Origin of the sequence: Burkholderia sp. LS-044, from assembly GCF_004803625.1 — a bacterium.
GTDB lineage: Bacteria > Pseudomonadota > Gammaproteobacteria > Burkholderiales > Burkholderiaceae > Burkholderia > Burkholderia cepacia.
In genome coordinates this window covers 170478-224330 of the sequence record NZ_SSWO01000014.1, presented here as the reverse complement: position 1 = coordinate 224330, position 53853 = coordinate 170478, and the positions used below count along the sequence as shown (strand labels likewise).

The window sequence follows — 53853 nt, the reverse complement described above, 5'->3', positions numbered from 1 at the left end:
GATGAACGCGCTGGCGACGCTGTTCATCACGGCCGTGACGATCGGCGTGATCGTCGTGAACCGGATGATGATCGCGCGCGAACGGCGCCGCGTGGCCGACATGAAGGCGGCGTTCGCGGTGGCGTGAGCGCGGGCATGATGGTGTGACGGCATGACGAAAGCGACGGCGGGCGCATGACGGGCCCGCCGCTTACAGTGGTTGCTTGCTCGGGGGAGGGAAACGGGGCGATCGTGTGCGGTGCGCTCGCTCATGACCGAGCGGGTCGGCTACGGTGACGACGATGCCACGTGCAAGGCGGCGCAGCCGCCGCGATTCGCAACGGTGCCTTCGGCGCCGGGTTTCGGGTTTCCGATGTGGCCGAACGACGCGTGGGAATGCCACATCGCACGCGATATCGCGCGCGAGTAGCACGGTCGCCACGCGGCGGGCGACGCGCTATAGTCGTGCGACGCCCGCTGACGGTGCGATACACCCGGCGGCCCTTTCACTGACGCGCGCTCCCGATGACAGCCCTTCCCGACGTTACCCTGCGACTGACCGACATCGAGCAGCCGGCCGCACACGATTTCATCAGCCGCAAGCTCGGCGAATTCAATCACGCGATGACGGGGCGCGCCGACGCGGCCACGCTCGACGTGTACGTGACCGATCCCGCGACGGGCGAGATCGTCGGCGGCCTGACGGGGCGCACGTCGCTCGGCCTCTTTTTCATCGATCTGTTCTACCTGCCCGAATCGCTGCGCGGCGGCGGGTTCGGCAGCCGGCTGCTGCGCGAGGCCGAAGCGAAACGACGCGGATGCGCGCGGGCGGTGCTCTACACGATCTCGTTCCAGGCGCCGGATTTCTACCGGAAGCAGGGTTACGAAGCATTCGGCGAAGTGCCGTGCGAACCGGAAGGCACGTCGCGCGTGTTCATGGTGAAGGTGCTTTGAACCGGTTCGGCCGGCGTGCGTCGCGCGCTCAGATTCTCGTGGTGATCGCCTTGGGCGTATAGCTGGCGTGAGTGGCCGGATCGACGAACCGGCCTCTGAAATATCCGTCGCCGTTCGCGTCGGATACGAACGTCTGATGGGCCGGATCCAGCATGCGGCGCCAGAATGCGTTCCGGCGTTCGATGTTTTTGATCGTTTGCGTCTTCCCGAGAATGTTGCCGGTCATCGTTGCGTCCTTGTCGCTGAGGCTGCCGGCGAGCAGGAGCGAGAAGCCCGGCGGAAGGGGATGCGTTCGATGGATCTCCGACCAGCACAGCGTGCCGATGCCCCGGCAGCACAATTCCGGCGGAAGCATGAAGTCGCCGATGTGCATCTTGAACGACGAATCGTCGGGCGGAAACCATCGTTCGCTGAACGGGAATGTCCTGACCCGGGTGGGCGATCCGAATGGCGACTCCCGGTATTCGAATTCGACGGACACGCGGCCCGTGCAGCAGCGATCGGGCAACGCGTCCAGCTTGTCGATTTCCTGCACGATCGTCATGGTCGCGATCGGCACGCCTTGCAGATCGGCGATCCGGTACGAATGCCGCGTGGTGTTCATCGTGTTGATCCTCGAGCAAGCACGACGACGGAGCTCGAACGTCGGCGTCCGGGCGTCGGTAGCGTGCCCCGTGCCGGCGGCGCGGGGCACACGCTACCCGCCGTCCGCGTCAGCAATGCTCCAGCGCGTACGACAGGTCGGCGATCAGGTCGTCCGGATGTTCGAGCCCGACCGACACGCGAATCAGCCCTTCCGACACACCGGCCGCTGCGCGCGCTTCGGCCGGCACGCCCGAATGCGTCGTCGATGCCGGATGGCAGATCAGCGACTCCGTGCCGCCGAGACTGACTGCGGACTTGAAGAGCGTCAGGTGGTTGATGAACCTGAACGCCTGCTCGCGGCCACCGTCGAGGATGAACGCGAACGTCGAGCCGGGCCCGCTGCACTGGCGCCGGTAGACGGCCTGGTAGGCCGGATCGTCGATGAGTTCGGGATGCAGCACGCGCACCGGCTGATGCGGATTGCCGGCGAGCCAGCGGGCGACGGCGCTGCCGCTGCGCGCGGCCTGCTGCATGCGCAGTACGAGCGTTTCCATCGAGCGCGTGATCATCCATGACGAATGCGGGTCGAGCTGCGAGCCGAGCGTGCTGCGGACCGAGCGGATCTTCGTGATCAGGTCGCGGGTGCCCGTCACGCCGCCGGCGACGAGGTCGCTATGCCCGCCGATGTATTTCGTCAGCGAGTACACGCTCAGGTCGATGCCTTGCCGCGACGGCTTCTGATACAGCGGCCCGAGCAGCGTGTTGTCGCAGACCGACAGCGGGCGGTAGCCGTGCCGCGCCTCGAACGCATCGATTTCGCTGCGCAGCCCGTCGAGGTCGAACAGCGCGTTGGTCGGGTTGGCGGGCGTCTCGATGTAGCACATCCGCACGTTGCCCTTTTGCGCGGCCGCTTCGAGCGCGGCGCGGATCGCGCTGGTGGACAGCCCGTCGGCGATCACTTCGGAGCGGATGCCCCACTCGGGCAGGAACTTCGAGATCAGCGTTTCGGTGCCGCCATACAGCGGCACGGACTGGACGACGCAGTCGCCCGGCCGCAGGAACGTCAGCAGAATCGCGGCGATTGCCGACATGCCGCTCGACGTCACGACGGCGGCTTCGGAATCGTCGAGCAGCGCGAGGCGATCCTCGACGATCTCCAGGTTCGGGTGATTGAAACGGCTGTAGACGAGGCCCGCGCCTTCGCCTTCGGGCGAAGGCTTGCGCCCGGCCACGACGTCGAAGAATTCGGCGCCGTCCTCGGCCGTGCGGAACGCGAACGTCGACGTGAGGAACACGGGCGGCTTCACCGATCCTTCCGACAGGAACGGATCGTAGCCGTACGACATCATCTGGGTTTCGGGATGGAGTTCCCGGTCTGCAATCTTGCGCTTGTGGTAGTTGCGATAGGCCATGCGGTGCTCCGTGCAGGGGTGGTGAGGAACGGCCGTTGCAGCGGCGGCATGACGCGTGCGGCGCCGGGTAGGCACCGTTCGTCGCGACCGCGTGACGCGATACTACCCGAAGGCATGGCCTTCGTGACGCGCGACTGTCACTATCGAGAGGGTGTCGCCTGTTCGACGATCATGTCGTACAGCGCACGGGCGGCCGGCGACAGTTGCGCGCTCCGGCGCGTGACGAGCACGAGCGTGCGCGACACCGCGGGCTCGACGAGTTCGATCGTGCGGATCATCGGGTACGCGTTCTTCTGGATCGCGAGCTTCGGCACCACCGCCGCGCCGAGCCCTTCCGCGACGAGCCCGAGCGCCGTCGAGCTGCGTTGTACTTCGTAGAACGAATGCAGCGACACGCCGCTCGTCTTCAGCGCGCCGTCGAGCAGCCCGCGATTGCCGCTCACTTCGCCGGCGAAGATCAGCGGATGCGGTTGCAGGGCGGCCCAGCGAATGCGCCGCCGCTTCGCGAGCGGATGATCGTCGCGGCACACGAGTACATACGGGTCGCTCGTCAGCGGGACGTTGACCAGTTCGGGATGCTGGTCGCCGGCGATGCCGATGCCGAACTCGGCCTCGCGATGCAGCACGGCCTGCAGCACCGACGCCGACGCGTGATCGAGGATCTTCACGCGATCGTGCGGGCGGTGCGCGGAGAATGCGCGCAGGATGCGGGGCAGGTATTGCACGCCGACCGTCGGCACGCACGCGATCGTGACGTCGCCGCGCTGGCTCAGGCCGGTTTCGCGAATTTCGGTGAGCGCGTCGGACAGCTCGTTCAGCAGCCGGCGCGCTTGCGGCAGGAAGCGCCGGCCGATTTCGGTGAGGGTGGTGCGGCGCGTGGTGCGCTCGACGAGCGCGACGCCGAGAAAGGTTTCGAGCTTGCGCAGCCGCTGCGTGATGGCCGTCTGCGTGACGTGCAGCGTATCGGCCGCCTGCCGGAAGCTGCCGCCGTCGGCGATCGCGACGAAAGCCTGAACACCGAGCGTATCGATCTTCATCAGAATTTTGAATCAATCACGATATTAAATTCATTTTACTGAACTTCACGACGACCGCAGAATGCTTCGCATCGACGGCCCCCCGCACCGCGCACGCCGGCAGCGGCACGGCCGTCCACGCCGACCACGAGGAGAATGACATGACGACCCCACTCGATCGATACGCGGCCCAGTACATGCAATTCGAGGACGAACGCACGCGGCCGATCCGCGATCTGCTCGCCGCTGTGCCCAACACGCCGATCCGTACCGCGATCGACATCGGCTGCGGGCCCGGCAATTCGACGGAGGCGCTGATCGCGCGTGCGCCGGACGCAACGGTCCACGGAATCGATGCGTCGACGGACATGATCGACGCCGCGCGCAAGCGCCTGCCGGACCTGCGTTTCGACGTCGTGGATATTTCCACGTGGGACGATCCCGGCGGCTACGACCTGATTCTCGCGAATGCGGTGCTGCAATGGGTGCCCGCGCACGACACGCTGTTTCCGGCACTCGTCGGCCGGCTCGCGCCGGGCGGCCATCTGGCGGTGCAGATGCCCGACAACCTCGACGAACCCGCGCATCGGCTGATGCGCGAGGTCGCCGCGGCCGGGCCGTGGGCGGACAAGCTGAAAGGCGCGGCGCGCACCGAGCGGTTCGATGCGCGTCATTACCACGCGCTGCTGTCGCCGCTGTGCTCGCGCGTGGACATGTGGCGCACGACCTACTACCACCCGCTGCGCGGCGGTGCCGATGCGGTCGTCGAGTGGTTCAAGGGCAGCGCGCTGCGGCCGTTCCTCGCGGCGCTCGACGACGGCGAGCGCGCGGCGTTTCTCGCGCGGTATCGCGACGCGATCGCGGGCCCGGGCGGCTATCCGGCGCTTGCCGACGGCACCGTGCTGCTGCCGTTCCCGCGTCTGTTCATCGTGGCGACGCGGGCATGATCCGGATGTGATGCGCGTGAGATCCGGCGATGACGCGCGTTCGGCGGTGCGTCAGCGCGCCGGCCGCATCGATTCCGGGTCGACCGTGCGGATCCGTGCGGTCTGCCCGTCGCGCAGGTCCTTGTACCAGAACAGCGCGACTTCACCGTCGTTCTCGTCGTCCGCGTACAGCAGGCGATCGTGCCCGCCCAGCACGAAGCCCGAGCGCGCATAGGTGCTGCACGCGGCGATGTTGTTCGACTGCGTTTCCAGCCGCATGAAGCCGAACCCGTGGCTGCGCGCCCAGGATTCGGCGGCCGCGAGCAGCAACTGTCCGATGCCTTGCCGTCGGCTGAGGCGGTCGACGGCCAGCTCCGCGATCTCGGCCATCCCGTTCCAGCTCTGGCTGATCGCCACGAACCCGGCGAGCCGGCCGCCGGCCGTCGCGCGAAAGAGCGCCGTTTTGCCGGTCGCCTCGTCCGCCCAGCCGGCCGGATCGAAGCCGTAGTGCTTGCGGCGCGCCGGCAGCGCGCGCAGATCGAGCAAGTCCTGATACGGCGCGTTCAATTCCCACGCGATGTCGAACGAGAAGTCGCATCGATCCAGTTCGTCGGCGGGAATCGCGCTCGTCTGTTCGATGCTGATGTGTTCGGCTCGGTCCATGTGTCGGTGTCCTGTCTTCTGCGGGATGGCGTGGTGTCGTCGGTGATGCGATCGCCGGCATCGTGAGGTGCGCCGCATCGAGTGTGCGCGTGCCGCGGATTTTTGCGCCCGCACAGTTCGCCGTGCGCGAGACCGGCACAGACTGGCTCCTCCCTTGACGGCGAAACGCGGGCAAACCGTGAACCGGACGGCGACGCAAACGTGTGCGGGGTGCCTGCGCCGGCGAGGGCGCTTTTTCAACCGCCTGATTATGCTGGATTTCGGCACGAGGCCGTCGCCGGCATCGACGCGATGCGGGCCGTCGTGCGTCGCGATTTCGATCCGGGTGACCGTCGGCCGCCTGTGGAGGAAAGACGACAGGAACCCGAATAATTGTTTACCGTTTCGTGACGACTCGATATATTCCGAGAAATATATCGAAGGTCGTGGCGTCGTCAGGCGCCACGTCGTCCACCCGCTCCACGAAAGCCGGAAGAGATTCTGACCTGCATCGCCGGAGCAACGCGTCGTCGCGGCATGCGCACTCGGTGCGCACGCTCGCAGGCGCTGCAACACAGGCGGCCGCCCCGCGGCATGCCACATCAGCAAGCCCATACCGGTACCGAAACGAAGCATCGTGCATGTGCATGAGGTGTATGTGCGCGCGGCGATCCGGTGGCTCGCGTTCGTCAATCAGTCGGTGATTCGTCAACACGCCGCGCGTCACGCTGCGACGCAGACGCGCGTCGACAACAACAGGAAGTGAGCATGAAAAAGACCATCGCGGCCGCAGCCGCACTCGGGATGTTCGGCACCGCCGCGCACGCGCAAAGCAGCGTCACGCTCTACGGGCTGATCGATGCGGGTATCACGTATTCGAACAAGGTCGCGACGTCGGGCGGCCACGGCAAGCTCGTCAAGTACGGTGACGGCGTCGCGTCGGGCAGCCGCTGGGGCATTCGCGGGACCGAGGATCTCGGCGGCGGGCTGAAGGCGCTGTTCGTGCTGGAGAACGGCTTCAGCAGCGGTGACGGCGCGATCGGCCAGGGCGGTGCGCTGTTCGGCCGGCAGGCGTTCGTCGGGCTGTCGAAGAACGGGATCGGCTCGTTGACGTTCGGCCGCCAGTATTCGTTCTCGACCGACTACATCGGCGCGAACTACGCGATGGGCAGCCAGACGCCGGCCGGCAACTACGCGTATCACATCAACGATCTCGACCAGCTGACGTCGAGCCGCATCAACAACGCCGTGAAGTTCCAGAGCGCGAACTTTGCGGGCCTCACGTTCGGCGCGATGTACGGCTTCTCGAATTCGACGCAGTTCGCGGGCACGCCGACCACGACCGGCACGAACGGTTCGCAGGGTTCGTCGAGCGCGTACAGCTTCGGCGCGAACTATGCGCAGGGGCCGTTCGGCATCGGCGCCGCGTACACGAACATCCGCTTCCCGAACGGCGCGACGCCCGCGTTCGGCGTCAGCATCGCGAACGTCAACACGCAGGGGCTGCGCGATCTCGAGACGGTCGGCGTCGGCGCGCGTTATGCGATCGCGGCGGCCGTCGTGTGGGCGAACTGGACGCATACGAAGTTCGTGCCGCTGTCGGGCGAATCGTCGAAGCTGAACAACTACGAAATCGGCGGCCGCTATGCGTTCACGCCGGCCCTGAGCGGCGGCCTCGGCTATACGTTCTCGAAGCTCGACGGCCGCTTCGACGGCAAGTGGCATCAGGTCAATGCCGCGGTCGACTATGCGCTGTCGAAGCGCACGGACGTGTACGTCAGCGCGGCCTACCAGAAGGCGTCGGGCAGCAATACGATCAATGGCCGCGCGGTGCCCGTGCAGGCGGAGATCGGCTCGTCGGGTTCGTTCATCGGCAACGCGGGCGCGAACACGCAGTTCGTCACGCGGGTCGGCCTGCGTCACAAGTTCTGATCGACCTCACCCGCGAGCGGGCGCTCGATCGGAGCGCCCGTTTTTGCTGTCGGGCGCGACGAAGCGCGACCCTGCACCGGTTGATCTACACGGCCGGCAACCTCGGCGATTTCGATGCCACGCCGGCGGCCGGGCTGTGGATCCTCGAAATCCAGATCACGCACCCGACGCGGCCGTTCGGCGCGTTCCACGAGGATCTGCTCGTGTAGCGCCCGTCGCGCGGGCAGGGCGAAGGGAAACGCATTCGGGCGCAACGCGGCTCGTCGCGCCCGAATGCGTGCCGGCCCCATGCAGGCGGCCGGCACGGTACGGTCAGGCCACCGTCAGATGTTGATCGTGACGGGCCCCGCGAGCGGCGTGTAGCCGTCGTCGAACAGATACCACGCGTCGTACTGCCCCGACGCCAGCGTGCTGTTGGCCGTGGACGAGAACAACAGCGAGCCGGTGCTCTTCGGCAGGTACGCCCACGACTTGTAGCTGCCCTTGGTCGGCTGCGCGCCATGCGCGAAGATGCCCACCCAGTTCTTCGGGCTGTGGCTCCACGGCGGCGCGACGTAGTCGAACCGCAGCGTGCCGAACGTCGAGCCTTGCGACGCGAGCGACGCGACGAATTTCTTGCCGGTATTGCCGATCGCCGAATCCGTGAGCAGGGTGCCGGATTGCGCCTGCACGCAGCCGGCTACCCGGCGCAGGAAATTCGGATCGTTCGCGTCGCGGATGCTGGCGTCGTACCAGCCGCCGTCGCCGTACCACGTGACGGCTTGCGTCGCGCCGGCGGCGACGGTGACCGACTGCCGCGTGTTCATGCCGTACGCGTTGTCGGTGAGCTGGAACGTCGTCGCGGCCGAGCCGGCGGAGTTGTCGAGCGTGATCTGCACGTTGCCGTTGGCCACGTCGTAGCACAGGCTGACTTCGGCGGTCGATCCCGTGTTGCCGGACGAACCGATGCTGCCGCGGAACGTCTGCAGGAAGCCGTTCGGGCCGTAGACGGAATAGTCGTAGCTGCCGCCGGCATTCAGCGCGAGCGAATCCGACAGGTTCGCGCAATGGCCCGCGCCGGCCGCGATCGTGTAGTGCCGGGGGATCGTGCTCGTGCCGTCGACCCACGCCTGCAGGTGGACGCCGGCGGTGCCGGTGTTGGTCATCGTCAGCGACAGCGCGTTGCCGGCGCGATTGACCTTGCCTTGCACGAAGAACTCATAGGGCAGGCGGCAGGCGGTGCTGCGGCCGGCCGTCTGCGCCGGCACCGCGGTGGTGGTCGGGTAGGGGATCGGGACGGCCGGGCCGTTCGGGTTCATGTTGCTTGCCGGCGGCTGGATCGCGGGAACCGTCCGGTCGGCGTTCGAGAAATCGAAGGCCGACGTCAGGTCGCCGCAGACCGTGCGTCGCCACGGCGTGATGTTGGTTTCCTGTAGCCCGAAGCGCGCTTCCAGAAAGCGGATCACCGATGTGTGATCGAAGACCTGAGAATTGACCTTGCCGCCCTTCGACCATGGCGAGATCACGAACATCGGCACGCGCGGGCCGAGCCCGATCGGCACGTCGCCGCTCGCCGAGCCGTCCGATGCGGCGCCGCTGCCGGAGACGAATTCGGCGGCCGTCGAGACCGTGGACCGGCCGGTGCCGGCGGCGGAACTGGCCGGGACGGCCGGCGGCATGTGATCGAACAGCCCGTCGTTCTCGTCGTACATGACGAGCAGCACCGTGCTGGCCCACACCGCCGGATTCGACGTCAGCGCATCGAGGACGCTGCTGACGTACCATTCGCCGCCGCTCGCGGCCCACGACGGGTGCTCGCAGTATGCGTAGGGCGCGGCGATCCACGATACCTGCGGCAGCGTGCCGTTGGCGACGTCGGCCCGCAGCTGGCTGAAGAGGTTCGTGTCGTATTCCTTGCCGCCGCCCGACGGGTCGATCTGCGTGCCGTTGAGCGCCGGCGCGAGCGGATCGCCTGCACCGAGGTTCTGGTATTGCTTGAAGTTCAGGATGACGTTGTCGCCGTAGTTGCCGTTCCACCAGAGATCGCTTTTGGAGCCGTTGTATTCGCCGTAGCCATGCGCGGCATCCAGGCCGTTGCCCTTGTCCTGGTAGAACTTCCACGTCACGCCAGCCGTGTTCAGGCGCTCCGGCATCGTGGTCCAGCCGGTGCCCGTCATCGTGTTCGTCGTGTACGGCGAGTAGCCGGCGACGTTGCCGCAGCACCCGGTCCACAGATACAGGCGGTTCGGGTCCGTCGGGCCGAGCATCGAGCAGTGGTACGCGTCGCACACCGTGAACGCGCTCGCCAGCGCGTAGTAGAACGGGATGTCCTTCTGCGTGAAGTAGTACATCGTGCCGCTGGTCTTCGCGTCGGCCCAGTTGTCGTAGCGGCCGTTGTTCCAGGCACTGTGCGTACCGTTCCAGCTGTGGTCCAGGTCGCCGTAGTAGGTGTCGCCGTTCGCCGTGCCGGAGGGCGGGGACGGGTTGAACGGAAACACGTAGGACGTCAGCCAGGGCTGGCGCCACACCGGATACCCGCTCGAAATCACGACCGGCCGAGGATCGCCGAAGCCGCGTGCGCCGCCCAGCGTGCCGAGGTAGTGGTCGAACGAACGGTTTTCCTGCATCAGGATCACGACGTGCTTCACGTCCTGGATCGTGCCGGTGACGGTGGCTGCCGGAATGGCCTGGGCGCGCGCGATGCTTTCGGGCAGCATGCCCGTGATCGCGGTCGCGCCGGCGAGCTTCAACGCATCGGCGAGGAACTGACGTCGTGTCGTGGGTTTGTTTTGCATGATCGCTCTCTGTCGTGGATGGCTGGCCCCGGGGCCAGCGTCGGTCAGTGGCACGCGCTCGCGCAGTGCAGGACGGGCGTGGATGCCGAACCCGGTGCGGCCGCGCGCGCGGCCGCCACGTTGGCCGCGGTGCCCGAGTCGCCATCGCCGCAAGCGGCCAGCGTGCACAGCAGCGCGATCATGAAAACGCCGCGCCAGTGCGGAAAGCGGCTTTCCGAACGGCGCGACCTGACGACATGCTTTCGACTCGACTCGAATCGGATTCCTGAATGATCGAGGCCGTTGCTGCGTGTTCCGTATTTCATTACCCCTCCCGACATGAAAATGGACAGCAGAGAATATCGCCCGAATCAGAACAACTTCATGACAGGCCACCCGCGCGTGCCTGCCACCTGCAAAAGCCTCGAATCGGGATTGGTGGCGACCGGATGCGTGACGTAATCCAGCAGCGGCACGTCGTTGATCGAGTCGCTGTAGAAGTAGGTGCGCTCGAAATCCGACGGCGCGTAGCCGAGCGATTCCAGCCACGCGGTCGTGCGCACGATCTTTCCTTCGCGGAAGCTCGGCACGCCGGTGCTGCGCCCGGTAAACGCGCCGTCCGGCGTGCCGTCGTCGGTATCGAGTTCGATGCCGAGCAGGTGCTCGATGCCGAATTCGGCCGCGATCGGCCTCGTGACGAAGACGTTGGTCGCCGTCACGATGCAGCAGAGATCGCCGTTTTCGCGATGCCGCCCGACCAGCTCGCGCGCCTGCGGCGTGATCGCCGGACGGATCACTTCGTCCATGAACCGCGCGTGCCAGCGCTCGAGCACCTTGCGCGGATAGCGGGTGAGCGGCGCGAGCGTCACGGCGAGATACGCGTTCATGTCGAGCGTGCCGGCCGCGTAATGACCGTAGTGCTCGTCGATCAGCGCGGCGTGCGCGTCGTCCTCGCGCCAGCCGACCCGCGAGATGAAGCGGGCCCAGGCCTGGTCGCTGTCGAGCGGCAGCAGCGTGTGGTCGAGGTCGAACAGCGCGAGATTCTTGTACATGCCGGGTTCCTTGTCTTGCGGGCTTACGCGCCGATCAGCTTGTCGATTGCATCCTTCGCATTCTTTCCGTCGATGGTCGTCACGCCGTCGAGCCACTTCGACAGCACGCCCGGATGCTTCTTCGCCCATTCCCTGGCCACCGCGACCGGGTCCGCGTGATTCATGATCGGCACCATCAGCTGGTTCTCTTCGTCGGTCGTGAACTTCAGGTTGGTCAGCAGCCGGCCGACGTTCGGGCAGCGTTCGAGATAGCCGGGCGTGACGAGCGTGTAGACCTTCGCCGACCCGTAGTTCGGGCCGAACACGGTGTCGCCGCCGTCGAGATAGGTGATCCGGTAGTCGATGTTCATCGGATGCGGCTCCCACGCGAGGAACACGATCATCCGGTGCTCCTGCACGGCGCGCGTTACCTGCACGAGCATGCCGGCCTCGCTCGATTCGACCAGCTTGAAGCCGCCGAGCCCGAACTCGTTCTTGTCGATCATTCGCTGGATCAGCGCGTTGCCGTTGTTGCCGGCGCCGATCCCGTAGATCTTGCCGTCCAGCTGGTCGCGGAACCTGGCGATATCGGCGAAGCGCTTGAGCCCCTTGTCGGATGCGTATTGCGGCACGGCCAGCGTATAGCGCGCGCCGACCAGGTTGGGCTCCGGCAACTGGTGGACGGCGCCGGCGTCCACGAACGGCTTCACCGTCGGCGTCATGCTCGGATCCCAGTAGCCGAGGAACGCGTCGATCTGCGCCTTCTTCACGCCGGCCAGCACGATCGGCGGCGACGCGATCGTCTTGGTCGCCTCGTAGCCGAGTCCGTCGAGCAGCATCATCGCGACGCCTGTGGTGGCCGCGATGTCGCTCCAGCCGACGTCGCCGAGCGTCACCTTTTTGCAGACGTCGCCTTCCGATGCGTGAGCGGGGGCCGTCGCCAGCGCCGCCAGCAGGGTTGCGGCCAGCATCCATGCCTTCTTCATCATGTTGGTCTCCTAAGCAAGTGTTCCGGATCGTGTTGCCTGAATGGTCTGACGATTGATCGTGCCGATCGGATGAAACAAACGAACTTGGGTCTGGCTTTGCAGTTTTTCGTACCGTATATTAGAACGCACAAAATCGCAAGATCGCACAAAAATACAACTCGCCGGGTGCCGGGTGCGGTAACGGGCGGGGCAGGCAGGAAGAACCGGACGGCGGCCCCATGCGGGCCGCGCCTCATCGGATGGACCAGGCAAAGCAAGGAGATCTCGAATGATCAGTCAGCTGGAAATCGTGTCCCGCCTGTTGCTGGCGGCATTGCTCGGCAGCCTCGTCGGCATCGAGCGCGAGCGCCTGTCGTGGGCGGCCGGATTGCGCACCCACATGCTGGTGGCGGTGGGCGCCGCGCTCGTGATGGTCGTGTCGGCGTTCGGCTTCGCGGATGTCCAGAACGCGAAGAACGTGTCGCTGGACCCGTCGCGCGTCGCCGCGCAGGTGGTGTCGGGCATCGGCTTCCTCGGCGCCGGTTCGATCATGCTGCGCGGCGAGATCATCCGCGGCCTGACGACCGCGGCGAGCCTGTGGGTCGTGGCGGCGGTCGGGCTGGCCGTGGGCGGCGGCATGTATGTGGCCGCGATTGCCGCGACGGCGATCGTGCTCGCGATCCTGGCCGGCCTGAAGCCGATCGAGAAACGCTTGTTCGCAACGCGGCAGCGTTGGGGCGTGCGTATCCTCGCGAGCCGCGGCGCCGTGAAGCTGACGTCGCTGCAGGCGATGCCCGGCATCGACCAGGCGCGCATCGTCCGGTTCATCATCGAGCAGGACGACGCCGCGCCGGACGACGACCGCATCCACGTGGTGTTTTCGAAGATGACGAGCAGCGAGTGCCAGGCGGTGCGTCAATCCCTGCAGACCCTCGTCGGCATCAAAAAACTGGAGGAGAGCGCTGCGTAGTTCGCCGTTCGAATAACATTGACGTTCACTCCGAGGACATTCCATGTGGCAAGAAGAGCGATACCAGAGGATCCGGCTTCTGTTATCGAAGATGCAGCGGGTTTCCACCGACCGGATCATGGCCGACCTGAACGTGTCGCGGGAAACCGTGCGTCGCGATCTCGTCGATCTCGAAGCGCTCGGCGAGCTGAAGCGCGTGCACGGCGGCGCGGTGCAGGTGGGCGACGAAGCGCCGATCGCCGAACGCGCGCAGACCCACGTGAAGGCGAAGCTGGCGATCGCCCGCGCGGCGGCCAGGCTGGTCACGGGCTCGCAGACGTTGTTCATCGACGCGGGCACGACCACGACACTGCTGGCCGAGGAACTGGCGAAGCTGTCGGGCCTCACGATCGTCACGAACTCGATCGACGTCGCGCTGAAGATGCGGTCGAGCGACCCGGGGCAGGCAAGGAACGAGACGATCCTGCTCGGCGGGATGATCGGCACCCGCGCGGCCGCGACCGTCGGCGACGGCACGGTCGCCGAGATCTTCCGCTATCGCGCCGACCTCGCGCTGCTGTCGCCGGTCGGCGTCGATGCCGTCCGCGGCGCGACCAATTACGACCGGATGGAAACCGAAGTGGCGCGCGCGATGGTGAGCAACGCGGCGGACGTCGCGATCCTGGCCGATTTCAGCAAGCTCGGCACGAACAGCCGGATCAGCTTCTGCGATCCGGCGCGGATCGGCGCACTGGTGACGGACGCGAAGGCGGAATCGGTCGACAGCTTCAAGAGCCTGAAGAAGGTCATCAAGAACATCGTGCTGTCGTAGCGCCGGGCACGATCGGCCGCCGTTATGCCGCCCATGCGGCGCGCATTCTGCCGGCCGGTTTTTTCCCGGCGTAATATATCCGCCGATACGACGCAGGCCTGCCCACCGGCAGGCCGTCATGGAGGCGGGCGATGGAGAGGGCAGGGACGGCAGCGCTTTCGGCGCAGCAGGTGCAACAGGCGCAACACGTGCAGCCGGCGGCGGCAGGCTCGGTCGCGCTGACGGGCGCATTCGTGCGGCCGATGACGGTGACGCTCGACGATCTGCGCCGGCACGCGAGCGCGGCGGCGGAGCCGTTCGACCTGCGCTGCTTCACGACGAATCGCTTCATCCGCTCGGTCGCGCCGTATCGCGGCGCACGGCTGAAGGACCTGCTCGACGCGGCCGGGCTGCGCAACGACACGCCGGGCGACTTCAAGCGCATGGTGTTCATCGCGCATGCGCACGACGGTTACGCGGTCACGTTTTCCTGGCATGAACTGTTCAATACGCCGGTCGGCGAACACGTGATCGTCGCGTTCGAATGCGGCGACGCGCCGCTGTCGATCGACGACGGCGCGCCGCTGCTGTTCTCGGGCGCCGACCTCCTGCCCGCGCCGCGCCATGTTAAGCGGCTGGCCGGCATCGTCGCCCGCGTGCTCGAGGTCTGAACCGGCGCGCGGGCGGCCGGCATGCGTCGCATCGGCCATCGTGTATGCTTGCCCGCATCGTTCAAAGGGCAGCACAACATGAAGACACCGGCACACCCCAAGCCTGAAGTGCGATTCAGGATGCGTATCCAGCAGGCCGACACGATCGCGCTCGGCCCGGGCAAGGTCGCGCTGCTCGAAGCCGTGCACGAACACGGTTCGATTTCGGCGGCGGCGCGCAGCCTGAAGATGTCGTACCGGCGTGCGTGGCTGCTGATGGACGAGCTGAACCGCTCGCTGAAATCGCCGGCGACGGTGTCCGAGCATGGCGGGCAGAGCGGCGGCGGCAGCGTGCTCACGCCGGTCGGCGAGGAGATCATCCGCCTCTATCGCGGGATCGAGGCGCGCGCCTACGCGGCGTGTGCCGACGAAATCGCCGCGCTCACGAAAATGGTGCGGCGCTGAAGCGCGGGGCCTGTTGACGCCGACGACGCGCTTGCACCGACCCGCTGAAGGGCAGAAGGAGCGCGTCGAAGCGAATCAGGTCTAGCCGTGCCGCAGGCAGAAGCGCGGCGTGCCGCCGGCGGCGGCATCCGGCGCCATGACGTCGCGCGCCTGGGCATCGAGCCGCCCGATCAGTTCGACGAAGCTGGCGACGCTGGCCGTCCGCAGCGGGTAGTACGCGACGTGGTGGCGTTCGCAGATGCGCTTGAGCAGGTTCATCGAATCGTGGTCGATGCAGTCGACCGGGAACACGACCATGTGCGCGCCCGGTAGCGCGGCGGCCAGCAGGCCCTTGCGATCCTCGATACCGCCGTCATGCAGGGTCACGTCACCCCCCGCCGTTTCGACGATCCGCCTGATCGCACGGTTCGAGCCCGGGCGCCCGCCGACGTAGACCAGACGCGTGCCCCGCAGGATCGACAGCGGATCGGCCGCGTGTTCGGCGGGATCGTCCGCCGACGCCTGCACCGCCTGTTCGATCGCGCTCGCTTCGGCGCGCAGCGTCTTCACCATTGCCATCAGGTCGTCGAGCCGCGCGCGCATCGCGCGTGCGCTCGCCTGTTCCGCGGCGATCCGCTGTTCGGCAGCCTCGCGGCGGCTCGTGTGCAGCGCGAGTCGCTCATCGCGCGCGGCCAATGCTTCGCGCAGTTCGTGGACTTCGTCGCGCAATGCGCTTTCAGCCGCCGGCGGCTGTGCATTCCGGCGCGCAACGAGGGCATCCCGCTCCTGCAGCGCCGCGTCGCGCTGCGCGCTCATTTCTTGCAGGCGCGCCTGCTGTCGGTCGATCTTCGCGTGCAGCGCCGCATTCTCCTCCTCCAGCGCGACCAGCCGCCGGATATCGGCGCGATTGGCCGCGCCGACCAGGTGCGACAGCATGTGCAGGTCGCCGAACGCGGCCTGGCGCACGGCCATCGTCGTGCGCGGATGCGTCATCAGCGCCCAGTAGGCGGGCGGGATGTCGCCGCTCTTCAACGCATCCTTCCAGCGCGCAAGGAGGTCATCCGCGTCCTGTGCACCGTCGAATGCGCGGATCGCGCCGGCGTAACGCTCGTCGAGCGCCTTGTGCAATGCCTTGGCGCCGGCCGTGCCGTCGATCGCGAGCTCGACGGCGGCGTGATGGATGTCGAGGTCGGTCGCGTGCTGGCGGTCGAGGTCGGTGTATTTCGGCACGAGCCTGCGCAGCTCGTGCGTGGTCAGGCAGGTGCCGATGATCGAGCAGTGCAGGTTCGCATCGAGCTCGGACAGGCGCGTGCGGCGCTTCAGCTCGGTCAGTTGCGCGCGCGACGGCGCGCAGCATGCGTCGACCCGCGTGCCGGTTGCCGCGGGCAGATTACCGCCGGGCGACGAGAGATCGGCCGTGCGGGCAAGGCGAAAGGGCGGAACGTGCATGTTGACCTCTGTCCGGCACGGTCGGGCCGGAGACGGATGCGCGAAAGATTCGCGAAATATACCACGGGATATAACGAACGAAATTCGGGGGAAATCACCGGGTAATGCGGCGTGGTGCGGTCAGCAGAGTGCGCGCGGTCGGTCGGTGAGCAGCAGGGCGGCGGAGGGCGACGCCGGGGTTGATGGTGAAACGGGACGCGATGCCGGCGCGTGCCGCTCCATCACGTACTCGACGCACAGCCCGACGAACAGCACGTCGACGCGCTCCAGCGCGGCGACCGTGTCGCGCATTGCGGCCGGGTCGTTACTGAACGAATCGGAGAACACGTCGTCGCGTGTGCGTTCGAGGCGGCGCGCGTGGCCGATCGCCCGTTCGAGTTCGGGCAGGCGCGTGAAGCGGGCGGTGCGTGCGTCGTCTTCGAGCGTGGACAGCAGTTCACGAAAGCCCATCGCGGACAGCGCATCGTCCTGCGCGTTTTCAGCGTGCGCAGCCGAGAACATCCGGATGAAGCGCACGACGCTGCCGCGCAGGCGCCGGAACGCGTCGACGACATCCGTGACCTGCTGCGCACGTGCGTCGCTCGACAGCGGCCTGAGCGCGCTGATCTTGTGCGCGAGCGGCTGTTCCCGTGCGGTGCGCTGCGGGGCGCGATCCGTCGGCGTGCGGGGCATGGCGAATCTCCGGAAGTGCTGGTTGCGATATATTCTACGGAACATATCGAGTGCGCGAAAAAAAACGGCACCGTGCACGAGACATGGTGCCGTCAGCGGTCCTGGTAACGGCCCTCGCAACGGCCCGAGCAACGGCCGCAACAACGGCCGCAACAACGGCCGCAACAACGGCCGCAACAACGGCCGCAACAACGGCCGCAACAACCGCCGCAACAACCGCCGCAACAACCGCTGCAACAACCGCTGCAACAACCGCTGCAACAACCGCCCCAACAACCGCCCGAGTCAGTCGATGTCGCGCCCGACCGTTCCGAACGCGACCGCGACGCCGAGGACCACGCTGTCGCACACGGGCTGCACGCAGCGCCCGGCCCCATCGGGCACATCCGCCCCGCATTCGTGAATACGCCCGCGCCTAATGCGGCCGCGTGAGCGCCGCCGGCAGCACGGCGGCCCGGGTGCCCGCCGATTCGTCCACCGTCGTCCTGCCGCCGTCCCGAAAGAACGCCTGCTCGGCGGCATTGTTCATCACGAGGATGCTGATGCGGCGATTGGTCGGCTCGTCCGCGACGTTCCGGTCGAGCGGCAGGACATCCGCGAGCCCGCGCACCTGGAGCAGCTTTTCTTCCCGCAATCCGCCCGCGACCAGCGCGCGCCGCGCGGCGTTCGCGCGATCGCTGGAGAGCTCCCAGTTCGAATAGCCCGTGGGGCCGTCGCGATACGGCGTTGAATCGGTATGGCCGGCAATCGACACGCGGTTGTCGACATCGTCGAGTGCCGTGCCGATCTGGGTGAGGATGGCGGTGGCATACCCTTCGGGTTGCGAACTGCCCGACGCGAACATCGGGCGCTTGAGCGAATCGACGATCTCGATGCGCAAGCCCTCGTGAGTGATCGCGATCCGGATCTGGTCCTGGTACGCGCGCAATGACGGGCTTTGTGCAATCGCCGCGGTCAGCTTCGCCTTCAGGCGCTCGAGCTTTTGCGTATCGACGATGTCGGCAGCGGCCGCGGGCGAACTGGCCGGCACTGGTTGCGCTTTCGCGTCGATGGCCGGCGCCGGGTCCGACAGGTCGCGGCCGCCGCCCTGCACGATGCTCGGGCGCGGCGCCTGTGCGTCTTTCCCGCCGGACAGGAGCGTCGACAGCGGCGTGTTGAAGTAATCCTCGATCCCCTGCTTGTCGTACTTGGACACCGAGCCGAGCAGCCACATCAGCAGGAAGAACGCCATCATCGCCGTGACGAAATCGGCGTAGGCGATTTTCCAGGCGCCGCCGTGGTGGGCGTCGTGGTCCTCGCCCTTCTTGCGGCGCACGACGACGAGCGGTGCCGATGCGGACTGTTTCGACGGGTTGGAGCGATGGTCGGCCATGGCGCCTCCGTTATGCGGGCCTGGGCGACTTCGTCGCGCGGACGGCCTCGTCGAGCTCCTTGAAGCTCGGGCGATCGGCCGTGAACAGCACCTTGCGGCCGAACTCCACCGCCACCGCCGGCGCGTAGCCGCTCATCGACGCGAGCAGCACGGCCTTCACGCACTGGAACGGCTTGGCCGCGGCGCGGCCCTTCGCATTGAGCAGATCCGCGAGCGGGCCGACGAAGCCGTACGCGAGCAGGATGCCGAGGAACGTGCCGACGAGCGCGCCGGCGATCATCTTGCCGAGCACGGCGGGCGGCGCGCCGACCGAGCCCATCGTATGCACGACACCCATCACCGCCGCGACGATGCCGAACGCCGGCAGGCCGTCCGCCATCTTCTGGATCGCGTTGGCCGCGACGGACGCCTCCGCATGGTGCGTATGCAGTTCTTCGTCCATCAGGTCCTGCATCTCCAGCGCGTTCACGTTGCCGCCCGACATCATCCGCAGATAATCGACGATGAAGTCGAGCAGGTGATGGTCTTCGAGCACGTGCGAATACTTCTGGAACAGCGGGCTTTGTTCGGGGGCGTCGACGTCGGCCTCGAGCGCCATCATGCCGTCCTTGCGCGCCTTCTGCAGCAGCTCGTACAGCAGCGCGATCAGTTCGACGTATTGCTGTTTCGTATAGCCGCCGCCCTTGAAACAGGTCGGCAGGCTCTTGATCGTCTTCTTCAGCGTCGCGACCGGATTGCTGACGACGAACGCACCCAGCGCGGCGCCGAAAATGCACAGCAGTTCGAACGGTTGCAGCAAGGCCGGCAAATGGCCGCCTACGCCGACAAAACTGCCGATCACCGATCCGATCACGACGATCCACCCGATGGCTACAAACATGATTACCTCTTGCGCGACTCGCGCTGCCGCATCTGTTGTCGAAAAGCGGGCGGGACGTCCGGCCATCCCGCTCCATTCCCGCGACGGCGCCGGATCGTTGCGTGTCGAATGCGATTCCTGCGGCCGTCCCGATGTATCGCAACGCGATGCCGGTCGGCGGGTGTTGATGCAATAACGGCGGTCGCCGGGGCGACTGAACCCGTGATTCCACGTAGCGCGCGCGATTCACGCGTGGCACACGTTTGCGAGCGGCGGTAGGCGCGATTTGCTTGATCGAAGTCAAAAATTGCGCGCCTTCGCGTGAATTTCCGTCTGGATGAGGCCCGGAACACGGCGGCGAATGACACACCCATCGCCATGGAAGGCTTCGCGCGGAATGCCGGGGAACGCGGCGCATCGCCAGCCGCGTTCGCGCGCCGGCAGGGTTTTCATCAGGACATCCGGGGCGCCGCACGATCCATCATGGAGAAAGCACCGTCGCAGCCAACCGCAGGAGGGCGCACCGTGACGTCCGATCCCACTTCCTCGACCGCCTTCGTGTTCGCCGGCGGCGGCAGTCTCGGCGCGATCGAGGTCGGCATGCTCCGCGAGCTGGTCGCGAGCGGCGAACGGCCCGATTGCGTCGTCGGCGCGTCGGCGGGCGCGATCAACGCCGCCTATTTCGCCGGCCGGCCCGATGCGGACGGCGTCGCGATGCTCGCCGCGCTGTGGTGCCGGATCCGCCGCCAGGACATCATGCCGTTCTCGATGCGCAGCCTCGTCGCGATGCTGCTGCGCAACCGGCCGCATCTGGTCGAGGCCGATGCGCTGCGCCTGCTGCTGGAAAGGAACCTGCCGTACCGGCGGATCGAGCAGGCCGCGTTGCCGCTCCACATCGTCGCGACCGACGTGCTGAACGGCCAGGAAGTCGTGCTGTCCGCCGGCCCGGTCGTGGATGCCGTGCAGGCCAGCGCGGCGATTCCCGGCGTGTTTCCGTCGGTCAGCATCGGCGGCGTGGAACTCGTCGACGGCGGCGTCGCGAACAATACGCCGATCTCCGTCGCGGTCGCGCTCGGCGTCAAGCGGATCGTCGTGCTGCCGGCCGGGTTCGCGTGCGCGTTGCGCGTACCGCCGCGCAGCGCGATCGCGCATGCGACGCACGCGCTGACGCTCGTGATCGCGCGGCAACTGGTGCGCGATCTGGAGTTGTACGGGGCACGCGCGCAAATCCATGTCGTGCCGCCGCTCTGTCCGCTCGACGTGTCGTCATACGATTACTCGCAGTGTGCGCAGCTGATCGACAAGGCCGCGGAACGCACGCGTGCGTGGATCGACGCGGGCGGGCTCGCGCAGTGCGCGATTCCCGGCCAGCTTCGCGAGCACGACCACGCCGCCGAGCTGTCGCATTGAGGGTTGCTCACGCGCCGTGAAATCCCATGATCGGCGCACGTCGAACACTCCGGCGCTCTCCCCGAAGAACAAAAAAAAGCGGCACCGCGCAGAGACACGGTGCCGCCAACGGCCTGAACGGCCGCACTGGTCAGTCGATCGCGCGCATCGCGTGGCGCAGTTCCTGATAGCTGCGCAGCCCCGCGACGCCGAGTTCGCGGCCGATTCCGCTGAGCCCGAACCCGCCCCAGCACACGTGCGGATAGATCAGCTGCGGTGCGTTGATCCACACGAGCCCTGCCCGCACGCGCTGCTGGAACTGCTTCGCGATACCGGCATCGCGCGTCACGACGGTCGCGACGAGCCCGTAGCGCGTGTCGTTCGCGAGCGCAATCGCTTCGTCGTCGGTTCGGAACGATTTCACGCACGCGACGGGGCCGAATACTTCGTCGGTCCACAGCGGGTTGTCGGCGGCCGGCTCGGCGATCACGACGGGCGCCATGAAGAAGCCCGCACCGCCGGCATCCGTCACCCGGCCGCTGAAGGCGACGCGTGCGCCCGCCTCGATGCCGTGCTGGAGCATCGTTTCGACGCGCGTGCGCTGCGCGGCCGAGATCAGCGGCCCCATCGCGACCTGTTCCGCGGCGGGCGGCGCGACGACGAGCGCACGCACGGCCGTCTCGAACGCGGCCATGAAGCTGCGGTACACGCTGTCGTGCACGAGGATGCGCGCGGTGGCCGAGCACATCTGGCCCGCGTTCGTGAACGCGCCCGCAACCGCGAGCGACACCGCGACGTCGAGATCGGCGTCGTCGCGCACGATCAGCGACGACTTGCCGCCGAGTTCGAGCGTCACGCGCTTCATGTCGACGGCCGCGGCCTGCATGACCTTGCGGCCGGCCGCCGTGCTGCCGGTAAACGAAATCTTGTCGATCAGCGGATGCGCGGTCAGCGCCGCACCGACGTCGGCGCCGCCGTTCACGACGTTGACGACGCCGGCCGGCAGCCCCGCTTGCTCGACGATCTCGAGCAGCGCGTGCTCGGTCGGCGACGTGAGTTCGGACGGCTTCAGCACGACCGCGCAGCCCGCCGCGAGCGCGGGCGCGAGCTTCCACGCGGTCGTGACCATCGGGAAGTTCCACGGCATGACGAGCGCCGCGACGCCGACCGCGTCGTAAAAGCGTTCGGCCGTGACGGCGTCGCTCGGCAGCGCGACCGGTTCGGCCGCGAACAGTGCCGGGTTTTCGCACAGCTTCGCGTAGTACGCAAACGTGGCGGCGACGTCGCCGACATCGGCCTCGGCCTCGAACGGCGGCTTCCCGCTCACCTGCATCTGCAGCGCCGCCAGGCGGTCGCGCGATGCCTCGACGCGTTCGGCGATCGTCGCGAGCATCCGGCCGCGTTCGGCCGGCGGCGTGTCGCGCCAGCCGGCGAATGCGTCGCGCGCGGCACGCACCGCGGCGTCGACGTGCGCGGCCGTCGCGAATTCCTGCCAGCCGATCGCGTCGCCGGTCGAAGCGTTGAAGATCGGCGCGCCCGCCTTGTCGGAATGCGTGTGCACGGACTGCCCGGCGATGCGCGCGGCGGGCAGCACGAACGTCGCGGCGGAAGGGGAAAGCTCGGCGGTAGACATGAGGTTCATCCTGTCGAGGTCGGTCGGGTTAGCGGTAGGCGACGCCCGGCATCACGCAGAGCATCTCGAACGCGAGGTTCGCGCCGGTGAGCGCGGTGGTGCCGGTCGGATCGTACGGCGGCGCGACTTCGACGAGATCCGCGCCGACGATGTTCAGGCCCTTCATGCCGCGGATGATTTCCAGGCCCTGCTGCACGGTGAGGCCGCCGATTTCCGGCGTGCCGGTGCCGGGCGCGAACGACGGGTCGAGGCCGTCGATGTCGAAGCTGAGATACACCGGCGTATCGCCGACGCGTTCGCGCACCTGCGCCATCAGCGGCGCGAGCGACTTGTTCCAGCATTCCTCCGCCTGCACGACGGTGAAGCCCTGCTGGCGGCACCAGTCGAAATCGTCCGCGTGGTAGCCGGTGCCGCGCAGGCCGATCTGCGTGACCTTGTCGCATTGCAGCAGCCCGTCTTCCACCGCGCGGCGGAACGGCGTGCCGTGCGCGATCTTCTCGCCGAACATCGTGTCGTTCACGTCCGCGTGCGCGTCGACGTGGACGACGGCGACCTTGCCGTACTTCTTGTGCAGCGCGCGCAGGATCGGCCACGCGATCGTGTGATCGCCGCCGAGCGTGATCGGCCGGCAGCCGTTCGCGACGATCTCGTCGTATGCCTCTTCGATGCGGCGCACCGAGTCCTTCAGGTCGTACGGGTTGGTCGCGACGTCGCCGATGTCGGCCACCTGCAGCGAATCGAACGGTGCGGCGCGGGTGGCCATGTTGTACGGGCGCAGCAGCACGGATTCGGTGCGGATCTGGCGCGGGCCGAAGCGCGAGCCCGAGCGGTTCGACGTGCCGAGGTCGAGCGGCACGCCGACGAAGCACACGTCGAGGCCGTCGGTCGTCTCGGCTTGCGGCAGGCGCATCATCGTGGCGATGCCGCCGAAGCGCGGCATCTCGTTGCCGCCCATCGGTTGATTGAGTTCGCGGGGCATGGGGCCGTCTCCTTTATCTGAGGTAAAGCGATCGGCCGATGGTAGAGGAGAACGCCCGCGCGAAGATTTTGAAGTCGCAACGTTTACATCGACGCGGCTCGATGCAAGTGGCGCCGCCGCATCGACGCGGCGCAACCGAACGCGGCCGCGCGGCCAGGTCAGGCCGGATCAGGTCGGCGCGAGAGTGCCGGCGGCGCGGCGCCGTCGTGCGGGCCGGAGGAAGGGAACGCGGTGGTCGCCGAACCCCACGCGGCGAGTTCGCGCTTCGTGCGCACGCCGAGCTTCGCGAACGCGCGCTTCACGTACGACTCGGCCGACGCGACGCGCACGCCGAGGATCTCCGCCGTTTCCGGCACGGTCTTGCCGGAAAGCAGGTGCTTGCAGGTTTCGTATTCGCGCTTCGACAGCTTCACGCCGTCGGCCGCGATGCGCGCGTCGAACTGCGCGAGCGGATGGACTTCGGGTGTCGGGTGCGCAATGCGCCGCGCGGCCGTGGTCGACGCATGAAGTTCGAGCAGCGGGAACAGCACGTCGCTGATGCTGCGAAAGCGGTTCATCTCGGCGAGCGTGAACGGCGGCCGGTCGCGGCCGCGCTCCAGCGCGATCGAATGCTGCGAATAACGCGTGCCGCGTGCGAGCACGCATTCGTGGCCGATCTGCACGTCGTCGAACAGCCGCTGGCGGAATTCGCCGGGCGGGATCGCCGCGATGTCGCGCACGACGAGCATCGTGCCCGTCTTGCCGCGCAGCCCCGCGAACAGCGGGTCGCTGTCGAGAAAGCGCTCGTAGTAGAGCGTCATCACGTCGGAGACGTCGGCGCTCGCCGCGCCGATGCCGCTGCTGCCGATCCATTCGCATCGGTAGCCGGTGGGCATCGAGCCGTCGACGCGCGAGCGTTCGACGTGCGCGACGTCGAGCGGCACCACTTCATTGAGCAGTTGCGTGAGGCGCGGCACGAAGTGCGGCGTGCCGACCGTCTCGATCAGCTCGCCCAGCGCCTTGAACGACACGTTGAAGCGGTCGTTGTCGCGGTGGAAGGGGTTCACGTTGAGCAGCATGCGGTTCCCCGGTGAAAAGCCGGCGGATTGTAGCGTCGGCCGCGCAAAACGTCATTAGGGGGAAATCCCGGCCGGTGTCCTTGCGACCTGCCCGGTTCCGGAAAACACCGCTTGTCCCCCCCGGAGGGGGGCATACCGGGGCAGTGTAAATGAGTAACTTTGTCTCTGCTTTTTTCAATCAAGAGACGAAAGATTCTGATGACCAAACTGATCAAGGACATCCTGCCGCTCGGCGCAGGCATCGGCGAATTCACGAAGCTCGACTTCGGGATGGACGAAAGCGACTGGCGCGCGGCGGAAGGCAAGAGCGGCAACTACCTCATCGGCTGGTGGGAAGGCAAGGTCGGCTCGGTGGAGTTTCCGGAAACCGCGGCCGACGAAGCGGTGTGGCTCGTCGAGGGCCGGATCGCGCTGACCGACGTCGAAGGCAACCGCAAGGAATTCACGCCGGGCCAGGGCTACCTGCTGCCGGCCGGCTTCGCGGGCCGCTGGGAGACGATCGAGGACGCGAAGAAGTTCTACGTGCTGCTCGAGAAGTCGTGATGGCCGAAGCCGCCGCCGTGGTGTCGTCGTCCGTGTGACGCGCGCCCGGCGGCGGTTTCGTTTCCGCGTGTGATGGCAGGGATCATGGAAATGGAAGTCAAGGCAAGAGAGACTGCACCGGCGCAGGCGCACGCATTGCGTGGCGCGCCGGTCGCATTGGGCGTCGAGGCGGCGCTCGCGAATACGAAGCTGTTCCCGTACTGGCTCGACAACCCGGCCGCGCCGGCCACCGAGCCGGAACTCGTCGGCGACGTGAGCGCCGACCTGCTGATCGTCGGCGGCGGCTTCACCGGGCTGTGGTCGGCCGTGCAGGCGAAGGAACAGATGCCGCACCTGAACGTGGTGCTGATCGAGGCCGGCAAGGTCGCGCACGGCGCATCGGGCCGCGCGGGCGGGATCATCTCGACGTCGGTGATGCACGGGCTGCCGAATGCGGTGCGCGTGTTCCCGAACGACATCGCGCAGCTCGAGGCGTTCGGCCATCACAACCTCGACGGCTTCGAGGAAACGCTGAAACGCTACGACATCGACGCCGATATCGAGTGGAACGGCGAGATGACGGTCGCGGTCGATCCCGAGCACATCGCGCACCTGAAGGGCGATTACGACCTGCATCGCGAGTACGGCCACAACGTCGTGCTGCTGAACCGCGACGAAACGCTCGAACAACTGAATTCACCGCTGTTCGCGGGCGCACTGTGGTCGCGTAACCGCAGCGGCATCGTGCATCCGGCGAAGCTCGCGTGGGGGCTGAAGCGCGCGGCGCTGTCGCTCGGCGTGAAGCTGTACGAGCACACGCCGCTCGTGACCGTGACCGACGAAGGCAGCACCGTGTTCGTGAAGACGCCGAAGGGCAGCGTGCGCGCGCCGCGCGTCGTGTTCGGCAGCGGCACCGCGAAGGTCGGGATTCCCGACATCAACCGCCGCGTGATGCAGGTGCGCGACCACGTGCTCGCCACCGAGCCGCTCACCGACGAACAGCTCGCGCGGATTGGCTGGAAGAATCGCCAGGGCGTGTACGACACGCGCACGCAGCTCAACTATTTCCGCCTGACGAAGAACAACAACATCATCTTCGGCGGCCTGGTGAGCTATCACTTCGACGGCGATCCGGAACCGCATCAGGACGGCCAGCGCGAGACCTATTACCGGCTCGCGGAAGCGTTCTACCGCACCTTCCCGCAATTGAGCGACGTGCGCTTCTCGCATGCGTGGGGCGGGCCGATCGACTACTGCTCGCGCGGCTCGGTGTTCGCGAAGCGCTATCTCGGCGACAAGGCCGTGTTCGTCGCTGGCTATACGGGTTTCGGCGTCGCGGCGAGCCGGTTCGGCGCGTTCATGGGGCTGAACATCCTGTTCGACCGCGACAGCCCCGAGCGCAAGCTCGACATCGCGAACCAGAGCCCGAGCTACATCCCGCCCGAGCCGATGCGCTGGGTCGCCGCGAAGATCACGTTCCATGCGTTCGACGGCGCGGATGCGGAAGGCGGCTGGAAGCGCGCGTGGATCAGCGGCATCAAGGCGATGGGCTTCCCGATGTAAGCGACACGGCGGCCCGGGCCGGGCCGCCGCCATACCCGGCTCCCTCGAGGAGACGGTCCGCGCCGCGGACAGGGAGAGAGACACCGAATGAACGTAGTGAACCTGCAGGATGAAGCGCGACAGGAAAGCGCGCGGTTCGTCGTCGTGATGCTGCTGCTCGGCATCCTCGGGCCGACGGTCTTCCTCGGCCTGCCCGCGATCGTCGGGCAGGTCGAGCGCCATTGGGGCTTCGGCGAAGCGGCGCTCGGGCTGTCGAGCTTCATCGAGGTGCTCGGCGAATCGACGGGCACGCTGCTCGTCGCGTTCGTGCTCGGCCGCCAGCCGGTGCGGTGGGTGCTCGCGGGCGCGGTGACGCTCGCGGCCGGCGCGAACCTCGGCACGCTCGCGACGCACGGGCTCGTCGCGTATTCCGCGTTGCAGTTCATCGCGGGCGTCGGCTCGGGCGGGCTGAACGGGATCGCGCTGCGCTACCTGTCGTACTCGCGCGCGCCGGAACGCAATCTCGGGATCATGCTGATGGGGCAGGTGACGTGGAGCATGGTGCTGCTGGCCTACATCTTCCCGATGCTGAGCGACGCATGGGGCGCGCACGGCGTGTTCGGTTTCGTCGCATGCGTGCTCGGCGTATTCGTGCTCGCGACGCCGCTGTTTCGCCGGGGCGAGACGCTGGCCGCCCCGGCACCGGCCGGCGTCGCCGGCCGCATCGACCGCCGGGGCGCGATGCTCGTGCTGTGCGCGCAGCTCGCGCTGTACGGCGGCGTCGGCGTCGTGTGGACCTTCCTCGAGAAGATCGGCACCGCGGCGGGCCTGAGCGGCAGGTCGGTGTCGCTCGTGCTCGGCATCGCGAACATCGCGAGCCTCGTGATCTGCGCGGCGATGCCGAGGCTCGGCGCGGGCGCGGGCCTGCGCCGCTGGGCGCTCGTCAACCTCGGCGGCTGCGCGGTCGCGGCCGTGCTGCTCGCGATGCCGGCATCGGCCATGACGTTCACGCTCGGCGCGGTCGTGTTCATCGGCTGCTGGACCGGCGGCGCGCTGCTGATCTACGCGACGATTCCGCAGTACGACCTGGTTGGCAAGTCGGCCGCGCTGTCGCCGGGCTGCGTCGCGCTCGGCTACGGCATCGGCTCGGTCGCGGGCGGCTCGCTGATCGAGCGCGCAGGCACGCAGTCGGCGCTGATCGCGGCGATCGTGCTGTGCGCGGTGGCGTTCCTGTGCTACCGGCGGCTGCGGCCGGCCGTGTTCGGCATGGAACGCGCGCTCGCGGTGGCACCTGAATGACGGTTTCGACGCGCGCCGCTGCCGATGGCGGCGCGCGTCCGGTCCGGTTCATCGGCGAAGGCGGCGGGCGTGGCGCGCGATGCGCGTCGTGCCGGCCGGGCAACGCGCACACGCGCAGCGGCTTCAGGCATGTTCTCGAATACTTCCGATCTCGATCTCCGGCTCATCCGGGTCTTTCTGGCCGTCGTCGACGCACGCGGCATCACGGCCGCCGAGGCGTCGCTCGGCGTGCGGCAGTCGACCATCAGCACGCAACTGTCGGCGCTCGAAGCGCGCGTCGGCTTCAAGCTCTGCGATCGCGGACGCGGCGGCTTTCGCCTGACGTCGAAGGGCGAACGCTTCGCGGCCACCGCGCGCACGCTCGTCGCGGCGACCTCCGAATTCGTCGCGCGCGTGCGCGACATCGACCGCAAGCTGGTCGGCACGTTGTCGATCGGCCTGATCGGCCAGGCGCCGCTCGTCGAGAACGCGCGCGTGGCCGATGCGATCGGCGCATTCCGCAAGCGCGACCAGGCCGTCACGTTCGCGATGAAGGTCGCGTCGCCTCAGGAACTCGAGGAAAGCCTCGTCAACAACCAGCTCGATCTCGCGATCGGGTATTTCTGGCATCGCGTGCCCGGGCTGCTCTACACGCCGCTGTTCACCGAGCAGCAGGTGATCTACTGCGGGCGCGGGCATCCGCTGTTCCATGCGTCGCGGCCCGTGACGGCGGACGACCTGCAACTGCATGACTGGGTGTGGCGTACCTATCCGGTGCCGGAGGAGCAGTATCCGCTGCCCGAGCGGCGCGTGACCGCGAGCGCGGACAGCATCGAGGCCGCGACGATCCTGATCCTGTCGGGCGGCCATCTCGGCTACCTGCCCGCGCACTACGCGGAGCCGTTCGAGCAGCGCGGGCTCGTGAAGGCCGTCGGCCGCGCGACGTTCAGCTTCGACGTGCCGCTGCATCTCGCGATGAAGCGCAGCACGAGCGACAAGCCGATCGTCGACGCGTTCTGCGAGGACCTGCTGCGCGCCTTCAACATCAAGGCGGCCGCGCTGGCCGCGTAATTCCGGGTCGCGCGTTCAGCAGTCGACGAGTACCCAGTCGAACAGCTCGCGGCGCGTGCGCACGCCGAGCTTCGCGAACGCGCGCTTCACGTACGACTCGGCCGTCGACAGCTTCACGTCGAGCTGCTGCGCGGCCTCGGGCACCGAGCGCCCGCACAGCATCAGCCGGCAGATCTCGTGCTCGCGGCGCGACAGCTGCACGTCCTGCCGTTCGAGGCGCGCATCGAAGCTCGCCTGCGACGCGGCATTCACCGACACCGCCGCCACGCGCCGCGCCGCACAGGTGCGCGCATGCAGCTCGAACATCGGGAACAGCAGGTCGACCATCTGCCGGAAGTGAAACAGCTCGTCCGTGGTGAACGCGGCGCGCCCGACCGTGCGCGCGAGCCCGAGCGCGTATTGCAGGTGCGCGTTGCCGTGCACGAGCAGGCATTCCTGCCCGATGCCGGGCTCGTCGAAGATCCGGCGGCGGAACTCGCCCTGCGCGATGCCGTCGACATGGCGCTGCACGAGCAGCGTGCCGGGCTTGCCGCGCAGCGGCGCGACCAGCGGATCGGCCTGGCAGTAGTCCTGGTAGTAGATGTCCATCACGCGCAGCGTATCGGCCGCGAAGCGCAGGCTGCCGCTGCCGAGCCATTCGACGACGAAACCCGACGTACTGCCCGTATCGGCACGCCAGCGCTCGAGGTGCACGGCGTCGGCATCGATGCTGTCGTTGACGAACTCCGTGACCGCGCCGACGAAATCCGGCGTGCCGACCGCGCGCAGCGTCGCGCCGAGTGAGTCGGGACGCACGCCGATCAGGTAGTGGCCGCGGGCGGCAGGGTCGGGCTGGAGAAGTCGCATGGTCGGACGAAGGCGGTCAGGTGACAGCGCGACGTTACGCGAACGCCGTGCACGCGTCAGCCGGGAATTCACCGGATCACCCCCACGGATTTCGTGCGTTGTCCCCAAAACGACGACAAGACCGAACGCGCGGCGGCCGGAATTCGCGGAAGCCCCGGCGGCGGGGGGGCATACCGGCGCGAATCGTCTGCCTATAGTGAAAGCACTTCGAAAACCTGATGACCAGAAAGGACAGGCCATGCAGATGCAACCGACGCACGCCGCCACGACGCTGGCGGATTTCGTTCTGACCAACGCGAAGGTCTATACCGTCGATCCGCACAAGCCCTGGGCGCAGGCCGTCGCCGTGCGCGACGGCCGGATCGTCCATGTCGGCGACACGGCGGCCGTGCAGGCGTACGTCGGCGCGCGGACGAAGGTCGTCGACGCGGCCGGCCGGCTCGTGCTGCCGGGCTTCGTCGAATCGCACTGGCACTTCGAGACGACCGCGTTCGCGTTCCAGGCGTTCGTGAACGACGAGGATCCGCAGAAGGTGCTCGGCGCGCTGCGCGCGTATGTCGAATCGCATCCGGACGAGCCGGCGATCACCGGGATGGGCTGGGTGCAGGCGACGATTCCGCCCGCGCTGCTGCGCAAGGAGACGCTCGACGCGATCTGCGCGGATCGCCCCGTGTGCCTGCTGTCGACCGATTTCCATACGATGTGGGTGAACTCGAAGGCGCTGGAGATCGCCGGCATCGACGCATCGACGCCGCCCGTGCAGGAAGGCGCGAGCTGGTTCGAGAAGGACGCGGCGACCGGCGAGCCGACCGGCCTGATCGTCGACGGCGCCGCGTATTCGTTGCTGACGCAGCGGATCAGCGCGGCCGGCCTGTTGCCGACCGGCATCGACCTGTACCTGAAATCGATCCCGCCGTGGCAGAAGAAGCTGTGCGCGGCCGGCGTGACGACCGTGTTCGACGCGGGCTTCTTCGACGCGAGCGGCGACCAGTCGCTGCTGTACGAGACGCTGCAGACGATGGAGCGCGCGGGCGACCTGAAGCTGCGGGTGGTCGGCAGCGTCGCGGTGATCGGCGAGATCGACGACCCGGTCGGCACGCTCGTCCGGTATCGCGAGCAGTACGATTCGCCGCTCGTGAAGGCGCGCGCATTGAAGCTGTTCCTCGACGGCACCGAGGCGAACCACACCGCGTACCTGCTCGAACCGTACGCGGACCGCCCGGACACCTGCGGCGCGCCGACGATGCCGGCCGACACGTTCAACCGCTACCTGATCGAGGCCGATCGCGCGCATGCGAACGTGATGGTCCATTGCGTCGGCGACGCGGCCGTGCGGATGGCGCTCGACGGTTTCGACGCGGTGAACCGCAAGAACCCGCCGCGCGACCGCCGCCACGTGATCACGCACGCGTTCCTCACGCATCCGGACGACATTCCGCGCTTCCGCCGCGCGGGCGTGATGGCGAACACGCAGCTGCAGTGGGGCGTGGTCGACGCGTACACCGAGCAGCTGCGCGACCACTACGGCCACGAGCGCTGGAGCAGCATGTACAAGTTCCGCACGTTCCTCGACGAAGGCGTGACGGTGTCGATCGGCATGGACGGCCTCGCTTGCCAGTGCCGCTGCCAGCACAAGCCGCTCGAACACATCGAGTCGGGCCATACGCGCCAGCTCGCGGGCGAGCCCGATGCGCCGGTGTTCCCGGACATCGCCGAGCGCCTGAGCATTCCGCAACTGATCGCCGCGTACACGATTCACGGCGCGTACCAGCTCGGGATGGAGCACGAGGTCGGCTCGCTGACGCCCGGCAAGCGCGCGGATCTCGTCGTGCTCGAGAACGACCTGTTCGAGGTCGGCCAGTACGACATCGGCCGCATCGACGTCGGGCTGACGATGATGGGCGGCCGCATCACGCACGTGGGCGACGATTTCGGCGCGCGCACGGGTATGCAGGCGTCCTGAACGGGCATTCCGGCTGACGAAGCGGCGACGGAATCTTTCGGGATGCTTTCGTTTTTCGCGGCTCGGCGCATCCGGCCGGAACCGGATGCGCCGATTGTGCGGCGTGTCCCCCTATTGGCAGGGCAGACCGGCCAATTTCCTCTGGCTACATTTTTCCGGACCGAAGCACACACCGTTCATTGCGAGCGGATCATGATATCGACGGAGGAAACCATGGCAGGGGATTGGAGCAGGCATCTGGGAACGGCATGCGCGGCGCTCGCGCTGGGCGGCGTGCTGGGGGCCGGCGCGCCGGTTGCACACGCGGCGGACGTCGTCAACGTGTACAACTGGGGCAACTCGATCGGCAAGGCGACGATCGCGAACTTCGAGAAGGCGACCGGCATCAAGGTCGTCTACCAGGAGTTCGATTCGAACGAGACGTTGCAGGCGAAGCTGCTGTCGGGCACGTCGGGCTATGACGTCGTCGTGCCGTCCGACATCTTCTGGGCGCGGCAGCTGCAGGCCGGCATCTTCCGCAAGATCGACAAGAGCCAGGTGCCGAACTACGGGCTGCTCGATCCGGAAATCCTGAAGGCGCTCGCGAAGGACGATCCGGGCAACCAGTACGGCATTCCGTGGACCTGGGGCACCGACGGGCTCGGGATGAACGTCGAGAAGGTGAAGGCCGCGCTCGGCAACGACGCGCCGCTCGACAGCTGGGCGCTGCTGTTCGATCCGAAGTACGCGCAGAAGCTGAAGCACTGCGGCGTGTCGGTGCTCGATTCGCCGGTCGATGCGTTCGGGATGGCGTTCGTCTACCTGAAGAAGGACCCGAACACGACGAACCCGGCCGACTACCAGGCCGCATACGAGCTGCTGAAGTCGGTGCGCCCGTACATCACGCAGTTCAATTCGAGCAGCTACATCAACGATCTCGCGGGCGGCGACATCTGCCTCGCGCTCGGCTGGTCGGGCGACGTGAACTCCGCGCGGATCGCGGCCGCTGCCGCGAAGAAGCCGTATCACATCAAGTACGTGATCCCGACCGAGGGCAGCGCGATGTGGTTCGACATGATGGCCGTGCCGAAGGATGCACCGCACCCGGACGCCGCGCTGAAGTTCGTCAACTTCGTGCTGTCGGAGAAGGAGAGCGCGAACCTGACCAACGACACGTCGTACCCGTCGGCCGTGCCGTCGTCGAAGCGCCTCGTGCGCGCCGAAGTGACGAGCGATCCGGCCGTGTTTCCGCCCGCCGACGTGATCCGCAAGCTGAGCCTCAGCAAGCCGGTTCCGCCTGAGCTGATGCGTCTGCAGAACCGTCTCTGGACGAAGCTGAAGACCGAGTAAGCCGGCCGCCGCTTCTCCGATTCCCGCATACCTTTCGCGCGCCCCGCCGCTGATCGCGGCGGGCGGGGGCGCGCTCGTCCCGACGACCACCCAGAACATGAAACTCAAACACATGACGGCGCTGTGCCTGCTCGCGTTCGACGCGGCCACGGCATTCGCGCACACGCCGCAGGCGACCGATGCGAGCAGGATGAAGGCGCTGCAGGCGCAGGTCACCGCGCTGCAGCAGCAGGTGAACGCGCTGCGCGCGAGCATGCTGGCCGCGCAGGTGCCCGGCGCGGCGCCGGCCGCCAACGCAGCCAGCGCCGCCACTGCGACATCGAGCGGCGCAAGGATCGGTTCGATCAACACGGCCGCTGCCGCCGCCGCGCCGGCCGCCGATTCCGCACCGGCGTTCACGAACGACGACCTGCAGCAGATGCGCGAGCAGATCGCGAATGCGTCGCTGAAGGTCGACTCGCTGCAGGAAGCCGCGACGACCGGCCCGCTCGCGGGCCTGAGCATCACCGGCTACGTCGATCCCGTGTACCTGTTCAACCGCGCGCAGCGCACGTCCGGGTTCCAGTTCCTCAACCACGATCCGGGCGCGTACGACTACTTCAACAGCACGATCGGCGACGTCTACCTCGACATCAAGAAGACCTTCGGCGTCGGCCCGATGGCGCCGTCGGCGGAGGTCGTGATCCAGCCGAACCGCGGCTTCGGCAACGTGTTCAGCAATTCGCACGGCGGCGTCGGCAACAACATCGTCACGCAGGCCGTGGTGACCGTGCCCCTCAGCACGACGCGCACTTTCGAGATCGGGATGATGCCGAGCCTCGCCGGCTACGAGGTGCAGCCGTCGACCCAGATGCTGACGCTCACGCACGGGCTGCTGTACGACTTCAGCGAACCGGGCAACCTGATCGGCGTCGGCCTGAAGGGCTCCAATGCGGCGATGACGCGCTTCTGGCAGGTCGTGATCGGCAACGAGGTGTTGCGCACCGCCGGCGCGATCGCGAACGCGGCGAACAACACGACCAAGACCAACTGGACGCCGACGATCACCGCGCGCTTCGACAACGCGACGTCGACCGCCTTCGACTTCGGCATTTCCGGGATGCTGGGCCGGCAGTCGCTGTTCTCGCCGTGCGCGACGGCGGGCGGTTACGGCTACCAGTGCAACGGCTCGTCGCCGACCGGCCTCTACAAGTACGTGGAAGCCGACGCGACCTATACGCACGACAAGACGCAGATCAACGCGCAGGTCGACTACGGCGAGCTGCAGAAGGGTGCGTGGAACGGCGGCACCGCACGCTGGTACGGGATGTCGCTGCTCGGCCATACGAAGTGGACGCAGGCATGGGTCGGCCGCATGGGCGCGACGCTGCGCTTCGACTACCTGAACAACACGTCGAACGGCGGCGGCGGCACGAACATCCAGTACGGGCTCGCGGGCGGCAATCCGTCGGTGAACGGGTCGAGCGGCTTCGGCATCGATCCGGCGTGCTTCCAGGGTTCGTCGACGAACGGCACCGAGTGCAAGGGCGCGCAGCGTTACGCGATCACGGCCGACCTGCTGTTCTATCCGACGCAGCAGATCACCGTGAAGCTCGAGTATCGCCACGACGCGGCGAACCATCCGGTGTTCCTGAAGAGCAACGGCACGTACGCGCGCAGCAACGACCTGGCCGGGATGCAGTTCATCTATTCGTTCTGACCGTTCTGACTGGTCTCGCCGTTCCGGCCGGTGCAAATGCCGGCCGACCGGCTGCGCCATGCATCACGTTCCGGGCCGTGCGGGCCCGGCACGCATTCAACCCAGGAGATTTGACCTTGAAGCTGCACACCTTCGTGACCGACCTCACCGATCCGCACGAGCGCGGCCGCCTGATCGGCGCGCGTTTCGCCGCCGAGATTCGCGAGACGGTCGCGCTTTACCTCGCGTTCTTCCCGAAGCTCGGCATCGAGCCGCAGCGCGCGCGGGAGATCGGCGAAGCGAGCCTGGCCGCGCTCGGTGCGTGGTGCCCGCGCCTGGCCGCCGAAGTCGAGGCGATCGCCGACGGCGTCGACCTGCCGCGCTGGCAGCTCGCGTGCCTGAACGCACGCACCGAGATTCTTGCGACCGCGCCCGCGTCGGCCGAAGGCGAGTGCTCGACGACCGTCTACGCACCGGCCGGCCCGCACGCGCCGCGCACGCTGCAGACGTGGGACTGGCACGACAGCCTCGCGCCGCAGGGGCTGCTGATGCGGTTCGCGACGCCGCATGGCCGCACCGTCAAGCTGTTCTCCGAGTTCGGGATGCTCGCGAAGCTCGGCGTGAACAGCGCGGGGCTCGGGCTGCACTTCAACATCCTGCATCACGCGAGCGACAACGACAGCGCCGGTGTGCCCGTGCACGCGATCGCGCGGCGCCTGCTCGAGGATGCGACGACGGTGCAGGAGGCGATCGAGCTCGCCCGGTCCGCACGCGTGAGCGCGTCCACGGTGCTGACCGTGTTCACGCGGCATGACGCGAACCCGCGCGCGGCGAGCATCGAGCTGAGCCCGTCGGGAATCGGCGTGGTGGTGCCGCGTCCGGACGGCTGGCTGCTGCATACGAACCACTTCCTCGATCGCGCGCTGAGCGGCGGCGAGTGCATGCCCGACAGCTCGACCACGCGCGAACGCTTCGCGCACCTGAACGAAGTCGTGAACGGGATGACGAGCGCCGATGTGCGCGAGCGCGCGGCGGCAATGTGCGGTGCGGCCGGCGATCAGGCCGTCGTGTGCTTCCGCGCCGATCCGTCGATGCCCGACACCGAGCGCTGGGAGACGCTGCTGACCGTCGGCATCGATACCGACGCGTGCGCACTCGACTACGCGGCGGGCAATCCGCACGATCTCGCTCGCGACGGGTTTCAGCGATTTTGACGCGGCACGCGGGCGGCGGCGAGGCAGGGCGGCACGCGTGTGCCGCCCTCGTGAGGCTCATGCGTCGATGCGTTCGACCTTGCCGACGAGCAACCCGTATGACAGGCTGCCCGCGAGTGCCATCGCGGCGATATAGGTGATCGCGCGCGAGAAGTCCGCGCCGTTCACGAGCAGCCCGATCACGATCGGCGTCGCGATCGCGGACAGGTTGCCGATCAGGTTGAACACGCCGCCCGTGAGGCCGATCAGCCGCGCGGGCGCGAGCCCCGACACGAGCGACCACGTGATCGACGCGAAGCCGTTGCCGAAGAACGCGATCGTCATGAACGCGATCACCCAGCCGGTCGACGTGACGTAGTTCGCGCCGATGATGCAGGTCGAGATCAGCAGCCCCGAGATGATCGGCAGCTTGCGCGCGAAGCCCTGTGACGCGCCGCGACGCATCAGCCAGTCCGACAGCACGCCCGAGCACAGCACGCCGACGAACGCGGCGAGGAACGGCAGCGACGCGAGAAAGCCCGACTTGATGAAGTCCATTCCGCGATACCTGACGAGGTAGGTCGGGAACCACGTGAGGAAGAACCACAGCGTCGAGTTCAGCGCGAACTGGCCGAGATAGATGCCCCACAGCTTGCGCCGGCCGAGCACGACGCCGAGGTCGCGCCACGTCGACGGTGCGCGCTCGGTGCGCGCCGCGATGCGGTCTTCGAGATCGACGAGGCCGCCGCCGTCGCGGATCAGCGCGATCTCGGCCGCGTTGACGCCGCGAAACGCGCGCGGCTCGCGATACACCGCATACCAGATCGCGGCCCATGCGATGCCGGCGAGGCCGGTCGCGACGAACACCATGTGCCAGCCCAGATGCACCTGCAGCCACGCGAGCACCGGCGTGAGGAACGCGAGGCCGACGAACTGGCCCGACGTGTAGCCGCCGATCGCGCTCGCGCGCTCGCGGGTCGGGAACCACGTCGTCACCACGCGGTTGTTGATCGGGTAGGCCGGCGCTTCGAGCGCGCCCACCGCGAGACGCAGCACGACCAGCCCGACGAACGAACCGGCGAAGCCGAGCAGCAACGTCGCGGCCGACCACAGCGCGAGCGCGCCGGCATACAGCACGCGCGGCGACACCTTGTCGACGAGCCAGCCGCCCGGCACTTGCATCAGCGCGTAGGTCCAGCCGAACGCGGAAAACACGAGGCCCGCGCGCACGGGATCGATGTTCAGTTCCTTGAACAGCGCGGGCGCGGCGATCGACAGGTTGCTGCGGTCGAGATAGTTGATCACGACCGTGATGAACAGCAGCGCGAGGATCAGCAGGCGCTTGCGGCTGGGCGGCGCCGCCTGCGCGGCGGCCGCGCGGGCGGTTGAACCGGATGCGATGCCGGCGTGGGCGGGCAATTGATCCGGCGGGTTCGAGTGGGTGCGTGACGCAGATTGGGCCACGGTTGTCTCCTGTGTTCTGTGCCCGGCCGTCGCCCGCGAGCGGGGCGACCGAATCGAATGGCGTTGGGGCGAACGTTAGAGCCGCGGCGGGAAGCGCGTCAACATTTGGGCAGGTATCCCTATTAATGGGATGTTCTGCGTTCAATATGTGGGAAGGCGTGGCGAATAGGCCGCCGCTTGCATCAGTTGCCCACCGCCTCCTTCGCACTGACCCAGCCCTGCACCGCCCCTGCATGCGGGTTGCGATACCGCACCTTCAGCCACTGGAAATCGGCGCTCGCGTCGATCACCTCCACCGTGTCGCCCGCGACGACATAGCGGCGCGTGGGCGCATCAGTCATCGCATCGTGCAGCGGCAGGCGAGCCGGGCGCACCTTGAACGCGACGGTGCCGCCGCCATAGGCGTCGGGGCGGCGCGCGACGCGCTTGCCTTGCGCGTCGTAGGTCAACAGCATCGACGACGGGCCGTTGTCGGTGTCGAGCAGGTCGCGCAGGTCGTCCGGTATCGCTTCGCTCGACTGGTACAGGTACATCCTGCCGCTGCCGTCGAAGCGATACGCATCGGTGTACCAGATCGGGCCGCCGCGGCACGAGCTGTACAGCGTGCGCTCCTTCGGCTTCGCCTGCACGTTGACCAGCCCGTCGCAATTGCCGTGCGGCATGTCGCTCGCGGGCATCCGCAACGGCTCGAACTGCTGGCGCGCGGCGTCGTACAGGTAGATGCCGTAGCCATCGTTCACCATGCCGAGCGTCGCGTGCATCGCGAGATCGCGGTGGCCGTCGAAGTTGTAGTCGTCCGATGCGAGGTGATAGCGGCCTTCCTCGTCGGCGGCGGTCACGTCGAGCGTCTGCGTCTTGCCGCTCGGCAGGAAGCGCACGGTAATGTGATCGCCGTCCGCCCGTTCGACGCGGGCCGTGACGGTGTCGTCGACCTTGAACGTGAGCAGCGGTTTGGCCGCCTGCGCGGCGGGCGCGATCGATGCGCAGGCAACGAACAGCATGGAGCCGTGGAGCAGCGAGCGGAGTCGTGAAGGGCGCGTCATGGTCGGATCAGGCATGAAGGGCATGAATGGCGTGAATGGCGTGAATGAGGATGGAAGCGGCCGGCCCGGACTTCCGTTTGCCGCCAATGTACCGGCATCCGGCGCTTTCCGCGAGCGGGGCCGGCATGGCGGGACGTTGCCGGGTAGTCGCCATACCGGTACGTTTGCTTGCCTTGTTCGGGGCCGGCGCGATTGCAAGAATGTCCGTTCCATTCCTGCTTGCTGGTGAGGTTGACGATGACGATATTCAAGCCCGGTTTCGCCCTTTGCGTTGCGATGCTCGCTGCCGGTACGGCACGGGCGGGCGATTTCTCGATCGAAAGCGCGGAGCTTGCCGGCGGCGCGTTTGGTCGCGCGCAGGTATCGGACAGCTTCGGCTGTCACGGTCAGAACATTTCGCCCTCCATACGGTGGAGCGGTGTTCCGGAAGGCACGCAAAGCTACCTGCTGACGATGTTCGATGCCGACGCACCGACGGGCTCCGGCTTCTGGCACTGGGTCGTCGCCGACATACCGGCGTCGGCGCATGGCATCGCGCCCGGTTCGGGCAATGACGTTGCCGGACTGCCGGCGGGTGCCGTCCCGATGAAGAACGACACCGGCCATGTCGGCTATCTGGGCCCGTGCCCGCCGCAGGGCGACACCCATCGCTACGTCATTACGCTGACCGCGCTCAAGGTGGCGAAGCTGCCGGTCGAGCACGACGCGACGCCCGCGGTCGTCGGCTATACCGCTCACTACCAGGCCCTCGCGAAGGCGACGATGACGGTGCGGTTGAGCCGTTAACCGCGCGTGCTGTCGTCCTGAAACCCGCTCTTCCCCGCGAAGATCTCCTTCAGCGCGGCGCGCAGCGTGACCGGATCGTACTGGCCGGGCGCGAGATGGATCACGTAGCGCGTCTGGCCGTCGAGTCGCGCGGCGATGCCGGGTTCGATCTCGATGTCGATCGTGTCGTCCGTCAGCCTCACCGACAGATCCTTGACGCGCCAGGTGATCTGGTCGCGCACCATCACTTCGATCAGCGTGTCGTCCGGAAAGCGCGACAGCGCGAAGCAATAGTCCTGCTCGGCGTCGTGACAGTAGATGTTGGCGAAGCTTTCGTCGTCGTCGAGATCGGACGTCGCCGCGCCGACGGTGGCGTGAAGTTCCATGAACGGGTTCCTGCGTAAGGGTGGTAGGGGTTATCGGTTCGAATGAAGGACCGTTCCGATCGCTGCCGCCGCGCCGGGCGTCGCGCCGGTGTCGCACGACGCAGCGGCATCGCGCGCCTTCAGCCACAGCCCGAATTCGCGCATGACCTCGACGACGGGCCGCAGCCGGTCGCCGTCGGCGGTCAGGTCGTACTCGACCCGCACCGGCACTTCCGGATAGACGGTGCGCCGCACGAGCCCTGCATCTTCGAGTGCGCGCAGGTCGAGCGTCAGCATGCGCTGCGAGATGCCGGGCATGTCGCGGCGCAGGTCGCTGAAGCGTCGCGGCCCGTCGAGCAGATACGACACCAGCAGCAGCCGCCAGCGGCCGCCGAGCAGGCGCATCGCTTCTTCAACGGAACATCCGGTCGCACTCGTTTTCATCGTGCTGAATCCTGGTCGGTAAATTTTTTGTGACTACGGCACAAACGACTGCCGTCTTCCCGGCGATGCGCCGATGCGAGATATTAGCGCCCGCGTCGCGGCGAATCGATACATGGACAACCCACGAAGGAAACGCATGAAGCTCTATCACGCTCCCGGAAGCTGTTCGCAGGCCATCTGCATCGTGCTGCGCGAAGGCGGCATCGACGCGGAGGTCATCAAGGTCGACGCACGCAAGCACGTCATTGAAGACGGGCGCAATTACTACGATGTGACCGAACTCGGCTACGTGCCGCTGCTCGAACTCGACGACGGCACGCTGCTGCGCGAAGGCCCTGTGATCGCGCAGTATCTCGCGGATCTGCGCCCGGAAGCCGCGCTCGCGCCTGCGTACGGCACGCTCGCGCGCTACCGGCTGATGGAATGGCTCAATTTTCTCGGCACCGAGATCCACAAGGGGTTCATTCCGCTGCTGTACGCGGTGCAGGCGGGGAAATATGTCGATCCGGCGAGAACGAAGCTCGACAGCCGTTTTGCATGGATCGACCGCCAGCTCGACGGCAAGGCATTCCTGACCGGCGACACGTTCACCGTTGCCGATGCCTACCTGTTCGCGCTGACCGGCTGGGGCAAGGCCGACTGGATGCGGTCGGTGTACAACGCGGATATCGACCTGACCCGGTATGCGCATCTGCGTGCATGGTACGAGCGGGTGCGTGCGCGGCCGGCGGTGCGCGCCGTGCTGGAGGCCGACGCGTTGGCGCGGTAGCGTGCGATGGGCGCGATGGGTGGGGCTAGGGCGCGTCGTTCCGCCGTATCGATGCGCCGCCACACAGCAAAACCCCGCGCTATAATCGCCCGCATGAAATTCCTCCGGACCGTCATCCTGCTGCTGCTCTGCGCGGTGCTGCCCATCAGCGGGCTGGCAGCCAGCGGCCTGGCCGGGGAATGCCCGATGATGCAGCAGGGCATGTCGATGTCGATGGACATGGACGCCGGCATGTCCGCCGACATGCCGGGCTGCGATTCGATGCGGTCGTCGTCCACCGGCAAGGCCCACGCGAAAGCGAAGGGCCTGTCCTGCAAGCTGACGGCGCAATGCCAGTTCGGCAGTCTCTATCATCCGGCCGCTCGCGCCGAAGTCGGTCGTCCCGCTGCATTCGCCAGCATCGTTGCCTTTCACTACGCGCAAATCCTCCCGGTCCGCGATCCGAACGGGTTGTGGCGCCCTCCACGCATCAGCTGATCCCGATCCGATAGGTTCGCCGCATTCGCGGTGAGGTTCGTCCTGTGCGCAGGACGTGGAATCCCCGTGGGGGTTCCACCGTTGGGGTTAAACCATGTCATTCCATTTCGGCACGCCGCTTGCGCGGCGTGCGCGCCAGCGCGCGCCCATGCTTTGGGCGGCGCTGCTGGTTGCGGGCGCGGCTCACGCGCAGCAACCGCCTTTTACGCTGGACGCCGCGCTGCAGTCCGCCACCGATCATTCCGCGTCGATGCAGGCCGCCCAGGCTTCGGTGCGCGCCAGCTCTGAGGCGGCCGTGAAGGCCGGCCAACTGCCCGACCCGATGCTCAAGGCCGGCATCGACAACCTGCCGGTCAATGGCGGCCAGCGCTTCACCGTCGGCCAGGACTTCATGACGATGCGCCGCATCGGCATCGAGCAGGAGTGGGTGTCCGGCGACAAGCGGCGCCTGCGCTCGGCACTGGCCAACGAGCAGGTCGGGCGCGAGCGCGCCGGCTATCTCGCGCAGCTCGCGAGCGTACGCCAGCAAACCGCAACGGCGTGGCTGAATGCCGTCTACGCGAAGCAGGCGCTCGCGCTGCAGCAGGCGCTGCTCGATCACATGAACCATGAACTCGACGCGACGAAGGCGTCGTATCGCGGCGCGAAGGCGAGTGCGGCCGATGTCGTCCAGGCGCGGGCCATGCTCGCGCAGACGCAGGATCAATGGCTGAAAGCGCGGCAGGTCTACCAGACCGCGCTCATCGCGTTGTCGCGCTGGACCGCCGTGCCGGCGTCGGACGTCACGGGCACGCCGCCCGCGCCGGAATCGTTCGTGTCGTCGTTGCCGCCGGACGAACTGCGCGTAGCGCAGCCGGCGCTGATCACGGCCGCCGACGATATCGCCGTCGCCGAAGCCGATACCGCCGTTGCGAACAGCGAACGCCGCCCGAACTGGACGTGGGAGGTTGCGTACCAGCAACGCGGCGGCGCGTATTCGAACATGGTGTCCTTCGGCGTCACGATTCCGTTACCGCTCAATCGCAAGAACCGCCAGAACCGTGATGTCGCCGAGAAGGCCGAACTGGCGACGAAGGCGCGCCTGATGTACGAGGACACGCTGCGCCAGGTACAGGCCGATATCCGCACGCAGTCCGAAACGCTCGCGAGCGGCCGCGAACGCATCGCGAACCTGAGTACGTCGCTGTTGCCCGCCGCCGACCAGCGCGTGCAGCTGGCCGATGCCGCCTACCGGGCGGGCACGGGTTCACTCGCCGACACGTTCGCCGCGCGGCGCGCGCAACTCGACGCGCAGTTGCAGGTGCTCGATCTCAGGCGCGACGTGTCGCAGACCTGGGCGCAGCTCGAATATCAGGTCGTGCCGTCGACGATGGCCGCCGCGCAGTGAAGGAGAACCTCATGAAAAAGCCATCCCTGGCGCGCGCGGTGCTGTTGACGTTTGCCGCCGCGGCGCTGCTCGGTGCCGGTTACGTCGCAGGCATGCGCCATGCGGCGGGCGGCGTATCGGCCGCATCGTCCGTAGCGCCCGGCGCCGCACCTGCCGGCAAGACCGACCCGAACACGGGCCGCAAGGTGCTGTACTGGCACGACCCGATGGTGCCGAACCAGCATTTCGACAAACCGGGCAAGTCGCCATTCATGGACATGCAGTTGCAGCCCGTCTATGCGGACGAGGGCGGCGGCGCGTCCGGTATCCGGATCGATCCGGGCCTGCAGCAGAATCTCGGCATCCGTTATGCGACCGTGCGCCGTCAGCAGACGGCGGCCGGATTCGACGCGGTGGGCACCACGCAGTTCGACGAATCGCGCGCGGAGGTCGTCCAGTCGCGCGTCACCGGCTACATCGATCGCCTTTATGCACGCGCACCGATGCAGCGCATCGCGAAGGGCGCGCCGGTGGCGTCGCTGTTCGTGCCTGACTGGCTCGCGCCGCAGGAGGAATACCTCGCACTCAAGCGCGGCGGGATGGACGGCAGCCTGCTCGATGCATCGCGCGCACGGATGCGGGCGCTGTCGATTCCCGACGGCATGATCGCGAGCCTCGATCGCACCGGCCGCGCGCAGACGCACGTGGTGCTGACCGCGCCGGAAACCGGCGTCGTCAGCGAGCTGAACGTGCGGGACGGCGCGATGGTCGCGCCCGGACAGACGCTGGCGAAGATTGCGGGGCTGTCGACGCTGTGGCTCATCGTCGAGGTGCCGGAAGCGCTCGCGCTGAACGTGCAGCCGGGGATGCCGGTCGATGCGACGTTCGCGGGTGACCCGGCGCAGCGTTTCACCGGCCGCATCCGCGAAGTGCTGCCCGGCATCAGCACGAGCAGCCGCACGCTGCAGGCGCGTGTGGAGATCGACAACGCCGCGCTGAAGCTCACGCCCGGCATGCTGATGCGCGTGCGGGTTGCCGGGAAGGCGAGCGTGTCGCGCCTGCTCGTGCCGTCCGAAGCGGTGATCGCGACCGGCAAGCGCACGATCGTCATCGTGAAGAACGGCGACGGCCGGCTCCAGCCGGTGCAGGTGACGACCGGCAACGACATCGGCGGCGACACGGAAGTGCTCGACGGGCTGAACGAAGGCGATACGGTCGTTGCATCGGGGCAGTTCCTGATCGATTCGGAGGCGAGCCTGAAGAGCGTGCTGCCGAGGCTGCGGAGCGACCCCGGCGCAAGCGGGGCGGCGGTGACTGCCGAGCCGGCGCCGAAAGCAGCGGCCCCGATCTACGAAACCACCGGCAAGGTCGAACAGGTCACGGCCGACGACATCACGTTCTCGCATCAGCCCGTGCCGGCGCTCGGCTGGGGCGCGATGACGATGACGTTCGGCAAGCCGTCGGCCGCCGCGTTCCCTGGCGTGAAGCCGGGCCAGACGGTGCGTTTCGCGTTCACGCAGACCGACGACGGTTATCGCCTGACGAAGGTCGAACCGCAGGGAGGCGAACGATGATCGCGCGCATCATTCGCTGGTCGGTCCACAACCGCTTCCTCGTGCTGCTGGCCACCGTGCTGATCGCCGCATGGGGCGTCCACTCCGTCGGGCAGACGCCGCTCGACGCGTTGCCCGATCTGTCGGACACGCAGGTGATCGTGAAGGCGTCGTATCCGGGCAAGGCGCCGCAGATCGTCGAGGACCAGGTGACCTATCCGTTGACGACCACGCTGCTCGGCGTGCCCGGTGCGAAAACCGTCCGCGCGTACTCGTCGTTCGGCGACGCGTTCGTCTACGTGCTGTTCGACGACCGCACCGATCCGTACTGGGCGCGCTCGCGCGTGCTCGAATACCTGAGCCAGGTGCAGAGCCGGCTGCCGGCCGGCGCGACCGTGTCGCTCGGGCCGGATGCGACCGGCGTCGGCTGGGTGTACGAGTACGCGCTCGTCGATCGCACCGGCCGTCACGATCCCGGGCAACTGCGCGCGCTCAACGACTGGTTCCTGAAGTTCGAGCTGAAGGCCGTGCCGGACGTCTCGGAAGTCGCGAGCATCGGCGGGATGGTGCAGCAGTACCAGGTCGTGCTCGATCCGGACAGGCTGCGCGCATACGGCATCACGCAGGCGGAAATCGCGACTGCGCTCGGCAACGCGAACCAGGCGTCCGGCGGCTCGGTCGTCGAGCTGGCCGAGTCGGAGTACATGGTGCGCTCGACCGGCTACCTGCGCACGCTCGACGATTTCCGGCACGTGGTGCTGCGCACGAACGACGCCGGCACGCCCGTGCTGCTCGGCGACGTCGCGCGCATCCAGGTCGGCCCCGCGATGCGGCGCGGGATCGCGGAGCTGAACGGGCAGGGCGAGGTGACGGGTGGCGTCGTCGTGATGCGCTCGGGCAAGAACGCGCTCACGACGATCGACGCGGTGAAGGCGAAGCTGGCCGACCTGAAGCGTTCGCTGCCGCCCGGCGTCGAGATCGTCACGACCTACGATCGCTCGCAACTGATCGAGCGCGCGGTGGGCAACCTGAAGGACAAGCTGATCGAGGAATTCGTCATCGTCGGCATCGTCTGCGCGGTGTTCCTGTTCCATCTGCGCAGCGCGCTCGTCGCGATCCTGTCGCTGCCGCTCGGCGTGCTGGCCGCGTTCATCGTGATGCGCTACCAGGGCGTCAACGCGAACCTGATGTCGCTCGGCGGGATCGCGATCGCGATCGGCGCGATGATCGACGCGGCGATCGTGATGATCGAGAACGCGCACAAGCATCTCGAGGCGTACGACCACGCGCATCCCGGCGAACCGGTCACGGCCGCGCGACGATGGGAGCTCGTCGCGTCGTCGGCCGCGGAGGTCGGGCCCGCGCTGTTCTTCTCGCTGCTGATCATCACGTTGTCGTTCATCCCGGTGTTTTCGCTGGAAGGGCAGGAAGGCAAGCTGTTCGCGCCGCTGGCGTTCACGAAGACCTACACGATCGCCGCCGCCGCCGGGCTGTCGGTGACGCTGGTGCCGGTGCTGATGGGCTATCTCGTGCGCGGCCGCATTCCGCACGAGCACGCGAACCCGATCAACCGCGTGCTGATCCGCGTGTACCGGCCGCTGCTCGAAGCGACGCTCCGGCGGCCGTGGGTCGCGATCGGCGTCGCGGTCGTCGCGCTCGGACTGACGGCCGTACCGTTGTCGCGGCTCGGCGGCGAATTCATGCCGCCGCTCGACGAAGGCGACCTGCTGTACATGCCGACCGCGCTGCCGGGCCTCTCCGCCGACAAGGCGAGCGAGCTGCTGCAGCAGACCGACCGGCTGATCAAGACCGTGCCCGAGGTCGACACGGTGTTCGGCAAGTCGGGCCGCGCCGATACCGCGACCGATCCCGCGCCGCTCGAGATGTTCGAAACGACGATCCGGTTCAAGCCGCGCAGCGCATGGCGGCCCGGCATGACGCCGGAGAAGCTCGTCGACGAACTCGACCGCACGGTGAAGGTGCCGGGCCTGTCGAACGTGTGGGTGCCGCCGATCCGCAACCGGCTCGACATGCTGTCTACCGGCATCAAGACACCGGTCGGCGTGAAGATTTCCGGGCCGGACCTGGCCGGGATCGACGCGATCGCGAAGCAGGTCGAGGCCGCGGTGAAGCGCGTGCCGGGCGTGACGTCCGCGCTTGCGGAACGGCTGAACGGCGGCCGCTACATCGACGTCGATATCGACCGGCTCGCGGCCGCGCGCTACGGATTGTCGGTGGCCGACATCCAGTCGGTCGTGTCTTCGGCAGTCGGCGGCGACGATGTCGGCGAAGTGATCGCGGGGCGCGAGCGCTTTCCGATCAACCTCCGCTACCCGCGCGAGATCCGCGATTCGGTCGAGAACCTGCGGCAGCTGCCGGTCGTTACCGCGCGCGGCGCGCAGATCCGCCTCGGCGACGTCGCGCGCATCGCGATCGCCGACGGGCCGCCGATGATCCGCAGCGAGAACGCGCGACTGTCCGGCTACGTGTACGTCGACATTCGCGGCACCGATCTGCGGAGCGCCGTGCGCGCGATGCAGCAGGCCGTCGCGCAACAGGTCGCGTTGCCGCCCGGCTATTCGATCGCGTGGTCGGGGCAGTTCGAGTATCTCGAACGCGCGGCGGCCAGGCTGCGCACCGTCGTGCCGGTCACGCTCGTGGTGATCTTCGTGCTGCTGTTTCTCACGTTCGGCTCGGCGGCCGATGCGCTGCTGCTGATGTCGACGGTGCCGTTCGCGCTGGTCGGCGGCTTCTGGCTCGTGTGGGCGCTCGGCCATGCGGTGTCCGTCGCGACGTCGGTGGGTTTCATCGCGCTCGCGGGCGTGGCCGCCGAATTCGGCGTCGTGATGCTGCTGTACCTGAAGAGCGCGCTGCAGCGCCGGCTCGATGCCGGCGAACCGCTGACCGACGCGCTGCTGCTCGACGCGATCCGCGAAGGCGCGGTGCTGCGCGTGCGGCCGAAGGCGATGACGGTCGCCGTCGTGCTCGCCGGCCTCGTGCCGATCATGGTCGGCCACGGCGCCGGCTCCGAAGTGATGCAGCGCATTGCCGCGCCGATGGTCGGCGGCATGGTCACGGCGCCGCTGCTGTCGATGTTCGTCATTCCCGCCGCCTGGCTCCTGCTTCAGCGCCGTCATGCGCGAAGCACGGGCCGCGTGCGGCATTCCGATGCAGTACCTCACGGCACGAACGTGCCATCCATCCCAACCGGAGAATCACGATGAAGAAGTGGATCACTGTCACCACCACCGCAGCCGTTCTTGCGACCGGCGCTTTCACCGCGCCGGCCTTCGCCGCCGGCGACATGGCCGGCATGGACATGTCGGGCATGAAGATGTCGTCGGGCAGTGCGGCCGAGTCGAACGCCGCGCTGACCGATGCCGAAGTGAAGAAGGTCGATGCCGCGAGCGGCAGGATCACGCTGAAGCACGGCGCGCTCGACAACGTCGGGATGCCCCCGATGACGATGGCGTTCAAGGCGAAGGACGCGGCGATGCTCGAGCACGCGCATGCGGGCGACAAGGTCAAGGTGCGGATCGAGAAGGTCGACGGCACGCTGACGATCGTCAAGCTCGTGAAGGCGTCCTGACCTGACGGCACGCCGGTGCCTCGCCGATCCGTGAACCGGGGCGGCGGCCGCACCGGCGCCGCGCATGTCGGGCCGGATGCGGCTCGCGCGGCGGCGTCCGACGATGCGCGGCGGGTCGGGTGCAGCCCGGTTATGCCGTTCGACGGGGGCTCGGCACCTTTATTTCAACAATTCTTGAAATATGGAAATGAAGACGCTATCCTTCGCGCCATGGACTCCAATCTCGTCGTGCGCGCCCTGGGCGCGCTTGCTCATGAAGCGCGCCTGGCCATCTTTCGCGCGCTGGTCGTCGCCGGGCCGCAAGGGCTGCCGGCCGGTGCGATCGCCCAGCAGATCGGGCTGTCGCCATCGAGCCTGTCGTTTCATCTGAAGGATTTGTCGCATGCGGAGCTGGTCACCGCGCGTCAGGACGGCCGGTTCATCTATTACGCGGCGAACTTCGAATCGATGAGCGGCCTCATCGGGTTCCTGACCGAAAACTGCTGCGCCGGCGCTGCGTGCGGCGTGCCGGCGGCGCCGGCCTGCTGCGGGGACCGCACATGAGCGGCTCGAACGCGGCCCCGTCGCAAGCCGCGGCGGCCAGGCCCGCCATCGGATCATTCGAGCGCTACCTGACCGTCTGGGTGGCGCTGTGCATCGTGCTCGGCATCGCGCTGGGGCTGGCACTGCCGGGGCTCTTTCAGCGCATCGGCCGCCTGGAATACGCTCAGGTCAACCTGCCCGTCGGGTTGTTGATCTGGGTGATGATCGTGCCGATGCTCGTCAAGGTCGACTTCGGCGCGTTGCATGAGGTTCGCCAGCACGTGCGGGGGATCGGCGTCACGCTCGTCGTGAACTGGCTCGTCAAGCCGTTTTCGATGGCCTTGCTCGGCTGGCTGTTCATCCGGCAGCTGTTCGCGCCGATGCTGCCGGCCGACCAGATCGACAGTTATATCGCCGGCCTGATCCTGCTGGCCGCCGCGCCGTGCACGGCGATGGTGTTCGTGTGGAGCCGGCTGACCGGCGGCGATCCGCTGTTCACGCTGTCGCAGGTCGCGCTGAACGACAGCATCATGGTGATCGCTTTCGCGCCGCTGGTCGGCCTGCTGCTGGGGATGTCCGCCATCACGGTGCCATGGGCGACGCTGCTCACGTCGGTCGTGCTCTATATCGTCATCCCGGTGATCCTCGCGCAAGCGTGGCGCAGGCTGTTGCTCGCCAGGGGGCAGGCGGCGTTCGACCGCGCGATGGCGAAGATCGGCCCCTGGTCCATCGCCGCGCTGCTGGCCACGCTGGTGCTGCTGTTCGCGTTCCAGGGCGAGGCGATCCTGAAGCAGCCGCTGGTGATCGCGCTCCTCGCGGTGCCGATCCTGATCCAGGTGTTCTTCAACGCGGCGCTCGCCTATGGGCTCAATCGCGTCGTCGGCGAGAAACACAGCATCGCGTGCCCGTCGGCGCTGATCGGCGCGTCCAACTTTTTCGAGCTGGCCGTGGCGGCTGCCATCAGCCTGTTCGGCTTCCACTCGGGCGCGGCGCTCGCGACCGTCGTCGGCGTGCTCATCGAGGTGCCGGTCATGCTGCTCGTCGTGCGCGTCGTCAACCGTTCGAAGGGCTGGTACGAGCGCACGTGAAATCAATCAGGATTCCGGAAATGACCGACATCACGATCTATCACAACCCCGATTGCGGCACGTCTCGCAATACGCTGGCGATGATACGCAACAGCGGCGTCGAACCGCGTGTCGTGCTGTACCTCGACACGCCGCCCGGGGAAGATGAATTGCGCGCGCTGATCGCGGCGATGGGCATCCCCGTTCGTGACGTGCTGCGTCGCAAGGGCACACCGTATGACGCGCTCGATCTCGACAATCCGAAATGGAGCGACGACGATCTGATCGGCTTCATGGTCGCGCATCCGCTCCTGATCAATCGCCCGATCGTCGTCACCCCGCTCGGCACGCGGCTGTGCCGCCCGTCCGAACGAGTGCTCGACATCCTGCCCGATCCGCAGAACGGGCCGTTTGCGAAGGAAGACGGCGAAATCGTGATCGATGCGGAGGGCAAGCGTGTCTGACCGCCTGAACGATCTGCCGCAACTCGACGCCGCGCTGTTTCGCGTGCCGGACGCGAGCCTGCTGCAACCCGTGCGCCCGTCGACGCATCCGCCACGCATCGTGCTGCTCTACGGTTCGTTGCGCGCGCGTTCGTTCAGCCGGCTGCTGGTCGAGGAGGCGGCGCGGCTGCTGACGGCCATGGGCGCCGATGTCCGGATCTTCAATCCGTCCGGCTTGCCGTTGCCCGACGATGCACCCGAGCATCACCCGAAGGTGGCGGAGTTGCGCGAGCTCGTGCAATGGTCGGAGGGCATGGTGTGGTGCTCCCCCGAGCGGCACGGCGCGATGACCGGCGTGATGAAAGCGCAGATCGACTGGATTCCGCTGTCGGTCGGCGCGGTACGGCCGACGCAGGGCAAGACGCTGGCGGTCATGCAGGTCAGCGGCGGATCGCAATCGTTCAACGCGGTCAACCAGATGCGGGTGCTCGGGCGCTGGATGCGCATGCTGACCATTCCGAACCAGTCGTCCGTCGCGAAGGCGTTCATGGAGTTCGGCGACGACGACAGGATGAAGCCGTCCGCGTATTTCGACCGGGTCGTCGACGTCATGGAGGAACTGGTCAAGTTCACGCTGCTCACGCGCGACGTCGGCGCGTACCTGACGGACCGGTACAGCGAGCGCAAGGAAAGCGCCGAACAGCTGTCGCAGCGTGTGAACCAGACGCGCATCTGAACCGCTCGCGGGCACGCGGCGCGGCGGTGCATCGTTCGCACCGAGGCAGCGTGCCCGTACCGGGTGAGCCGGGTTACCGGGCCAGTGTCAGGAACAGATAGGCTGCGTAACCCGCGCCGTTCGCCAGCAACGCCCAGATCGCGAGCCCGCGCGTGCGCGCGTTGACGCGCAGCCATGCGGCCGCCGCGAGCGTGACGATCACGCCGGTCAGCACTTCGAGGCGCGGTTCCCACGGCGTCAGCATGATGCCGATCGCCGGCAGCAGCGTGCCCTGGAACACCATCGCGCCGGTGATGTTGCCGAACGCGAGCGTGTCCTTCCCGCGGCGGATCCACAGCACGCTGTTGACCTTCTCGGGCAGCTCCGTCGCGATCGGCACGATGATCAGCGACAGCAGCAGGGCCGATACGCCGAGCACGTGCGACACGCCTTCCACGCCGTGAATGAAACCCTTCGCCCCGCCGACCAGCAGCGCGACGCCGATGAGCAGCTGCAGCGCGATAGTCGCAAGATTGGTCGGCACGCCCAGGCGCGACAGGAACATCTTGTGCGGCGCCTCGGTGCCATGCCCGGCATCGACGAGCTGGTTCGACGCACGGAACGTCATCACGACATACATCACGTAGATCCCGACCAGCATCGCGGCGAGCAGCGCGCGCACGGCGCTGTTGTGATGCGGGACGAACATCGCGGCGGTGGCCAGCGAGAACGCGGCGAGAAAGTAGTTCAGGTCGCGCACGAAACCCGTCCGTTCGGGCGCGATCGTGCCGCGCGGCCCGCGCGAGCGGATCACCGCGAGCGTCATCAGGAACGTGGTGAGCGTGGCGAGCATCAGCGGCGCGCCGAGAATCGCGCCGACACCGATCTCCTCGTTCACGGCCGGGTTCGCCGTGCCGCCGGCGAGCGCGAGCAGCGGCACCATCGTTTCGGGCAGCGCGGTGCCGACGGCGGCGAACAGCGAGCCGGTGACGCCTTCGGAAATCTTCAGGCGTTCGCCGAGATGCTCGAGCGCATTGGTGAAGACCTCGGCGGCGACGAGGATGACGATCAGCATGACCGCCAGTTCGACGAACATGAACGTCATGCGGCACCTCCGCGGGCATGCGTGCGGACGGCGGCGAAACGCGGGGAGAGGGCGGCGGGGAACATGGGGACTCCGTGGTCGGACGTTGACGAACCATGGCACATCCGCCGACGTCCGACCAGGAACGACGCGATGTGCCGATGGTCTCGCCAGGCCGATCAGGCTGAACGCGCCACGGCCGCAGGCCGAGTGTGTTGACGCGTTCGCTTTCCGGAGACGGAAAGCAGGCTACTCCCCAAAGACGAAGGGCAGTCTAGCCGAGCGGGTTGCTTTCGACAAGCATTCATTTCGAACGGCATTGTCGGGTGGGTATAGGGAGATGCTGAATGACTGGGCACGCAATGACCTGGCCGATGTGCTGTGTCGATCGTGGGGCCGACGGATGCGGACACAAAAGAGGCGGAAGTGCTCCTTGTCAAAGACGAGGTTGACCGCCCGGCAGAACCCGTCGCTGCAGTACACGCGCATCTCGTCGGTGACGTGCTGCAAATGCCCTTTGAGGCCGGCAGGCTAACCATGCCGGAGCGACTGGCATGGACCGGCAATCTGCGACGGTATCGATGGGTGGTTGGTGACCATCTTCGTGTGATCGGGGTGCGATTTCGTCGAGGACGTTCGTGGCGGGATGCGAGACACATACCACCGCAGCCCGTCGATGCGAATCTGTTCACTCCACGCGCCCGGCCCCCGTGGAGGCTGACACGGTCGCCATAATGGCAGACGAGGGGGCTGCGGAACTCGAGGATGCGATGTTGAGCCGTGTGGCGACGAAACCTTCTGTAACAGTCGTGCCGTCGGAAGACTGCCCGTACCGCTATGTCCTACGTAGGTTCGGCTGGATCTGACAAGTTGTCTTCGTTATCGACGTTGGAAATGCCGGGGTTTTGATTACGCTGAGACCGGTTCTCTCGCGAATCGTCATTCAAGCGCTATGCCCAACGTCAAAAAAGTCCCGTATTACCAGCTGGAATCCGGAGTCTTCTATTCCGGCAAACGTTGGAAATGTCACGCTGGAGGGGGCGGATGCATTCCCATCGACACGCAGCAAAAAATCTCGTTCGACAGGCGTGCGCCGAACGAGCCGCCATCGCCGCCCAAGGCACCTGCACCGGTCAAGCGGCATCACACGTCCACCCCTGCGCCAGCGCCCACCGAACCGCCTGCCAAACCGCAGCCGAACGACAAGCCTCGGGACGCGGAGCAAGCCGACAAACTGCCCGAGTTCGATCTGCAGGACATCCCCAAAGCGATGGACAAGATGGGCTGGCCAATCTCGGCCAAGCTGGCGCGGAAATGGTTTGCGAGCCCAAGACATGTCTATAACAACGACCTCAACTCTGTACAGCCGCTCGATGACACGACGGTTTCCCTGGATTGGGCACTGAAATTTCGCGGTGCAACGGAACGATTCAATCAGCTTGTCCGGCAAGCGATTTACACGCCGAATGCCGCACGCGCAGTAACGAAAGTCCTGGCGCCCGTGGTCGAGCGGAGTTTTTCGGCCGGACAAGTGAGCGCGGGAGGTATTGCTATCGACACCTCCCCGTTTCTGACTGCTCCGCTCCAGTTTCACATCGCCTGGGGATTTCAGTACCAGCCAGTATCATCCCTCGACACGCTCGACGGTACCGCGATGACGGATTTGACCGGCGCCCTGGCGAACTTCAACTTCTACGCTGCCGTAGGGAAGGCGGCCGTTACCGGCGAACGCTTTTATCAATACGAAGGCGAGAACAAGATCTTCTGTCTCGAGCCTGTCGCGCGGATCACTCACGTCTATGTCTACATCAAAGACAGCTATTCGTTCAACGACGATTCGCTTTCCAAGAGCCAATACCTCGGGCACTGGAACAGGAACGGGATGGTTCTGTCCTATGCCGCGGCGGTCAACGATTTTTTCAAAAGCAGCAACTTGAACGTCGGGAACTCGACTATTGAAGAATGGCGGTATCTCCCCGCGGGCGAGGAGGTCAACAAGCCGATCGACAAACGCACCAGCTTTTTTCGGAAGTTCCTGGCGAAGGATGTCTACTGGCCAGTTCATAACAAGACGTACCGCGACTGGAGGTCGGCGCATAATCGTGGTGGCGACTTCATGGTCTACAGTCGCCCTAAACTCATCAAGCTGGACAAACCGATCATTCTGAAATTCGACACCGTATGCAGAACCGTCCCGGCCGAGCAATGAAGGCGACCGCCGTCATTCTCAAAGCGGTCTCGACCGTTGTCGTCACATGCCTGGTTGTCGCCATTGCATGGATGTTCGTGCCAGTGGACGTCA

At 67.1% G+C, this 53853-nt stretch carries 51 protein-coding genes, 2 pseudogenes and 1 riboswitch (1 of these 54 cut by a window edge); of the genes and pseudogenes, 31 read left to right on the top strand and 22 right to left on the bottom strand.

Annotation, left to right across the window (positions count from 1 at the left end; genetic code table 11):
* Together E9536_RS30420 and E9536_RS30415 are read left to right on the top strand one after the other, a co-directional pair.
* Positions 1 to 127: pseudogene (locus E9536_RS30420) on the top strand (putrescine ABC transporter permease PotI); the annotation flags it as partial.
* Between the two features lie 377 nt (positions 128 to 504).
* Positions 505 to 933 (top strand): GNAT family N-acetyltransferase, encoded by a 429-nt coding sequence (locus E9536_RS30415; protein ID WP_136471839.1) that lies wholly within the window; start codon positions 505 to 507, stop codon positions 931 to 933.
* 28 nt (positions 934 to 961) lie between these two features.
* On the opposite strand, the gene E9536_RS30410 is transcribed toward E9536_RS30415, so the two are convergent.
* From E9536_RS30410 to E9536_RS30400, 3 genes are all read right to left on the bottom strand, one after another.
* Positions 962 to 1468, bottom strand: a complete 507-nt coding sequence (locus tag E9536_RS30410; protein ID WP_136471837.1) for a hypothetical protein — start codon at positions 1466 to 1468, stop codon at positions 962 to 964.
* A 178-nt stretch (positions 1469 to 1646) separates the two neighbouring features.
* The gene (locus E9536_RS30405; protein ID WP_136471835.1) at positions 1647 to 2930 is read right to left on the bottom strand and encodes a cystathionine gamma-synthase family protein; all 1284 of its coding nucleotides are present in this window, start codon (positions 2928 to 2930) and stop codon (positions 1647 to 1649) included.
* Positions 2931 to 3070: 140 nt separating this feature from the next.
* Positions 3071 to 3967 carry a LysR family transcriptional regulator gene (locus E9536_RS30400; RefSeq protein ID WP_021159947.1) on the bottom strand — a complete coding sequence of 299 codons (897 nt, stop codon included), beginning with the start codon at positions 3965 to 3967 and terminating at the stop codon, positions 3071 to 3073.
* A 140-nt stretch (positions 3968 to 4107) separates the two neighbouring features.
* On the opposite strand from E9536_RS30400, the gene tam reads away from it, so the two are divergent.
* Entirely contained in the window at positions 4108 to 4893 is a 786-nt protein-coding gene (tam, locus tag E9536_RS30395) for a trans-aconitate 2-methyltransferase (RefSeq protein ID WP_136471833.1), read from the top strand.
* A 51-nt stretch (positions 4894 to 4944) separates the two neighbouring features.
* On the opposite strand, the gene E9536_RS30390 is transcribed toward tam, so the two are convergent.
* The gene (locus tag E9536_RS30390) at positions 4945 to 5535 is read right to left on the bottom strand and encodes a GNAT family N-acetyltransferase (RefSeq protein WP_059692688.1); all 591 of its coding nucleotides are present in this window, start codon (positions 5533 to 5535) and stop codon (positions 4945 to 4947) included.
* Positions 5536 to 6282: 747 nt separating this feature from the next.
* On the opposite strand from E9536_RS30390, the gene E9536_RS30385 reads away from it, so the two are divergent.
* Positions 6283 to 7446, top strand: a complete 1164-nt coding sequence (locus E9536_RS30385; RefSeq protein WP_136471831.1) for a porin — start codon at positions 6283 to 6285, stop codon at positions 7444 to 7446.
* 83 nt (positions 7447 to 7529) lie between these two features.
* Positions 7530 to 7655, top strand: a pseudogene (locus tag E9536_RS42580) ((Fe-S)-binding protein); the annotation flags it as partial.
* 114 nt (positions 7656 to 7769) lie between these two features.
* Here the strand turns inward: E9536_RS42580 and E9536_RS30375 are convergent.
* The 4 genes from E9536_RS30375 to E9536_RS30360 form a co-directional block, all read right to left on the bottom strand.
* A complete protein-coding gene (locus E9536_RS30375) occupies positions 7770 to 10220 on the bottom strand; it encodes a phospholipase C, phosphocholine-specific (protein ID WP_136471829.1) in 2451 nt (816 codons plus the stop codon).
* 44 nt (positions 10221 to 10264) lie between these two features.
* Positions 10265 to 10402, bottom strand: a complete 138-nt coding sequence (locus E9536_RS42230; protein WP_226127085.1) for a hypothetical protein — start codon at positions 10400 to 10402, stop codon at positions 10265 to 10267.
* Between the two features lie 168 nt (positions 10403 to 10570).
* Complete coding sequence (locus tag E9536_RS30365; RefSeq protein ID WP_021159955.1) at positions 10571 to 11251, bottom strand: HAD family hydrolase; 681 nt, start codon at positions 11249 to 11251, stop codon at positions 10571 to 10573.
* A 23-nt stretch (positions 11252 to 11274) separates the two neighbouring features.
* Positions 11275 to 12216, bottom strand: coding sequence for a choline ABC transporter substrate-binding protein (locus E9536_RS30360; RefSeq protein ID WP_226144690.1), 942 nt, complete (start codon positions 12214 to 12216; stop codon positions 11275 to 11277).
* Between the two features lie 271 nt (positions 12217 to 12487).
* Between E9536_RS30360 and E9536_RS30355 the strand changes: the two genes are divergently transcribed.
* The 4 genes from E9536_RS30355 (at position 12488) to E9536_RS30340 (ending at position 15073) form a co-directional block, all read left to right on the top strand.
* Positions 12488 to 13168: an MgtC/SapB family protein gene (locus E9536_RS30355; RefSeq protein WP_027789870.1), complete on the top strand. Its 681-nt coding sequence runs from the start codon at positions 12488 to 12490 to the stop codon at positions 13166 to 13168.
* A 43-nt stretch (positions 13169 to 13211) separates the two neighbouring features.
* Positions 13212 to 13979, top strand: coding sequence for a DeoR/GlpR family DNA-binding transcription regulator (locus E9536_RS30350; protein ID WP_136471825.1), 768 nt, complete (start codon positions 13212 to 13214; stop codon positions 13977 to 13979).
* Between the two features lie 131 nt (positions 13980 to 14110).
* A complete protein-coding gene (locus tag E9536_RS30345) occupies positions 14111 to 14629 on the top strand; it encodes a molybdopterin-dependent oxidoreductase (protein ID WP_059692700.1) in 519 nt (172 codons plus the stop codon).
* Between the two features lie 120 nt (positions 14630 to 14749).
* Complete coding sequence (locus E9536_RS30340) at positions 14750 to 15073, top strand: LysR family transcriptional regulator (protein ID WP_021159959.1); 324 nt, start codon at positions 14750 to 14752, stop codon at positions 15071 to 15073.
* A gap of 81 nt (positions 15074 to 15154) precedes the next feature.
* On the opposite strand, the gene E9536_RS30335 is transcribed toward E9536_RS30340, so the two are convergent.
* The 5 genes from E9536_RS30335 to E9536_RS41635 form a co-directional block, all read right to left on the bottom strand.
* Positions 15155 to 16501: a DUF2325 domain-containing protein gene (locus tag E9536_RS30335; protein ID WP_136471823.1), complete on the bottom strand. Its 1347-nt coding sequence runs from the start codon at positions 16499 to 16501 to the stop codon at positions 15155 to 15157.
* Between the two features lie 120 nt (positions 16502 to 16621).
* Positions 16622 to 17173 carry a hypothetical protein gene (locus E9536_RS30330; protein ID WP_136471821.1) on the bottom strand — a complete coding sequence of 184 codons (552 nt, stop codon included), beginning with the start codon at positions 17171 to 17173 and terminating at the stop codon, positions 16622 to 16624.
* Between the two features lie 415 nt (positions 17174 to 17588).
* A complete protein-coding gene (gene motB, locus E9536_RS30320) occupies positions 17589 to 18545 on the bottom strand; it encodes a flagellar motor protein MotB (protein ID WP_060085745.1) in 957 nt (318 codons plus the stop codon).
* Positions 18546 to 18555: 10 nt separating this feature from the next.
* Positions 18556 to 19425: a flagellar motor stator protein MotA gene (motA, locus tag E9536_RS30315; protein WP_048024585.1), complete on the bottom strand. Its 870-nt coding sequence runs from the start codon at positions 19423 to 19425 to the stop codon at positions 18556 to 18558.
* Positions 19426 to 19704: 279 nt separating this feature from the next.
* Entirely contained in the window at positions 19705 to 19857 is a 153-nt protein-coding gene (locus tag E9536_RS41635; protein ID WP_168799593.1) for a hypothetical protein, read from the bottom strand.
* Between the two features lie 72 nt (positions 19858 to 19929).
* On the opposite strand from E9536_RS41635, the gene E9536_RS30310 reads away from it, so the two are divergent.
* Entirely contained in the window at positions 19930 to 20814 is an 885-nt protein-coding gene (locus E9536_RS30310; protein ID WP_027789864.1) for a patatin-like phospholipase family protein, read from the top strand.
* A 130-nt stretch (positions 20815 to 20944) separates the two neighbouring features.
* Here E9536_RS30310 and E9536_RS30305 read toward each other — a convergent pair whose 3' ends face one another.
* The 3 genes from E9536_RS30305 to E9536_RS30295 all read right to left on the bottom strand — a co-directional run bounded on the left by E9536_RS30305 (position 20945) and on the right by E9536_RS30295 (position 24463).
* A complete protein-coding gene (locus tag E9536_RS30305) occupies positions 20945 to 22426 on the bottom strand; it encodes an aldehyde dehydrogenase family protein (RefSeq protein WP_136471819.1) in 1482 nt (493 codons plus the stop codon).
* A gap of 28 nt (positions 22427 to 22454) precedes the next feature.
* Positions 22455 to 23405, bottom strand: coding sequence for an agmatinase (speB, locus tag E9536_RS30300; protein ID WP_048024584.1), 951 nt, complete (start codon positions 23403 to 23405; stop codon positions 22455 to 22457).
* 158 nt (positions 23406 to 23563) lie between these two features.
* Entirely contained in the window at positions 23564 to 24463 is a 900-nt protein-coding gene (locus E9536_RS30295) for a helix-turn-helix transcriptional regulator (protein WP_059494310.1), read from the bottom strand.
* A gap of 198 nt (positions 24464 to 24661) precedes the next feature.
* Here E9536_RS30295 and E9536_RS30290 point away from each other — a divergent pair, with 198 nt between their 5' ends.
* The 4 genes from E9536_RS30290 (at position 24662) to E9536_RS30275 (ending at position 28876) form a co-directional block, all read left to right on the top strand.
* Positions 24662 to 25006, top strand: coding sequence for a cupin domain-containing protein (locus E9536_RS30290; protein ID WP_027789860.1), 345 nt, complete (start codon positions 24662 to 24664; stop codon positions 25004 to 25006).
* 84 nt (positions 25007 to 25090) lie between these two features.
* On the top strand, positions 25091 to 26548 hold the full coding sequence (locus E9536_RS30285) for an FAD-dependent oxidoreductase (RefSeq protein ID WP_081073686.1): 1458 nt from the start codon (positions 25091 to 25093) through the stop codon (positions 26546 to 26548).
* Between the two features lie 87 nt (positions 26549 to 26635).
* Positions 26636 to 27826, top strand: coding sequence for an MFS transporter (locus E9536_RS30280; protein ID WP_060171659.1), 1191 nt, complete (start codon positions 26636 to 26638; stop codon positions 27824 to 27826).
* Between the two features lie 129 nt (positions 27827 to 27955).
* On the top strand, positions 27956 to 28876 hold the full coding sequence (locus E9536_RS30275; RefSeq protein WP_042975417.1) for a LysR family transcriptional regulator: 921 nt from the start codon (positions 27956 to 27958) through the stop codon (positions 28874 to 28876).
* 15 nt (positions 28877 to 28891) lie between these two features.
* Here E9536_RS30275 and E9536_RS30270 read toward each other — a convergent pair whose 3' ends face one another.
* Positions 28892 to 29722 carry a helix-turn-helix transcriptional regulator gene (locus tag E9536_RS30270; protein WP_060085742.1) on the bottom strand — a complete coding sequence of 277 codons (831 nt, stop codon included), beginning with the start codon at positions 29720 to 29722 and terminating at the stop codon, positions 28892 to 28894.
* 238 nt (positions 29723 to 29960) lie between these two features.
* Here E9536_RS30270 and E9536_RS30265 point away from each other — a divergent pair, with 238 nt between their 5' ends.
* The 4 genes from E9536_RS30265 to E9536_RS30250 all read left to right on the top strand — a co-directional run bounded on the left by E9536_RS30265 (position 29961) and on the right by E9536_RS30250 (position 35906).
* The gene (locus tag E9536_RS30265) at positions 29961 to 31685 is read left to right on the top strand and encodes an amidohydrolase (protein WP_136471817.1); all 1725 of its coding nucleotides are present in this window, start codon (positions 29961 to 29963) and stop codon (positions 31683 to 31685) included.
* Between the two features lie 213 nt (positions 31686 to 31898).
* Positions 31899 to 33014, top strand: a complete 1116-nt coding sequence (locus E9536_RS30260) for a polyamine ABC transporter substrate-binding protein (protein ID WP_136471815.1) — start codon at positions 31899 to 31901, stop codon at positions 33012 to 33014.
* Between the two features lie 97 nt (positions 33015 to 33111).
* The gene (locus E9536_RS30255) at positions 33112 to 34713 is read left to right on the top strand and encodes a DUF3138 family protein (RefSeq protein ID WP_136471813.1); all 1602 of its coding nucleotides are present in this window, start codon (positions 33112 to 33114) and stop codon (positions 34711 to 34713) included.
* Positions 34714 to 34829: 116 nt separating this feature from the next.
* On the top strand, positions 34830 to 35906 hold the full coding sequence (locus tag E9536_RS30250; RefSeq protein WP_136471811.1) for a C45 family peptidase: 1077 nt from the start codon (positions 34830 to 34832) through the stop codon (positions 35904 to 35906).
* Between the two features lie 57 nt (positions 35907 to 35963).
* Here E9536_RS30250 and E9536_RS30245 read toward each other — a convergent pair whose 3' ends face one another.
* Both E9536_RS30245 and E9536_RS30240 read right to left on the bottom strand, forming a co-directional pair.
* Positions 35964 to 37349 (bottom strand): MFS transporter, encoded by a 1386-nt coding sequence (locus E9536_RS30245; RefSeq protein ID WP_119336290.1) that lies wholly within the window; start codon positions 37347 to 37349, stop codon positions 35964 to 35966.
* A gap of 182 nt (positions 37350 to 37531) precedes the next feature.
* Entirely contained in the window at positions 37532 to 38392 is an 861-nt protein-coding gene (locus tag E9536_RS30240; protein ID WP_136471809.1) for an SH3 domain-containing protein, read from the bottom strand.
* A 237-nt stretch (positions 38393 to 38629) separates the two neighbouring features.
* Here E9536_RS30240 and E9536_RS30235 point away from each other — a divergent pair, with 237 nt between their 5' ends.
* Positions 38630 to 39178, top strand: coding sequence for a YbhB/YbcL family Raf kinase inhibitor-like protein (locus E9536_RS30235; protein ID WP_244112278.1), 549 nt, complete (start codon positions 38630 to 38632; stop codon positions 39176 to 39178).
* On the opposite strand, the gene E9536_RS30230 is transcribed toward E9536_RS30235, so the two are convergent.
* Both E9536_RS30230 and E9536_RS30225 read right to left on the bottom strand, forming a co-directional pair.
* The gene (locus tag E9536_RS30230; RefSeq protein WP_059692720.1) at positions 39175 to 39543 is read right to left on the bottom strand and encodes a hypothetical protein; all 369 of its coding nucleotides are present in this window, start codon (positions 39541 to 39543) and stop codon (positions 39175 to 39177) included. The genes E9536_RS30235 and E9536_RS30230 overlap by 4 nt on opposite strands.
* Before the next feature lie 30 nt (positions 39544 to 39573).
* Positions 39574 to 39966 carry a helix-turn-helix domain-containing protein gene (locus E9536_RS30225; RefSeq protein ID WP_060085734.1) on the bottom strand — a complete coding sequence of 131 codons (393 nt, stop codon included), beginning with the start codon at positions 39964 to 39966 and terminating at the stop codon, positions 39574 to 39576.
* Positions 39967 to 40102: 136 nt separating this feature from the next.
* Here E9536_RS30225 and E9536_RS30220 point away from each other — a divergent pair, with 136 nt between their 5' ends.
* The 10 genes from E9536_RS30220 (at position 40103) to arsH (ending at position 50488) form a co-directional block, all read left to right on the top strand.
* Positions 40103 to 40735: a glutathione binding-like protein gene (locus E9536_RS30220; RefSeq protein WP_027789846.1), complete on the top strand. Its 633-nt coding sequence runs from the start codon at positions 40103 to 40105 to the stop codon at positions 40733 to 40735.
* Positions 40736 to 40828: 93 nt separating this feature from the next.
* Positions 40829 to 41212 (top strand): hypothetical protein, encoded by a 384-nt coding sequence (locus E9536_RS30215; protein ID WP_136471807.1) that lies wholly within the window; start codon positions 40829 to 40831, stop codon positions 41210 to 41212.
* 94 nt (positions 41213 to 41306) lie between these two features.
* The gene (locus E9536_RS30210) at positions 41307 to 42599 is read left to right on the top strand and encodes a TolC family protein (RefSeq protein WP_136471805.1); all 1293 of its coding nucleotides are present in this window, start codon (positions 41307 to 41309) and stop codon (positions 42597 to 42599) included.
* An 11-nt stretch (positions 42600 to 42610) separates the two neighbouring features.
* Complete coding sequence (locus tag E9536_RS30205) at positions 42611 to 44152, top strand: efflux RND transporter periplasmic adaptor subunit (RefSeq protein WP_136471803.1); 1542 nt, start codon at positions 42611 to 42613, stop codon at positions 44150 to 44152.
* Complete coding sequence (locus E9536_RS30200) at positions 44149 to 47355, top strand: efflux RND transporter permease subunit (protein WP_136471801.1); 3207 nt, start codon at positions 44149 to 44151, stop codon at positions 47353 to 47355. The genes E9536_RS30205 and E9536_RS30200 overlap by 4 nt, the downstream gene beginning before the upstream one ends.
* Positions 47352 to 47720, top strand: a complete 369-nt coding sequence (locus E9536_RS30195; protein ID WP_136471799.1) for a copper-binding protein — start codon at positions 47352 to 47354, stop codon at positions 47718 to 47720. The genes E9536_RS30200 and E9536_RS30195 overlap by 4 nt, the downstream gene beginning before the upstream one ends.
* A gap of 210 nt (positions 47721 to 47930) precedes the next feature.
* Complete coding sequence (locus E9536_RS30190) at positions 47931 to 48263, top strand: metalloregulator ArsR/SmtB family transcription factor (protein ID WP_042975389.1); 333 nt, start codon at positions 47931 to 47933, stop codon at positions 48261 to 48263.
* Positions 48260 to 49330 carry an ACR3 family arsenite efflux transporter gene (gene arsB / locus E9536_RS30185; protein WP_060171741.1) on the top strand — a complete coding sequence of 357 codons (1071 nt, stop codon included), beginning with the start codon at positions 48260 to 48262 and terminating at the stop codon, positions 49328 to 49330. The genes E9536_RS30190 and arsB overlap by 4 nt, the downstream gene beginning before the upstream one ends.
* Positions 49331 to 49350: 20 nt before the next feature.
* Positions 49351 to 49773, top strand: a complete 423-nt coding sequence (gene arsC, locus E9536_RS30180) for an arsenate reductase (glutaredoxin) (protein ID WP_060318724.1) — start codon at positions 49351 to 49353, stop codon at positions 49771 to 49773.
* Complete coding sequence (arsH, locus tag E9536_RS30175; protein WP_124534736.1) at positions 49751 to 50488, top strand: arsenical resistance protein ArsH; 738 nt, start codon at positions 49751 to 49753, stop codon at positions 50486 to 50488. Before arsC ends, arsH begins: the two co-directional genes overlap by 23 nt.
* A gap of 73 nt (positions 50489 to 50561) precedes the next feature.
* On the opposite strand, the gene E9536_RS30170 is transcribed toward arsH, so the two are convergent.
* Positions 50562 to 51572 (bottom strand): sodium:calcium antiporter, encoded by a 1011-nt coding sequence (locus E9536_RS30170; RefSeq protein WP_027789836.1) that lies wholly within the window; start codon positions 51570 to 51572, stop codon positions 50562 to 50564.
* Between the two features lie 114 nt (positions 51573 to 51686).
* A riboswitch (yybP-ykoY riboswitch) is annotated at positions 51687 to 51821 on the bottom strand.
* A 682-nt stretch (positions 51822 to 52503) separates the two neighbouring features.
* Between E9536_RS30170 and E9536_RS30165 the strand changes: the two genes are divergently transcribed.
* Together E9536_RS30165 and E9536_RS30160 are read left to right on the top strand one after the other, a co-directional pair.
* Positions 52504 to 53760: a DUF6402 family protein gene (locus tag E9536_RS30165; protein WP_060197666.1), complete on the top strand. Its 1257-nt coding sequence runs from the start codon at positions 52504 to 52506 to the stop codon at positions 53758 to 53760.
* Positions 53733 to 53853: the 5' portion of a hypothetical protein gene (locus tag E9536_RS30160; protein ID WP_136471797.1), read on the top strand. It continues 560 nt past the right edge of the window; 121 of the gene's 681 nt are visible here — the first part of the coding sequence; it begins with the start codon at positions 53733 to 53735; its stop codon lies beyond the right edge, outside the window. The genes E9536_RS30165 and E9536_RS30160 overlap by 28 nt, the downstream gene beginning before the upstream one ends.

What these genes read in the sequence shown, in the direction of transcription:
- E9536_RS30415 (WP_136471839.1), top strand. Translation starts at nt 505, where the DNA reads ATGACAGCCCTTCCCGACGTTACCCTGCGACTGACCGACATCGAGCAG.
- E9536_RS30405 (WP_136471835.1), bottom strand. Translation starts at nt 2,930, where the DNA reads ATGGCCTATCGCAACTACCACAAGCGCAAGATTGCAGACCGGGAACTC.
- E9536_RS30400 (WP_021159947.1), bottom strand. Translation starts at nt 3,967, where the DNA reads ATGAAGATCGATACGCTCGGTGTTCAGGCTTTCGTCGCGATCGCCGAC.
- tam (WP_136471833.1), top strand. Translation starts at nt 4,108, where the DNA reads ATGACGACCCCACTCGATCGATACGCGGCCCAGTACATGCAATTCGAG.
- E9536_RS30390 (WP_059692688.1), bottom strand. Translation starts at nt 5,535, where the DNA reads ATGGACCGAGCCGAACACATCAGCATCGAACAGACGAGCGCGATTCCC.
- E9536_RS30385 (WP_136471831.1), top strand. Translation starts at nt 6,283, where the DNA reads ATGAAAAAGACCATCGCGGCCGCAGCCGCACTCGGGATGTTCGGCACC.
- E9536_RS30375 (WP_136471829.1), bottom strand. Translation starts at nt 10,220, where the DNA reads ATGCAAAACAAACCCACGACACGACGTCAGTTCCTCGCCGATGCGTTG.
- E9536_RS42230 (WP_226127085.1), bottom strand. Translation starts at nt 10,402, where the DNA reads ATGATCGCGCTGCTGTGCACGCTGGCCGCTTGCGGCGATGGCGACTCG.
- E9536_RS30365 (WP_021159955.1), bottom strand. Translation starts at nt 11,251, where the DNA reads ATGTACAAGAATCTCGCGCTGTTCGACCTCGACCACACGCTGCTGCCG.
- E9536_RS30360 (WP_226144690.1), bottom strand. Translation starts at nt 12,216, where the DNA reads ATGAAGAAGGCATGGATGCTGGCCGCAACCCTGCTGGCGGCGCTGGCG.
- E9536_RS30355 (WP_027789870.1), top strand. Translation starts at nt 12,488, where the DNA reads ATGATCAGTCAGCTGGAAATCGTGTCCCGCCTGTTGCTGGCGGCATTG.
- E9536_RS30350 (WP_136471825.1), top strand. Translation starts at nt 13,212, where the DNA reads ATGTGGCAAGAAGAGCGATACCAGAGGATCCGGCTTCTGTTATCGAAG.
- E9536_RS30345 (WP_059692700.1), top strand. Translation starts at nt 14,111, where the DNA reads ATGGAGAGGGCAGGGACGGCAGCGCTTTCGGCGCAGCAGGTGCAACAG.
- E9536_RS30340 (WP_021159959.1), top strand. Translation starts at nt 14,750, where the DNA reads ATGCGTATCCAGCAGGCCGACACGATCGCGCTCGGCCCGGGCAAGGTC.
- E9536_RS30335 (WP_136471823.1), bottom strand. Translation starts at nt 16,501, where the DNA reads ATGCACGTTCCGCCCTTTCGCCTTGCCCGCACGGCCGATCTCTCGTCG.
- E9536_RS30330 (WP_136471821.1), bottom strand. Translation starts at nt 17,173, where the DNA reads ATGCCCCGCACGCCGACGGATCGCGCCCCGCAGCGCACCGCACGGGAA.
- motB (WP_060085745.1), bottom strand. Translation starts at nt 18,545, where the DNA reads ATGGCCGACCATCGCTCCAACCCGTCGAAACAGTCCGCATCGGCACCG.
- motA (WP_048024585.1), bottom strand. Translation starts at nt 19,425, where the DNA reads ATGTTTGTAGCCATCGGGTGGATCGTCGTGATCGGATCGGTGATCGGC.
- E9536_RS41635 (WP_168799593.1), bottom strand. Translation starts at nt 19,857, where the DNA reads ATGAAAACCCTGCCGGCGCGCGAACGCGGCTGGCGATGCGCCGCGTTC.
- E9536_RS30305 (WP_136471819.1), bottom strand. Translation starts at nt 22,426, where the DNA reads ATGTCTACCGCCGAGCTTTCCCCTTCCGCCGCGACGTTCGTGCTGCCC.
- speB (WP_048024584.1), bottom strand. Translation starts at nt 23,405, where the DNA reads ATGCCCCGCGAACTCAATCAACCGATGGGCGGCAACGAGATGCCGCGC.
- E9536_RS30295 (WP_059494310.1), bottom strand. Translation starts at nt 24,463, where the DNA reads ATGCTGCTCAACGTGAACCCCTTCCACCGCGACAACGACCGCTTCAAC.
- E9536_RS30290 (WP_027789860.1), top strand. Translation starts at nt 24,662, where the DNA reads ATGACCAAACTGATCAAGGACATCCTGCCGCTCGGCGCAGGCATCGGC.
- E9536_RS30285 (WP_081073686.1), top strand. Translation starts at nt 25,091, where the DNA reads ATGGAAATGGAAGTCAAGGCAAGAGAGACTGCACCGGCGCAGGCGCAC.
- E9536_RS30280 (WP_060171659.1), top strand. Translation starts at nt 26,636, where the DNA reads ATGAACGTAGTGAACCTGCAGGATGAAGCGCGACAGGAAAGCGCGCGG.
- E9536_RS30275 (WP_042975417.1), top strand. Translation starts at nt 27,956, where the DNA reads ATGTTCTCGAATACTTCCGATCTCGATCTCCGGCTCATCCGGGTCTTT.
- E9536_RS30270 (WP_060085742.1), bottom strand. Translation starts at nt 29,722, where the DNA reads ATGCGACTTCTCCAGCCCGACCCTGCCGCCCGCGGCCACTACCTGATC.
- E9536_RS30265 (WP_136471817.1), top strand. Translation starts at nt 29,961, where the DNA reads ATGCAGATGCAACCGACGCACGCCGCCACGACGCTGGCGGATTTCGTT.
- E9536_RS30260 (WP_136471815.1), top strand. Translation starts at nt 31,899, where the DNA reads ATGGCAGGGGATTGGAGCAGGCATCTGGGAACGGCATGCGCGGCGCTC.
- E9536_RS30255 (WP_136471813.1), top strand. Translation starts at nt 33,112, where the DNA reads ATGAAACTCAAACACATGACGGCGCTGTGCCTGCTCGCGTTCGACGCG.
- E9536_RS30240 (WP_136471809.1), bottom strand. Translation starts at nt 38,392, where the DNA reads ATGACGCGCCCTTCACGACTCCGCTCGCTGCTCCACGGCTCCATGCTG.
- E9536_RS30235 (WP_244112278.1), top strand. Translation starts at nt 38,630, where the DNA reads ATGACGATATTCAAGCCCGGTTTCGCCCTTTGCGTTGCGATGCTCGCT.
- E9536_RS30230 (WP_059692720.1), bottom strand. Translation starts at nt 39,543, where the DNA reads ATGGAACTTCACGCCACCGTCGGCGCGGCGACGTCCGATCTCGACGAC.
- E9536_RS30225 (WP_060085734.1), bottom strand. Translation starts at nt 39,966, where the DNA reads ATGAAAACGAGTGCGACCGGATGTTCCGTTGAAGAAGCGATGCGCCTG.
- E9536_RS30220 (WP_027789846.1), top strand. Translation starts at nt 40,103, where the DNA reads ATGAAGCTCTATCACGCTCCCGGAAGCTGTTCGCAGGCCATCTGCATC.
- E9536_RS30215 (WP_136471807.1), top strand. Translation starts at nt 40,829, where the DNA reads ATGAAATTCCTCCGGACCGTCATCCTGCTGCTGCTCTGCGCGGTGCTG.
- E9536_RS30210 (WP_136471805.1), top strand. Translation starts at nt 41,307, where the DNA reads ATGTCATTCCATTTCGGCACGCCGCTTGCGCGGCGTGCGCGCCAGCGC.
- E9536_RS30205 (WP_136471803.1), top strand. Translation starts at nt 42,611, where the DNA reads ATGAAAAAGCCATCCCTGGCGCGCGCGGTGCTGTTGACGTTTGCCGCC.
- E9536_RS30200 (WP_136471801.1), top strand. Translation starts at nt 44,149, where the DNA reads ATGATCGCGCGCATCATTCGCTGGTCGGTCCACAACCGCTTCCTCGTG.
- E9536_RS30195 (WP_136471799.1), top strand. Translation starts at nt 47,352, where the DNA reads ATGAAGAAGTGGATCACTGTCACCACCACCGCAGCCGTTCTTGCGACC.
- E9536_RS30190 (WP_042975389.1), top strand. Translation starts at nt 47,931, where the DNA reads ATGGACTCCAATCTCGTCGTGCGCGCCCTGGGCGCGCTTGCTCATGAA.
- arsB (WP_060171741.1), top strand. Translation starts at nt 48,260, where the DNA reads ATGAGCGGCTCGAACGCGGCCCCGTCGCAAGCCGCGGCGGCCAGGCCC.
- arsC (WP_060318724.1), top strand. Translation starts at nt 49,351, where the DNA reads ATGACCGACATCACGATCTATCACAACCCCGATTGCGGCACGTCTCGC.
- arsH (WP_124534736.1), top strand. Translation starts at nt 49,751, where the DNA reads ATGCGGAGGGCAAGCGTGTCTGACCGCCTGAACGATCTGCCGCAACTC.
- E9536_RS30170 (WP_027789836.1), bottom strand. Translation starts at nt 51,572, where the DNA reads ATGACGTTCATGTTCGTCGAACTGGCGGTCATGCTGATCGTCATCCTC.
- E9536_RS30165 (WP_060197666.1), top strand. Translation starts at nt 52,504, where the DNA reads ATGCCCAACGTCAAAAAAGTCCCGTATTACCAGCTGGAATCCGGAGTC.